At 59.9% G+C, this 41,102-nt stretch carries 29 protein-coding genes; 16 read left to right on the top strand and 13 right to left on the bottom strand.

The genetic code is table 11. The annotated features are described in order from the left end of the window. Positions 1-136 precede the first annotated feature (136 nt). Together VL547_RS15390 and VL547_RS15385 are read right to left on the bottom strand one after the other, a co-directional pair. Entirely contained in the window at positions 137-1,186 is a 1,050-nt protein-coding gene (locus VL547_RS15390) for an LIC11966 family surface protein (RefSeq protein WP_325579362.1), read from the bottom strand. Positions 1,187-1,192: 6 nt separating this feature from the next. Beyond that, complete coding sequence (locus VL547_RS15385) at positions 1,193-3,109, bottom strand: S41 family peptidase (RefSeq protein WP_325579360.1); 1,917 nt, start codon at positions 3,107-3,109, stop codon at positions 1,193-1,195. Positions 3,110-3,158: 49 nt separating this feature from the next. On the opposite strand from VL547_RS15385, the gene VL547_RS15380 reads away from it, so the two are divergent. Beyond that, positions 3,159-4,085 (top strand): hypothetical protein, encoded by a 927-nt coding sequence (locus VL547_RS15380; RefSeq protein WP_325579358.1) that lies wholly within the window; start codon positions 3,159-3,161, stop codon positions 4,083-4,085. Positions 4,086-4,109: 24 nt separating this feature from the next. Here the strand turns inward: VL547_RS15380 and VL547_RS15375 are convergent, their stop codons facing one another. Together VL547_RS15375 and VL547_RS15370 are read right to left on the bottom strand one after the other, a co-directional pair. Continuing rightward, positions 4,110-4,646, bottom strand: coding sequence for a YbhB/YbcL family Raf kinase inhibitor-like protein (locus VL547_RS15375; protein WP_325579356.1), 537 nt, complete (start codon positions 4,644-4,646; stop codon positions 4,110-4,112). Positions 4,647-4,679: 33 nt separating this feature from the next. Beyond that, on the bottom strand, positions 4,680-5,561 hold the full coding sequence (locus VL547_RS15370; protein WP_325579354.1) for a helix-turn-helix transcriptional regulator: 882 nt from the start codon (positions 5,559-5,561) through the stop codon (positions 4,680-4,682). A 25-nt stretch (positions 5,562-5,586) separates the two neighbouring features. Between VL547_RS15370 and VL547_RS15365 the strand changes: the two genes are divergently transcribed. Beyond that, a complete protein-coding gene (locus tag VL547_RS15365) occupies positions 5,587-6,423 on the top strand; it encodes a PhzF family phenazine biosynthesis protein (RefSeq protein WP_325579352.1) in 837 nt (278 codons plus the stop codon). 186 nt (positions 6,424-6,609) lie between these two features. Here VL547_RS15365 and VL547_RS15360 read toward each other — a convergent pair whose 3' ends face one another. From VL547_RS15360 to VL547_RS15335, 6 genes are all read right to left on the bottom strand, one after another. Continuing rightward, the gene (locus VL547_RS15360; RefSeq protein WP_325579350.1) at positions 6,610-8,994 is read right to left on the bottom strand and encodes a TonB-dependent receptor; all 2,385 of its coding nucleotides are present in this window, start codon (positions 8,992-8,994) and stop codon (positions 6,610-6,612) included. Between the two features lie 12 nt (positions 8,995-9,006). Next, positions 9,007-9,747 carry a hypothetical protein gene (locus VL547_RS15355; protein ID WP_325579348.1) on the bottom strand — a complete coding sequence of 247 codons (741 nt, stop codon included), beginning with the start codon at positions 9,745-9,747 and terminating at the stop codon, positions 9,007-9,009. 10 nt (positions 9,748-9,757) lie between these two features. Then, a complete protein-coding gene (locus VL547_RS15350; protein WP_325579346.1) occupies positions 9,758-10,486 on the bottom strand; it encodes a hypothetical protein in 729 nt (242 codons plus the stop codon). A gap of 66 nt (positions 10,487-10,552) precedes the next feature. Next, positions 10,553-10,873 (bottom strand): hypothetical protein, encoded by a 321-nt coding sequence (locus VL547_RS15345; RefSeq protein ID WP_325579344.1) that lies wholly within the window; start codon positions 10,871-10,873, stop codon positions 10,553-10,555. A 73-nt stretch (positions 10,874-10,946) separates the two neighbouring features. Further along, positions 10,947-13,334 carry an ABC transporter permease gene (locus VL547_RS15340; protein ID WP_325579342.1) on the bottom strand — a complete coding sequence of 796 codons (2,388 nt, stop codon included), beginning with the start codon at positions 13,332-13,334 and terminating at the stop codon, positions 10,947-10,949. Positions 13,335-13,389: 55 nt separating this feature from the next. Next, positions 13,390-14,604: an alpha-D-ribose 1-methylphosphonate 5-triphosphate diphosphatase gene (locus VL547_RS15335; protein ID WP_325579340.1), complete on the bottom strand. Its 1,215-nt coding sequence runs from the start codon at positions 14,602-14,604 to the stop codon at positions 13,390-13,392. Between the two features lie 247 nt (positions 14,605-14,851). Here VL547_RS15335 and VL547_RS15330 point away from each other — a divergent pair, with 247 nt between their 5' ends. The 5 genes from VL547_RS15330 (at position 14,852) to VL547_RS15310 (ending at position 21,729) form a co-directional block, all read left to right on the top strand. Next, positions 14,852-15,457, top strand: a complete 606-nt coding sequence (locus tag VL547_RS15330; protein WP_325579338.1) for a sigma-70 family RNA polymerase sigma factor — start codon at positions 14,852-14,854, stop codon at positions 15,455-15,457. Positions 15,458-15,550: 93 nt separating this feature from the next. Further along, a complete protein-coding gene (locus tag VL547_RS15325) occupies positions 15,551-16,771 on the top strand; it encodes a FecR domain-containing protein (protein ID WP_325579336.1) in 1,221 nt (406 codons plus the stop codon). Positions 16,772-16,804: 33 nt separating this feature from the next. After that, a complete protein-coding gene (locus VL547_RS15320) occupies positions 16,805-20,038 on the top strand; it encodes a SusC/RagA family TonB-linked outer membrane protein (RefSeq protein ID WP_325579334.1) in 3,234 nt (1,077 codons plus the stop codon). Between the two features lie 3 nt (positions 20,039-20,041). Next, positions 20,042-21,388: a RagB/SusD family nutrient uptake outer membrane protein gene (locus tag VL547_RS15315; protein WP_325579332.1), complete on the top strand. Its 1,347-nt coding sequence runs from the start codon at positions 20,042-20,044 to the stop codon at positions 21,386-21,388. Between the two features lie 11 nt (positions 21,389-21,399). Next, positions 21,400-21,729 (top strand): hypothetical protein, encoded by a 330-nt coding sequence (locus tag VL547_RS15310; RefSeq protein ID WP_325579330.1) that lies wholly within the window; start codon positions 21,400-21,402, stop codon positions 21,727-21,729. Here VL547_RS15310 and VL547_RS15305 read toward each other — a convergent pair. Beyond that, positions 21,718-22,887: a DUF3738 domain-containing protein gene (locus tag VL547_RS15305; RefSeq protein ID WP_325579327.1), complete on the bottom strand. Its 1,170-nt coding sequence runs from the start codon at positions 22,885-22,887 to the stop codon at positions 21,718-21,720. The genes VL547_RS15310 and VL547_RS15305 overlap by 12 nt on opposite strands. 113 nt (positions 22,888-23,000) lie before the next feature. Here VL547_RS15305 and VL547_RS15300 point away from each other — a divergent pair, with 113 nt between their 5' ends. Next, positions 23,001-24,512: a HAMP domain-containing sensor histidine kinase gene (locus tag VL547_RS15300; RefSeq protein WP_325579325.1), complete on the top strand. Its 1,512-nt coding sequence runs from the start codon at positions 23,001-23,003 to the stop codon at positions 24,510-24,512. Positions 24,513-24,526: 14 nt separating this feature from the next. Continuing rightward, positions 24,527-25,231 carry a response regulator transcription factor gene (locus VL547_RS15295; RefSeq protein ID WP_325579323.1) on the top strand — a complete coding sequence of 235 codons (705 nt, stop codon included), beginning with the start codon at positions 24,527-24,529 and terminating at the stop codon, positions 25,229-25,231. Positions 25,232-25,326: 95 nt separating this feature from the next. Here VL547_RS15295 and VL547_RS15290 read toward each other — a convergent pair whose 3' ends face one another. Next, entirely contained in the window at positions 25,327-25,725 is a 399-nt protein-coding gene (locus tag VL547_RS15290) for a DoxX family protein (protein ID WP_325579321.1), read from the bottom strand. Positions 25,726-25,920: 195 nt separating this feature from the next. Between VL547_RS15290 and VL547_RS15285 the strand changes: the two genes are divergently transcribed. Together VL547_RS15285 and VL547_RS15280 are read left to right on the top strand one after the other, a co-directional pair. Beyond that, positions 25,921-26,382 (top strand): hypothetical protein, encoded by a 462-nt coding sequence (locus VL547_RS15285; protein WP_325579319.1) that lies wholly within the window; start codon positions 25,921-25,923, stop codon positions 26,380-26,382. A 75-nt stretch (positions 26,383-26,457) separates the two neighbouring features. After that, complete coding sequence (locus VL547_RS15280) at positions 26,458-27,792, top strand: sigma-54 dependent transcriptional regulator (RefSeq protein ID WP_325579317.1); 1,335 nt, start codon at positions 26,458-26,460, stop codon at positions 27,790-27,792. Here the strand turns inward: VL547_RS15280 and VL547_RS15275 are convergent. After that, on the bottom strand, positions 27,789-30,287 hold the full coding sequence (locus tag VL547_RS15275) for a hybrid sensor histidine kinase/response regulator (RefSeq protein WP_325579315.1): 2,499 nt from the start codon (positions 30,285-30,287) through the stop codon (positions 27,789-27,791). The genes VL547_RS15280 and VL547_RS15275 overlap by 4 nt on opposite strands. A gap of 57 nt (positions 30,288-30,344) precedes the next feature. Between VL547_RS15275 and VL547_RS15270 the strand changes: the two genes are divergently transcribed. The 5 genes from VL547_RS15270 to VL547_RS15250 form a co-directional block, all read left to right on the top strand. Next, positions 30,345-31,949, top strand: coding sequence for a DUF6377 domain-containing protein (locus tag VL547_RS15270; RefSeq protein ID WP_325579313.1), 1,605 nt, complete (start codon positions 30,345-30,347; stop codon positions 31,947-31,949). 185 nt (positions 31,950-32,134) lie between these two features. Next, positions 32,135-35,296, top strand: coding sequence for a TonB-dependent receptor (locus tag VL547_RS15265; RefSeq protein WP_325579311.1), 3,162 nt, complete (start codon positions 32,135-32,137; stop codon positions 35,294-35,296). A 60-nt stretch (positions 35,297-35,356) separates the two neighbouring features. Further along, positions 35,357-37,153, top strand: coding sequence for a RagB/SusD family nutrient uptake outer membrane protein (locus VL547_RS15260; RefSeq protein ID WP_325579309.1), 1,797 nt, complete (start codon positions 35,357-35,359; stop codon positions 37,151-37,153). Positions 37,154-37,219: 66 nt separating this feature from the next. Continuing rightward, complete coding sequence (locus tag VL547_RS15255) at positions 37,220-38,767, top strand: endo-1,3-alpha-glucanase family glycosylhydrolase (RefSeq protein WP_325579307.1); 1,548 nt, start codon at positions 37,220-37,222, stop codon at positions 38,765-38,767. A 26-nt stretch (positions 38,768-38,793) separates the two neighbouring features. Further along, on the top strand, positions 38,794-41,102 hold a 2,309-nt coding region (locus tag VL547_RS15250; RefSeq protein WP_325579305.1), incomplete at its 3' end, for a glycoside hydrolase family 31 protein.

Here is a 41,102-nt window from a genome sequence, read left to right as displayed (position 1 = left end):
GCCCTTTTTTCCCCGTTTTTTTCAAACATTTTGAAAAAAACGGGGAAAAAAGGGCTCCCCCTCCCCAACAGCCACGCCGGTGACTATAGGCCGGGCCGGAGATAGCAAAGCTGGTGACCGGTGACCGGAAAACCGGCTAGGCTTTATAGTGTGGCATGTGCGTATCCATGAAGTGTTGCTCGGCAGAGTTCCAGTTATCGTTCATCTGCTTGCGGTCGTTGTTCATTTGCTGGCCCTGCTGGTTGTAGGCGTTTACGCTGGTATTCACGTCCCTGACGGCGTTGTTGTAGGCGTCGATGTCTTGCTGGGTGCGGCTGCTGGCGGGTTTGGCGTCCAGGGCGGCTTTGAGTTTTTCGAAGTTGTCCTGTTTGAGGTAGAAGTCTTCGACCTTGGGGAGCTCCACCTCCGCCATGTGCTTGTAGGTCTTCAGGGCGTTTTCACAGGCGACGGCCAGGCTTCCGTCTCCTTCGAACTGGCGAAGTGTGTCGAGCGCCTTGAGGCCGTCGCTGGCAAAATTGTCGAGGGCATTTCGTGACTGCTCGAGGTCCTTCAGGTCCTTTTTGTTGATGGACTTGGTGATCTCGCCGTCCTGCCAGTTACACTTGAAGAACAACAGAAAAACGGCGTTGTAATAGTGGTTGAGCTTCTCCGCCACCGACATCTTCTGCGAGAGCTCGCTCGATCCGTTGACGATGTTGACCGAATATTTTGCGGCAAAAACCTTTTCCGCCATGTCCATGCTGTCCGAGGCGGCCTTGATGCGTTCGTTGGTCTTTTCCTGGAGCAGCAGGTAGGCCTCCATCTCGTCAAACGACTGCTCGGCAATTTCTTCCATATTGACGATGTGCTCGTAGTCTTCGCTGAAAACGCTATAGCACAGCTTGACGTAGTTGATGCTGCTTTGCCGGAGTGAATTGTCCCCCTTGTAGTAGGGCATATCGTTGATCTTGTAGCGGCAGTTGGTGATGCTTTCGAGCGTCTGCTGCCGCATCTTTTCGATCTTGCGCGCCCGGTGGCTGTGCGCGGTGGCGCTCAGGTATGCCATATAGGTTTTGTTCATGTCCGTGAGCGCGGAGGCAATGACGTCCATGTACTTGCCCGGGTCGTCCTGGGCGCGGAGACCCGCCAGCGGCAAAAGAAGACAGCACAAGCCCAGCAGGAGGAAAGAGTGTAAGCGGCGCGTCATACAGTATCAGTTGGAGGTTTTATGCATTTGACAAGCGACCCTGTAGGCGACCTCCATATAAGGGTCGTCCTGGAGGATACGTTTGATCTGCTCGGTGGCGGTTTTCAGGATCGGGTCCGCGTCCAGCCATTTTTGTTCGTCGGCGGGACTGGCCATCGTAAAAGTCGCCCTGGCGCTGTCTATGCCGGCCGCCAGCGTCCGCAGGGGCGATTTGTCGATGGGCGGATAAGGCCGGTAGTATTTGTTGGGCTCCACAACGCTCGCCGGCAGGGCCTGGGGCTCGTCTATTTCCCTGCGGAAAACGGCGCCCTTCGGCACCGGCAGCAATATGTCCGGCTGTACCCCGATGGTTTGCGCGCTGGCGCCCGTCACGCGATACAGCCGGCTGATGGTCAGCTTTAAAAAGTTCGCGCCCGGTTGCAGGTTGCCGGGGTTCGCATACGCCACGTTGGTATCCAGGGGCAGGACCACCTGCGCCGTGGCTTTTCCATACGTGGGCGTACCCACGATCAGGGCCCGGTTATAGTCCTGCAGGCTCCCCGCGATCACCTCCGAGGCGGAGGCGCTATAGCCGTTGACGAGCAAAATGAGCGGGCCGTCATAGACCGTGCCCCTGTTGACGTCCCGGAGCACGTATGGCTTGCCGTCCTGGTCCCTGGCCTGGGCCAGGGGCCCCGCGTCTATAAAAAGACCTGCCAGGTCGATGGCTTCCTGGAGCGATCCCCCGCCGTTGTAGCGGAGGTCGATGATCAGCCCGCCGATGTTTTCCCGTTTGAGCTCCAGGATTTCCTTGGCTACGTCTTCGGAGCAGCCATGCTCCGCCCCCGTTTTATTGTCCCAGTCGGTATAGAACGCGGGCAGCGAAATGTACCCGATGTTTTGCGCGCCCCGGAGCACCCATCCCTTGACCTTATCCAGCTGTAACCCTTCCTCCGGCGCCTGTTCCTTGCTCAGGCTTACCTGGCGGACCGTGCCGTCCGCCTTTTTTACGGTGAACGTAGCCTCGTCGTGATTGCTGGCGTCCAGGAGAGTATTGACCTCGTCGAGGGTGGCGTCCGTCAGGTCGATGGCCTCTTTCCCGGCCCACTGAACCGTCAAGAGCTGGTCGCCCTTGCTGAAAACACCCGCGCGGAAAGCAGGGCTGCCCGCCTGTATGCGGTCTATGAATACCCCGTTGCCCTGCTCCTTCATGGCAAAGCCAAAAATAAACCGCCTGCCGCCCAGGGCTTGTTCGAACTGCTCCTTTTCGGTGGAGGAGAAAAACTCGGTATGCGGGTCGTAACACGAGGCCAGCGAGCTGCAATACTGGAGCTCCAACGCCTTGACCAGCCCGCCGGGGCTTTGGGTCATGGACCGGATGTCCCGCCGGATCATGTCGCGCACCCGCCGGCGCTCCTTGGGTTCGGTATCCCGCCAACCGCTGTCCAGGTCCCTTTCCAGCCAGGCGGCTTCCGCTTCACCCATGAGCGTCGCCAGCCTTGTCCGCATACCGGTGAGGTTCGCGGCCGCGGTCGTGTCACCCGGGACGTCGCCCTTATCCTTATACGCGGGCTTATACGGTACGGACGCGATCAGCTCCACCAGGGAGTCCGCCTCGCGGATGCGTTCCCGATAGATACCGGTTACGAGATCCAGGAAGTCGGTGCGCTCGTCTTCCACCTGACGGATGAGCGCGAACCGGAAGGGTTCCATACGGTTCAGGTCCGGTTGCAGGAACAAAAAATGATCGTTATCGAGCGCGTGGAGGAATTGCGTAAAAAAAACGGACGAAAAAGCCGCGTTCAATGGCCTCGGCTGCGCATGGAATTTTTCCGCCATCCGCGTCACCATAAACGCATCCACGGCCACTGGCCTTGGCGTCTGGGCCAGGGGTAGCAGAGGGCACAACGCAGGCAACCATGCGGGAAAGACGCGCCATTTCATCTTGGTTCAAATATAAATATAGTATCTTACCAAGCCAAATACCGCGCGCGTGCCGAAGTATGCCCCGATCGTTCCGTTGATTTGCCTCGCCTGCCTTTTCCACGCCGCGGCTTACGCACAGCAAATGCCGCCCGCGGACCCGTCCGGGCCGCCCCCTACGCTGCAGATTGGAATCCAAACCGGGTACCAGACCGAAGGACTCCGCTGGTCGATCGCCGGCAACCTCCAGGGAGAGTCGCCTAACATCTATTCGGAACTGATCTGGAAACACGTGAACGGTCTTTTGTGCGCCGCCGACGTCCGCTGGAAGGTCTGGCGTTCGCTGGAGGTCTACGCCCATTTTTCGATGGCGTCCATCAGCGGGGGAAAGGTCACCGACACCGACTACCACGGCGACAACCGCACCGGCGTAGCCTATTACGGCTATTTCGACGCGGGCCGGGGCAATGTGCTGTCGGGCGAGCTGCGGGTGGGTTACCGTCTGTCGCTGGGCGCGGGGATAACCCTTACCCCGGCCATCGGCTACGGCGCCGACCGCCAGTTGCTCTACATCCTCCCCTACGCCGGCAACGCCCCCTCCACCCTGAACAGCAGCTACGACGCCCTCTGGAAGGGCTTCACCGGTTCCCTTTCCGCCGGCTTCCCGCTCAACCGCCGCTGGGAAGTCGATCCCTCCATATCCTATCACCAGGTCGCCCTCACCGGCACCGCCGATTGGAACCTGATCGATAATTTCCAACATCCCGTCAGCTTCCGCGATCACGCCAACGGGTTTGGGGTGGTCCCGGACCTTGCCATCGTCTATCGCCTTCGCAACCACTGGAGCGTTTTCGTCCACGGTTCCTATGGCTACTGGCGCACGGGCGCCGGCGTCGACGAGCTGTACATGTCTTCCGGGACCACCTCCCTCACCCAATACAACGGTTGTCACCGCTCCGGCGGCGATGCCGGGCTGGGGTTCCGGCTTTCGCTATAACGGTCACCGCGTGCGGGCGGCATTCTATTGCTGCCCATACATCACGATCGACGCTTTGGCCAGCACGTTCATGTTCAAATTGAAACCGACAAAGGCAGGGCTGGCGCTGGCATCGAGCTGCAGCTTTGTCTTCAATGCATAGACTGTGATAAGATACTCATGCGGCGCTCCGGGAGGAGGGCAGGGTCCGCCGTAACCGGCTTTCCCGAAGTCGGTGATCGACTGGATCGCGCCCGCGGGGAGGAGATTTTTGGCGGGGTCTCCGGCGCCGGAGGGGAGGCTGGTCGTGGTGGCAGGGAGGTTGAACAGGACCCAGTGCCAGAAACCGCTGCCGGTCGGAGCGTCCTTGTCGTACATGGTGACGGCAAAGGATTGGGTGCCGGCGGGGGCGTTTTCCCAGGAAAGCTCGGGGGATACGTTGTCGCCGTGACAGCCAAAGCCGTTGAAGAACTGGCGTTGGGTGGCCTGACCGCCGAGCTCCTTGCTCTTCAGCGTAAAGTTCTGGGCATGCGCGGCGGTGGCGAGTACGAGCGTCACCGCCAGGACATAGACTTGTTTCATAATTCAATAAGATTTACGCAAAAGTAAACCGCCCTAACCATGAGCCTGTATAGCCGCCGGTTCACAAAGTGTCGCTATCCGGCCAAAATTCCCCGGGGTCACGCCGAATTCCTTTTTGAAGGCTTGTACAAAGCTGCTCAGGTTCCGGTAACCCAGCTCTTCGTATATCTCGGTGGCTTTACGGCCCTGGTGTTCGAGCAGGTGGGCGGCGCGGCGCATCCGCCGTTCATGGAACCACCGGATCGGCGGCGCGCCATAGACCAGCTCGAACTTCCGCTTGAAGGTCGATTGACTCATATGGCAAAGGAACGCCAGCTCTTCCAGCGTCAGGTTGCTGTGGATGTTGTGCTCCACTACCCTTCTGAGCAGCCCCTCCGCTCCGCCGCGGTCCAGCCCCGCGACGAAGGCGGGGAAGTCCGCCGGGTAGCGGTGCGCCAGGTAGACCATCAGTTCTTCGAACTTGAGCGGCAGCAATGCGTCGGCGATGGCAGGTTGGGTCTCGAGCTGCAACAGCGACCCGATGAGCGGCCGGATAAACGCGTCCTGTTCGAGGATAAAACCGGCCTGTATGCCCCCTGGCCGGTGCGCGAATAGTGTCGGGTGTTTCTCCCTGAGCGCGGCAACCGAGGATTCGGAAAAAAAGAAGAGCAAGCTGGCGTAGTGTCCGTTCTGCGCGGCCCTTTCGGTCATGAGACAGTGCCCGGATGAAAATATCAGCGCCCGGTCCGTGGAGCACCGGACCGTTTCTGCCTGGAAGTGTACCTGTTTTTCTCCCTCCAGCAGGAAGCTGAACAGCGGCTGGGTGATGTCGATCTGGCTTTTGAGGGTGCGTTCCGCCTGACTCCGGTAGACGTGCAGCTTCAGCGCGCGGTCGTCGCCGGGAAGCAGGCTTTGCGGGATAGAAAGGGTGCTCATTCCGTGAAGGTACTACCTTTGTACTATGCGATACTTTCATGTAGACGTCTTTACCGAAGTTCCCCTGTCCGGGAACGGGCTGACGATCTTTTTTCCCGACACCGAACTGTCGTATGACCGCATGCTCCGTCTGACACAGGAGATGAAGCAGTTTGAATCCATCTTCCTGAGACAATACGCGGATGACGCGTTCGACGCCCGCGCCTTTACCGTGGAGGAAGAGCTCGCCTTTGCCGGGCACCCTTCCCTGGGCGCGGCCGCGCAGCTCCATGCATTGTATAAGGAAGGCGCCGGCGAGGCGCGGTGGATGCTCCGTTTTTCCAGCAAAACCATACCGGTCGTCACCCACAGGACGGCCTTCGGTTTTACCGCGGAAATGAACCAGGGCGCGGCCCTCTTTGGCGAGCGGCCGGGACCCGCCGCCGTGCAGCCGATCCTGGACGCGCTGGGCATCGACGGCGTCGACGACCGGTACCCGGTGCAGGTGGTGTCCACCGGTCTGCGCTACCTGCTCGTACCGCTCAGGGAGCGGTTCGTGGAAACGCCCATCGGCGCCAGGAACCTGTCCGGGCTGTTGGAAGCGGTGGGCGCGCAGTTCATCGGTTTGGTGGACGTCGACGGCCGGTCGATCCGAACCGGGGACAACGAAGGACGGGTGGAAGACATCGCCACCGGCAGCCTGGCGGGGCCGGCAGGCGCGTATTTCGTTCGGTATGGCGCGGCCGCGGCGGGCAGCGAAATTGACATCGTCCAGGGCGTCCACCTGGGGCGCGAAAGCCACTTATACGTGACCGTTAGGGATGAGGGGGTGTTTGTCCGGGGCGGGGTCGTGCCGCTTGCCGCGGGCCGGATGCATGTGTAAGGCAATCCGTGCAAACGCCGCCCGCGATCACCTCGACCGACTCGGCGGTAAACCCGGGCGGCAGCGCGATCTCCGGCGCCGGCACGCCATCCACGGAGGCGATCTTACCGCATACGTAACAGACGAGGTGAAGACGGCATCCCGATCCGGGATGGTGCAGTCCGTGTTGCTGGAGGATGTGCTCCATTACGATTTTTTTATGTCGAAGGGAATGAGGAGGCGCAGGGCGATGTTCCGCCCCAGGTCGTCCACGTAGTACCGGAATTGGTTGAGGTAGTCCCGGTAGGCGACGTTGGTCAGGTTGGTGGCGGAAAGGCTCACGTCGATGGTCCTGGAGAAAAAGGGGATCGAGCAACCTACCCCGGCGCCCCACAGCATATAACCCGCGGGCGGCGGTGCAAAGTCGCTGTTGGGCGGGACCCTGGACTGACGGGCGACGACGAGGTTGTTGAGGCTCACATACAGGTTCTTCCAGCGGCCGGCCGCGGGCAGGTTGTAGCGCACGGAATTGTCAAACCGGTCCGCCGGTACGTCGATCAGCCAGTCATGGATGGTGAGGTTCCGCGCGCGGAGCAAGCTGGTTTTTGACAGCAACGAAAAGTTCTTCGCGAAGTCCCACGTCACATCCACATCCAACCCGATGAATAACGCGTTCACCTGGGTGTAGGTAAACTCGGGATAGCCGCCCTGGGCCGTCTGCACCACGACGGGATACACCTTACCTGAAGCGCTGTCTACGGAGAGGTCGGGTTTGGCGTAAATATAATGATGAAAATAGTTGGCGTACCCTCCCACCTCGACCCGCAGCTTCGGGCTCGAATAGACGACAGAAAAGTTGTTGTTATACGCCTGCTCGATGGTCAGCGAGGAATCGCCCTTTTGCCAGGACGCGGCGCTCTGGTGGATGCCGTCGGCGAAGAGCTCTATGACCTGGGGCGGTCTCCAGGCGGTTGCGGAATTGAGGTCGGCCGACCAGCGCCGGTTGATCGTATAGGTGGCGCCCACGTTGAACGTGGGATCGGTCCAGGTATAGGTGGGTTTATCGACGATGGTTGGATAGACGGGGTTGCGTTGGAAGGCTTCCAGCCAGCGGTAGTCGAAACGGCCGCCGGCTTCGACCAGCCATTTACCCGTGTTGTACTTCTCGATCAAAAAGGCGCCGCCGCCGTCGTCGAGGAAGTTCGGAATGAGCTCCGCGTAGCCGGTGCCTTGCTGGACGTTGCCGTGGGAAATATAGTCCACGCCCATGCTGCCGTTAAGCTTGCCCCACAAGGTGGGCAGGTCCCATACCAGGTCGAACGTATACGTGTTCAGCCGGAAGTCCAGGTCGGGGATGTTGTCGGTATTGAGCGCGGTGTCGTTGTTGTCGGAAGGGTTGGCGTCGTATTCTTTCCGGACGTCGTGCTGGTAGGCGTAGATGGCTTCCAATTTACCGGCGTTGTGGAGATCGACGAAGCCGCTGGCCTTCCAGAGCTGGTGCTCCACGGTCTGGTACGGCCGCCGCAGCGCATAAGTAAAGGACGCCGGTACCGCAGGTTCGGACCGGGCAATGGCCTGCTCGAAATCCGCGGCCGACTCCACGACCGAGGCGTCGGCGACCCCGATCTTCGTATCGAACTGACTGTAGTACAGCGACACTCCGTAGCCGGCTTTCTTATACTGGAGCGTGGCGGAATAGTCATTCTCGCGGAAGCCTGTGTTGCCGAGGTAGTAGTGCGCCGCCTGTGCGTTGCCCGCGTCCTTTAGCGTACCCTGGACGCGCCAGCTGAGACCCTCCCATTTTTTGCCCGCGGCGCCTTCAAGCATGCCGGAGCCCACGCCTACCCTGCCGTTGGTCATCCCCACCAGATTGACCTCCCCGTGTACGCCGGGTGTCGTGGGCAGGTCTTTTGGGTCGAGCAGCACCACGCCGCCGACGGCGTCCGATCCATAGCGGATGCTGGCCGCGCCCTTGATGACGGTGATCCTGGTGGCGATAAACGGATCGACTTCCGGAGCGTGGTCGTTACCCCACGTCTGCCCCTCCTGCCGAACCCCGTTGTTCATGATCAGGACGCGGTTGCTGTACACCCCGTGGATGATGGGTTTGGAGATGTTCGGGCCCGCCTGGAGGCTGTTCACCCCGGCGATGCCCTTCAGGGACTCGCCGAGCGACAATCCGCGCGTCCGCTCCAGGTCCGCGCCAGACAAGGTCGATTTGATCACGGTGGCGATTTGCGAAGGGCTGAGTCCCGGGGCCGTGATCGTGATGCTGCCCAGCTGCTCCACGTTACTGACCAACACAAAGCTCAACACCATCGGGCGCCGGATGTCAAAGACCGAATCCAGCGTCTTGTATCCTTCCATCGACACCTGGAGCCGGTAGCGGCCGGGTTGGAGGCCGGCCAGCCGGAACGCACCGGAGCTATCGGTCAGGCTTCCGACACCCAGGGTCGGGAGACGCACGGCAGCGCCGGCGGCGCCTCCCCCCGGGATGTATACATGGCCGCTCAAGGTCACCCCGCCGTTCGTTTGTGCGAAGAGCGCGTTGCACACAAGGAGCATCAAGACAGTGGCGGTCCATCGGATCATGGCATATTGGGTTTAGTGGTGTTTGAAGAGATAAGCCACTCCAAGGGAAAAATTCACCGCCGCCAGCGACTGGTCGTAGTGGTCGACCTCGCGGCCCGCGTTGTTGTTCCGCCCATCATTGGCGATGGTGAAGTCCGGTTTCGTATAGGCGTAATCGGCCCGCAGCTCCAGCGCCAGACAACGGATGACGCTATAGCGCAGCCCCACGCCCAGGTCGGCGGCAAAGGCGGTTTTGGAAGCGGAGTGCTGGATCACCGGGGGGTCGTCCACGCCGCCGTCTTCGATCCCCACGACGATCTGCGGGGTGGTCGCGTGGGAAATGCCGGCGAGCGCGTGCGCCGTAAACGCCAGTTTCTTTGTCAGCGGCAGGCTAAAGTACAACCCGGGCGTCACCGTCCACAGGGTGTAGTGGGTAGCCGTGGTGCTCGTCTGGTCCACGTCGAACGACTCCTCATAGCCTTGCGACAGGGAGTCGATCCCCTTGACGTTATAGGTGCCGTACCGGAACATCAGCCCTACGCCGAAGTGTTTGGAGAAGAACCAGGCGCCGTCGACGGAGAAGAAACCGCCCGTTTTGGCGTAGCCGCTGGGGTCGTCTACGGTCCCCTGGATGCTGGTCATCGATGTCGCGGTCGACACCTTCGACCAGTTGCCGGTGGGGAGGGATACGCCGCCGCCGACTTCGATAAAGCTCTGTGCGGATGCAGTCAGCGCGGTGAAGATCACGCCTATGGAAAGAAGGATAATTCGCATGGTGGTTGTTTTATTGAATGGATACAGCATAAGTGACATCGAGGTCCGTCGATCCGGGCGCATAGGTCCCGTTCTTGGCGTTGGGTTGGTGCCGCAGCACGAACCGCAGGATGCCATTGCTTGCGGCGCCCGTATAGACATTGTCTTGTAGCCCGATCTGCAAGGGCGGATTGTTGGTATCCAGGTCCGTACGCTCTACCCACAGGTTGAGCGCCGGCGCCGCGCTGGACGCGGTGACCTCGCTGATGGACGTCCCGAAGGCCGTGGTGTCGGACGGCGACTGCGCGGTCTGCCAGTCGGTCATCGGGATGCTGGTCGAGGTGTCGCTGACGATCACGCTGGAAGCCGCTACCGGCGACGGTTGGAAAAAGAAAAGGTGGTAGTTCTCGCGGGCCAGGATCTCGTCGCTGATGTTGGCCACGGGGTTCTGGGTCTGGTCCAGGAGGATGACCTTGCAGGCATAGGTGCTGTTGGTTTTTAGCTTCAGGAAGGCCTTGCCGCTATACGTAGAATCCACCTGGTAGGTATTGGTGTACGGGCTCATCTGCGTCCAGGTACACGTCTGGACGTCGGCGGCGTTTGCCGTGTTGGTCAATTGGAGCTCCACGGTCGTCAGGAATTCGTTGCCGGGGGGCGGCGTGGCGATGGAAGACGCGTTCTTGTTACAACCGGTGATGGTCAGGGATGCGAGTACGATGGCGCCCGCCAGCGGGGCGCGCCAGGATGATAAACGTTGCATGAAAAGGGTTTTTTGCGGGAAATAATGGGCATACGGATGCCTGTCGGGCATCGCTTCTGGGGAAGACTAGGCTTGTTGTGGAGGACCGCGAAGCGCGGGGCGTTCCCTATCCTCGTGGCGGAGGGAGGTCGTCGCGGAAGGGCGACGGTCGCGCAGGACGGCGACGGTGAGCGTCAGCGTGATGGTTTCCGCGCCGACCATGGGCATGAGGGTATCGTCCAGACAACTGCAATGGACGGACGCTACGGCGGCGCCGGTGGAGTGCACCGTGCGCTCCCGTGGGTTCTCATGGAAAAAATGATGCAACCACAGCTCCATCCCCATCTTTTGAAAGAGGGATAGCAGCAGCAATACCGCAACAATACGTGCAGATAGTTTTTGCATCATTGTTGCAAATATAGGCGAAAACCGGAAACGCCAAAAAATTGTGGACGAGCGGCAAGCGCCGTGGCCTCGCCGCCTATTCCGTGCGGAGGTTCTTCACCGGATTGCTCAACGCCGCGGCGACCGCCTTGACGCTCACCGTGGCCAGCGTCAGCGCCAGTGTGGCCAAACCCGCCGCCAGGAATACGTATACGCTCAGGGATGTCCTGTAGGCGAAATCCTGCAACCAGTGATGCATGACCCACCAGGCTATGGGCGCCGCCAGCAGGAAAGCGATCCCCGCCAGCCGTACGAAGTCCCGGGACAGCAACACGATGATCTGGGAGACGGACGCGCCCAGCACCTTGCGGATACCCACCTCCCGGACGCGTTGCTGCGCGGCATAGGAAGAAAGACCGAACAGCCCCAGACAGGCCAGGGCGATGGCGATACCCGCGAATACGTCCAGCGCCTTGCCCAGGCGGATTTCCGATTGGTACAACCTGTCGTAGTCGTCGTCCAGGAAGTGGTAGTCGAAAGGGCGGTAGGGCACCAGCTCCTTCCATTTGGCGCTTAGCGCGGCGATGACCGGTTGCGGATCGCCGGGTGCCAGCTTGATGAGCCAGCGACGCACCCGCACTTCCGGGAACAGCACGACCGGTTTTATCGGGTTGTGCAGCGACTCGAAGTGAAAATCCCTTACGACCCCTTTTACAAAACCGGGCCGCGTGGCGTCCAGGTACATCCGCTGGCCGACGGCCTTGTCCGGCGTCCAGCCCAGCTCCCGGGCGGCAGACTCGTTCAGCAGGAACTGGTAGACGCGCAGGCTGTCGGGCAGGGCGGTATTTTTTACGTCCTGTTCGGTCAGGTCCTGACCCGCCACCAGCTCCAGACCGGTGGTGCGGACGTAGCCTTCGTCGATCGGGTTGGCGTTGACGGCGATCTGCTGGTCCTCCGGCATGGTGGCGGTCCGCATATTATAGCCGCCCAGGATGTTGACGGGGCTGTTGTTGGTGGCGCTAAGACCCGACACGCCCGGCGTCTTGCCGAACTCGGTCTTGAGCAGCGACAGCTTATCGTACATCCGGGCGTCGCCGGGAAGGACCAGTACATGCTCCCGGTCATAACCCAGTTGCCGGTGCTGGATGTAATAGAGCTGTTTTTGCACCACCACGGTAGAAACGATCAGGAAGACGCTGATGACGAACTGGAAAACGATCAGCGACTGTCGCATCCACCAACCCCTGTCGGTGTTCTTGAACGCGCCCTTGAGGACCTTTACGGGCTGGAAGCGGGACAATACCAGGGCCGGGTAAATACCCGCCAGTAATCCGATAAAGACAATCGAAGCCACCAGCAGCCCGATCACGCCCGGGGCGAACACCGCCGCGGGCGGCAGCTCGGTCTCCGTGAGCTGGTTGAAGGCCGGCAACGCGAGCTCCGCGACGGCCAGGCTGATGAACACCGAAACGCCCGCCATCATCAGCGACTCGCCGATAAACTGCCAGAAGAGCTGACGCCCGCCGGCGCCCATGACCTTCCGTACCCCCACTTCCCGGGCCCGCTCCATCGACCGGGCGGTCGACAAATTGATATAGGTGAAACAGGCAATGACCAGGATCAGCAAGGCGACGGCGCCCAGGATATAGATATAAGCGATGTCATTGTTCGGCTCGAAACCGGCATACTCCGAGTGGAGGTGGATACTTTGAAAGGGCTCCAGATAAAAGTTGACCGTGGCTCCCTTGCCCTCCATTTCCTTGTGCATAAAGGCGGGCAGCTTTGATTGCAGGCTGGCAATACCGCCGGGCGTCCTTAGGAGCAGGTATGTGGTATAGTTGGCGTCCCAGTAGGTATCCTCCTGGTTCTCGCCCAGGCTGGAGAACGAAGCGAGGAAGTCGAACTTGATCTGGGAATTGGACGGACAGTCGGGCATGACGCCGGTCACCTGGAAGGGCTGGACGAAGTTGCCGACCTTTAATAATTGCCCCACCGGGCTGGCGCCGCCAAAATATTTCCGGGCCGTGGACGCGGTCAGGATCACCTTCCCCGGCCCGCTCAACGCCGTACGGGCATCGCCCTGGGCCAATCCAAAAGAGAAGAGGTCGAAAAAGGAGGAGTCGGCGAACATAAACCGGTCCTCCACGAATTGCTTGTCCTGGTAATTGACGACCATGACGTCCTGCTGCATCCGCGCGGCGGATTCCACTTCGGGGAAGACGCGTTTGAAGGTGGGGGCTACCTTGGTGCTGGTATAGTTTCCCCGCTTGCTTTCCTTGGAACCGTTGAAGGCGTATTCCATGATGACCCGGGCGATGCGGTTCCCCTTTGTCTCGAAGCGATCGTAACTGAGCTCGTGGAGGATGTATACCGCGATCAGCAGACAGCTGGACAAGCCAATGGTCAGACCGGTAAGGTTTATGATCGTCGCGAGCTTGTTCTTCCGGAAATACCGGAAGGCAATCTTGAAGTAGTTCAACAGCATAACCGGCGGGCCACCAATTACGTGCCCCCCTTGCTACGGATTGACGCCTAATGTATTAGTAGCTTGTCCAGGGATACGCGTTGTCCGGTTTCGATACAACGCTGCGGTCGGGGTGTACGCCGAGGGAAGTGACGTCTCCGGTATAGTCGGCGGTAAACTTCCTGACGCCATCCACCCATACCGAATTAACGGAGGCAAAGGCACGTTCGCTACGGAAAGCGACCAGATCTGCCTTGCACCCCACTGTGATACTGCCTATTTCATGATCGAGGCGCAACAACCTGGCCGGGTTGAGGGTAACCATGTTCACCGCTTTGTTGGGAGCCATGCCCTCATCAATCATCCGCACCACGCTACCCAATATTGTCGGAAAGTGGTAATCGCTGCACAGGATATCGACGAGGTCTTCTTCCATGGCATCTACGGCGGCCAGGCTCCCGGAATGTGACCTTCCCCTAAAATAGTTGGGCGCGTCCATAGACACCCACATCCCCGCCTCCTTTGCTTTCCGGGCAGCCGCCAGCGTGGTGGGCATTTCCGCCAGAAAGGAACGCGACGACCCCGCTTCGACGATTTGGGCGACCGTGGTGTCGTGGTGACTTCCGAAAGCGCACTTGTCCTTGAAGGCATCGTAGATGACCATGCGGTGATTGAGCTCCCGAGCTTCCTGGATCTGCGCCAGCAACCTGTCCCGGGTCTCCTCCCAGGAGGTGCCGAGCTCCCTCATTCCCATTTCGATCCTTTGGTTGAGCGAGTACTGGCGCTCCCCGGGTATATTATCATTGAAGACCACCATGCGCAGACTCTGCAGTGCCTGCAAATCCGCCAGGCGGCCGACCAGGGTGTCCGTGTGGGGACCGATCCGGGCCTGTAGGAAATGACGCAGAAGCATGCCGTGCCTTACTTCATCGATCTGCCGGGCCATGCAAATAGCCTGTTCGAAGGTCCGGCTTTCGCTTTCTTCGTCACAAAATCTGATGGTGTTGAATACAGTAGTGATTCCGCAGGTTGCAGCCCGGACGTCCAAGAAATGAAGGGCCAGGGGAAGGGGAAATGAAGCGCCGGACCGAGGCCGCAGTTCGCTTTCCAACCAGTCGGAATGGATGTCGACGCAACCCGGGATCAACCAGGCGCCCTTTAAGTCAATTCCCCTTTTGAATGTCCTGTTTTTGTGTATCGCAGCGATTACGCCGTCCGCGATCTCGATGCTTCCGGTGAAATGGCAGGCAGGCGTTACGATCTGTGCATTTGTCAGGAGGTGATTGTTCATGCCATACAATTTCTTAACCATATATGAGCGGTCTGTTAGGTAAGGGTAAAATCACCGTTAAATTTTACAAGAATAAGCGTCGGGGACTTGAACCGGCCCCGGGATGGACATGCGCGATCCGCTTGCGCAATCGATTGCTCGAGTAGCGCTTCGTCGTTCATTCCGTTCATTCCATTCATTATGCGTTTTTCCGCCTCCAGGCTATGACGGGCTTCTTCGGGACAAGATATTTGCTGTACATTAAAGTATGCACACGAGCGTGTACAGGACAGGAACCGAAGAAGACGTACTATTGAAAGACTTCAGGGACGGGGATACCCGGGCCATGCGGCACATCTTCCAGCTGCATTGGAAACCGCAGGTTTTTTTCGCCACCCGTTTTATTCCTGAGCAGGATATAGCGGAAGACATAGCATCGGAAGCCTTCCTGAAGCTTTGGGCCAGACGGGAAGGCTTCTTCTCTTTGGGGTCCGTACGATCCTTTTTGTATACGGCCACACGGAACGCCTGCGTGGACCACATCCGGAAAATAAAAGGCGTAAAGACCTTCCAAAAAGAATTCGCCCTCCTGGAGCACGACCGGCTGGAGCCCTCTGAGCTGACCGAAGTCGTCCGGGCCGAGCTGCTCGCCAAGGTCATGGCTTCCATCGACCTCCTCCCCAACCAGTACCGCAAGGTCATGCACCTGAGCACCCAGGGAATGGACACCGACGCCATCGCCCGGGAAATGAACCTCTCCCCTAAAATCGTCCGGAACTACAAAGCACGGGCAATCAACATCTTAAAAAAGGACCTACTGGACAAGCCTTCCCTGGTCGTACTCTTTTCCCTGCTGGGTTCACACTTCCTCTAAATTTTTTTTTAAAATATTTTCTCCACGATGGTGTCTTTTTGACAACCCCACGTTTTACCTGGGAAGAAAGACGCCAGCAAGCCAAACCATCTTATGGAAAATGAACAATTACAAAAAGCCTTCAGGATAGCTGAGCTTATCCAACTTTACCAGGAGGACCGCCTCCCGGAGGAAGAAGCCGCTCAGCTGGACAAATGGCTGGCGGAAGACCCCGGACACCAGCAGCTGGTGGACGAATGGGACAACGAAACGACCGTTGAACAATATATGGACACGTACCTCGGCGTTTCGGACGCAGAGGTTGCCTTTGAAACCAGGATTGCCCCGTACCTGCACCGTCAAGAACATTCGCAAAGGCAATACCAGAGCTATTGGTTGACCGGCATTGCGGCCGGTTTGCTTGCCGCAACGCTGGTCACCGCCCTCTGGTTCGCCAACCGGAAGGAAACGCCCCGGGTGGCACAGGTCAATCCGGCAAAAGCGCCGGTGGTCTATACGGACGCGGGTAGGAACCGGGCGGAGCTGGTCATGTCCGACGGCCACCGCTACGCCCTTGACGAAGTGCCCGTGGGCTGGGTAGCCATCGACGGCGGAACGCATATTGTAAAAAAAGAACAGGGCATCCTGGGGTATGATGCGGCAGGAAATTCTGCAACCGGCACCCCCAGGAGCTCCGCCCTGAATACGATAACGACGCCAAGGGGCGGTCACTACAAGGTAGTGCTGCCCGACGGGACGGTCGCCTGGCTGAACGCCGCCTCTACCCTGCGCTTCCCCGTCGCCTTCGACGGCAGCGCCCGGGAGGTGACGCTGGACGGAGAGGGCTATTTCGACGTGACGCAAAAAGCAGACGCCCCCTTCGTCGTACACCTGGATCATTCCAACACCGACATACAAGTGCTCGGCACTCGCTTCGACGTGCTGGCCTATGAAGATGAACCTATCTGCAAGACTACCGTTCTGGATGGCTCTGTAAAGGTTACCGCTGGCACTGGGGCCAGCGGTACCTTACAGAAAGGCCAGCAGGCGCAAACCACCAGGAACGGAACCATCCGGGTGGTCCGGGCGGATGCAACGGCATCCATCGCCTGGACCAACGATCGCCTATCCCTCGACCGGGACATTACCGACATCATGCGGGACATTTCGCGCTGGTATGACGTTTCCGTGGAATACCAGGGAGACGTGACCGGCCGGGCTTTTGCCGGTTCCCTTTCCAGGGACAGCAGCCTGACCTTTGTCCTTCATGCCCTGGAGGCGACCGGGAGTATTCATTTTACCGTGGAGAAGGGGAAGGTCATCGTAATGCCGTAGCGCATGGCTGCAAGACTGACTATCCTTATGCTTATGATCTGGACCTCTATCATACACGCGCAGGCCCCCCCTGTGTCCATAACCCTCCATGTCCGGGGGGCGCGGCTGGAGGAGGTGCTTGGTTCGATCGGCCGGCAGTCCGGTTGCTATTTCGTGTATGATATCGCGCGCCTGCGCGAAGCCGGCAAGATCACCCTCAACCTCGACCGCGTATCGCTAAAGGAAGCCCTCGACCGCGCGCTCGAGGGACAACCGTTCGGCTATGCGATCTTCGATAAAACCATCGTCATCAGGTCCTCTACGCCACCGCTTCCAGTCCGCCCCAGCGCCCTCGTGGTCAAGGGAAGGGTCACCAGTGAGAAAAAAGAGGCGGTACCTGGCGCGACCATCGGTCTGAAGGGTTCGGGCCGGGGTGTATTCGCCGGTGAAGACGGCGTATTCAGCCTGACGGGCGTGCACCCGGGCGACACCCTGAGGGTGAGTTGTATCGGGTACGAACCCAAAGACATCCTGGTGAAGGGGAGCGTTCCGCTGGACGTAGTCCTGCATACCTTCGCCAATACGCTGGACGAAACCGTTATCATCGCCTACGGCAGGACCACGAAACGGCTCAATACCGGTTCGGTGGCAAAGGTCACCCGGTCCGAGCTCGGGTTACAACCGGTGGCCGATCCGCTGGCCATGCTCCAGGGAAGGGTTCCGGGTCTGCTGGTTACGGCCAGCAGCGGGGTTCCGGGGTCCTACTACAAGATACAGGTGCGGGGCCAGAGCTCGATCCTCCAGGGCTCCGATCCGTTGATCGTCATCGACGGCGTGCCCTATGCGCCCAACAACACGCCCCTGAACCAACTGGCCTTTGCGGCCAACCCGGCGGGAAACGCGACGACCGGGGGGTTGAGCCCCCTGGCGCTGGTCAACCCGGCGGACATCGAAAGCATAGAAATCCTCAAGGACGCCGACGCCACCGCGATTTACGGGAGCCGGGGCGCAGCAGGAGTGATCCTGATCACGACCCGCAAAGGCACCGCCGGCAAAACGGGGTTTACGATCGACGCGTATACCGGTTTTGCCGGCGCTACCCGCACCTTGCGATTCGAAGGGACACCGGCTTATCTGGGTATGCGGCGGGCGGCTTTTGCGGGAGACGGGGTCGCGCCCACGTCCATCAACGCGCCCGATCTGCTGGTCTGGGATACGACGCGGTACACCGATTTTACAAAAATGCTCATCGGCGACTGGGGTAAGACCACCGACGTGCAGGCCGGTCTCTCCGCGGGCAGCGACGAGACACAGGTACTGCTCAGCGGCAACTATCACCGCCAGGAGAGCGTCTTTCCCGGTTCGCTGGGAGACCAGCGGGGCGGGGTTTACGCCAGCGTCAGCCATCACTCCGCGAACAAGCGGTTCGCGGCGGACTTTATGTTCAACCTGACCGCCGACCACAACGCCAGTATCGCCCAGGACCTGACGGCGGACGTCAACCTGCCGCCCGACTACCCGGCTCTCCGGGACGCCACCGGCAAGCTGAGCTGGCAGGCAGCAGGGATAACCTTCGCGATCAATCCCCTGGCCTACCTGCTGGACCGCTATGACGCGCACACCACCAACCTGCTGACGCACCTGCAGCTGACCTTCCAGGTCGCCCGGGGCCTCAGCCTGAAGGCCAGCATCGGTTATAACGCCCTGCAGGTAAACGAGACCGGTATCCAGCCTATCGCTGCGCAAAACCCGGCTACGAGCCCCACGGGTTTCGCGCAGTTCGGGGATCGTTTTATGCGGAACTGGATCGCGGAGCCGCAGGCGGAATACAGTACCCGTGTGGGTAAGGGACGCCTGCTCGTGCTGGCGGGGACCACCTGGCAAGGGTTGAACGGGACGAATGAGCTGACGTCCGCCTATGGCTACCGCGACGACGCCCTTTTGGGGTCGACCAACGGCGCCGCCGGACTCAGCACGGTCAACACGGGCTCGCTCTATCGCTATGAAGCCGTCTTCGGACGCCTGACGTATAACCTCGGGGATCAGTACCTTTTGAACCTGTCCGCCCGCAAGGACGGATCGAGCCGATTCGGCCCGGGAAAACAATTTGCCAGTTTCGGTGCAGCGGGCGCCGCGTGGATATTTTCCAAGGCGCCCGCCATCCGTACCCTTTTTCCTTTCCTGAGCTATGGTAAATTGCGGGCGAGCTACGGGATTACCGGGAACGACCAGATCGGCGACTATCAGTACCTCGACGTGTGGAGCTCCACACCCTATCCCTACCTGGGCTCTCTCAGCCTCTACCCGGTGCGGTTGTTCAACCCCTATTATAGCTGGGAGATCAACAGGAAGCTCGAGGGAGCGCTGGAGCTGGGTTTTGCGGGAGACAGGATCATCAGCACCACCGCCTGGTACATGGACAGGGGCGGGAACCAGCTGATCCGGTATGGGCTCCCGTTGCAAACCGGTTTCAGCGGCATCACCGAAAATTTCCCCGCCCTCGTGCAAAATACCGGCTGGGAAGAAGAGCTGACCACGCGTAACATCGTCACCCGGCATGTCCAGTGGACAACCACCCTGAACCTGACGCTACCATTCAATTCCCTGAAGTCTTTCCCCGGTATCGCGACCTCGTCTTATTCCAATCTCGTGGTAGGACAACCGCTATCCGTCGTCGACGGTTTCGTCAGTAAAGGCGTGGATTCCACCACGGGAGCCTATGCGTTCAAGGACGTCAACAAAGACGGCCAGATCACCTATCCCGAGGACTACGTCAAAAACATCGCCCACCTGGCGCCCACCTTTTTTGGCGGTCTTTCGACCACCCTCCGTTACCGGGCCTGGCAGCTCGACGCCCTGGCTTCGTTCCGTATACAAACGGGCGCCAACTATTACTACTACTATTACAACAACGGCTATATCCCGGGCACGATCTACAACCAGCCCGTGCAAAAGGGAACGGTCTGGACCAACCAGGAAAAACCGGCCTCGATCCAGCGCTATACGGCGGGGTATAATTCCACGGCCTACCTGGCCGGTTATGACCTCGCGAACTCCACGGCGGCGTATACCGACGCGTCCTTTATCCGCCTGACCAACCTGTCGCTGTCCTACACGCTGGACGGCGGCCTGGCCAGGAAATGCGGGATGACCCAGCTACAGGTGTTTGCCCGCGCCCAAAACCTGCTGACATACACCCGCTATAAGGGCGCCGACCCCGAAACCCAAAATGCATTTGTGCTGCCGCCGCTGAAAGTGGTGGCGGCGGGGCTGCATTGTCAATTTTGAGCTATGAGGCGTTGCATCACATACCTGATCCTGGCCGCTCTGGTTTCCTGCAAGAAATTCGTGCAGGTGGACGCGCCCGCGGGGGGCACGGCCAACGCCCAGGTCTTCTCCAGCGACGCCAGCGCCACCGCCGCCATGAATGGCGTCTATAGCCTGATGATGGGCTCCAACAACGCCTTTACCGCAGGCGCCGTTACGATCTATGGCGGTCTCAGCGCCGACGAGCTCTTCAACACGACGCCCAGCCCGCTGCTGGATCAGTTTCACCAGAATACGCTCATCTCCAGCAACAGCCTCCTGGTGACCAACTGCTGGGGGGACGCGTACAGTTATATCTACCAGGTGAACGCCATCCTCGATGGGCTGCCCAAATCCGCCGCCCTGAGCGCGGAGGTCCGGGAGCAGCTGACAGGGGAGGCGGAATGCGTGCGCGCTTTCTGTTACCTCTACCTGGCCGACCTGTTTGGGCGCGTGCCGCTGGAGACCGGGACGGACTATACGATCAACGCCACCATGCCCCAAACGCCCAGGGCGCAGGTCTATGCGCAGATCGTGACCGACCTGCTCAATGCGCAAAACCTGCTGACCCCCGCCTATCCCACGGCCGGTCCCCTGAAACCCAACCGCTGGACGGCCGCCGCCCTGCTGGCGCGCGTGTATTGTTACGAGCGCGACTGGGCGGACGCGGTAACGGAAAGCAGCAAGGTCATCGACAGCGGAGGGTATCACCTGGCGCCCAATCCGAACGACGCATTCCTGGCCTACAGCCCCGAAGCGATCTGGCAGCTGGCGCCCGTGGTCCCCGGGTTCAATACCTTCGAAGGCTACGACTTCATACCCGCCGACGCCGGGACGGCGCCCGCTTTCGCCGTCGACACCACTCTGGTGGACGCGTTCGAACCGGGCGACCTCCGGTTGGGCGCCTGGCTGGGCAAACGCACCGTCGGCGGACAGACCTACTACTACCCCTACAAATACAAAATCCAGTCTGGCAGCGCGCATACCGAAAACTATACGATGCTGCGCTTGTCGGAACAATACCTGATCCGGGCCGAAGCCCGCGCCGCGCTCGGCGACGCCATGGGCGCGGTGGCCGATCTCGACACGGTGCGCGTGCGGGCCGGACTGGGACCCGTCGCCACGGCTTCCCCTGCCGCGATCCTGCAGGAACGCCGGGTAGAGCTTTGTTTCGAATGGGGCCACCGCTGGTTCGACCTGACCCGGAACCAGGCCTTTTCCATGGGGTTCTTCCAGCTCAAGCCCGCCTTCACGCTAAACGATACCCTTTACCCGATACCCCTTTCCCAACTACAGGCCAACCCATCCCTAACGCAAAATCAAGGATACTAAACATGAGCAAGATGAAAGACAGAAGCCTACAACTTCCCGACGTAGCGGATCTGCCGGAAGAGGTACTCGTTTCCCTGGTCAAAGCGGGGGAGACAAAGGCGTACAAGTATTTCTTCTGGGAATATTGCGATTATATCAATCTCCTCACGCACTCGCTGCTGCCGAGTGAAGAAGATGCCCGGCTCGTCATGCAGCAAATCATGCAGGAGGTATGGACCAAGCGCAAGAAATCCTATCTCAGGACGCCCCTCAAGCCCTTCCTCTACCAGGAGGTATACCGCAAATGCCGGCCATACCTATCGGATAAGAAAAAACCGTTGCTCACCCGTCTATTTAAATAGTACCAATACGTCTATTTTCCGCTGTACTTTTTCCAGCCGGAACCCTAATTTCTCCACCGCTGCCGTTACATCCGCCCGGGTCCTCAGCACGTTTTCCGTGTGGATGTCCCATAGGCCCTTTAAATTTGTCTCGTCCACTACGGGAAGGTCCAGCTCGTTGGATAAATAGTCGGCAAATACCTTTATTTGGACGGCTATGCCATCAAAACCCTCACCCGAGAAAGAGACCGATCCCTTTCCCGTTTCATTCCGCCGGATGAGCGGCCCGGTTCCCATTTCGAGCGCGTATACGTCGATAGTACGCTTCTCCATCCTTCCTTTTATGGGCAGCAGGATATTCAACACGGCTTGCGCGAGTTGTCGCAGGCTGTCTTTTCGGGTGGCGGGCACGACGATGTCCACGCAATACCGGTTGGAGGTATCGTCGAAATTGCAGGCTTCTATTGACGTTATGCCTTCATAGACTACCTGTTTATCCGAGTGGATATCAAAAGCGTCCTTGTACAGGATCGACGGGCAAACATTGATCCAGCTCAACCGCCTGTCCTTGAACGGCCCGGTCGGGTAGGTCTTACCCATGGGTGTAGTGTTTGGCCGGTAGCCTTCGACGGTGATCCGGCTGACCGTTGTGCTATCGAGCGTAAAGGGGTCGCCCTCCGCGTTTTGGCTACCGGTTTCCCCGTTCGAACGGATCTTTTCCCCCTTGAGCGCGCCATCGATCATGCGCTGATCGATCGAATCCGTCCGCACGATCGCCAGGACGCGGCCATGGGCGTTGACCAGCGCCGCCTGCCCCACGTAGTCGAGGGCAAACTGGCGGTACCAGTAACCTGAGGTATCGGAGGCCAGCCAGAGATGGGAGGGCTTTCTTTTCAGGTAGGCTTCCAGGCGGTTTTTCGGCTCGTTGGATATCCCGATGACGCGTAGCTTGCCGGCGTTTCTTTGTTGGAGTTTCGCCAGGCTGTCCATCTCAGGGATACAGGGGCTACACCAGGTGCCCCAGAAGTTGAGTATGGTGAGCGGGGCGCCGCTTTTTGCGGGGTCGACCGTCGTATGGGGCGCGCCCAGGGCGGGTAGCGGGTGGGTGGGGAGGCGGTCGCCGGGGCGCAGGGCGCCCGGTTGCGGGAGCGCCATCATCAGCAGCAGGAGGTAGGTCATTTTTTTTCAAATATCCGGCGCGCGCCGCTCCGGGTGCGTTATGACCGCGTTACCGTACGTTAATGTATGTTATCGACCGGTGCGTTTGTACCGCGTGGGACTTATTTTAGCGGATGGCCGTCAAAACCCGTTTGCTCCTGTGGGGCTGTGTCCTGACCGTGGCCGGCGTGATCGCGCTCCAGTTCGCCTGGCTGGCGGACTATTATGCGGCCGCCGGGCGGCAGTTCCGGCAGGAAATCAACCTCGCCTTTGAAGACGCGGTAAAAAAGGAATTCATGTTGCGGTGCGATACTATCGAAGAGACCGTCTTCAACCGCGTCATGGACACGTCGTTTTTTCGCATCACCGCCAGATGGTCGGCGCACTTTGGACGTTATATCTATCGGGTGAGCAACAGCCGCGACCCGCACGACCTGGCGGAGTTCAGCCACGACCAGCTGGATTTTCCGATCGCCGGGCCGGACGATGCCCGCCGTGCCCTCGTCGCCCGGCGTTTTGCCCGCACGCTCAGGGAGGAGGACCTCGAGCGGCACATCGTTTTTTTCAGAACCCAGTCGTTGGGCAACTATGTCGAGGCCAGAACGCGCTCGCTGCCGTTCGATACCGCCAGGCTCCGTCCGCTCTACGCCGCATACCTGGCCGAAAGGGGGATACGCGAGCCCTTCCGGCTGCAATATTCGGACCTGGACAGCACCTTTAACCAGGTCCGTACGGGCGACCGCCGTTATCCATACATCAGCAAGGCTTATCCCACCTATATTTATGACCAGTCGCCGGGGCAATACGTACGGGCGCTTTTCGGGCCGCCGCGCGCGTACCTGTTCGGCAAGATGATCGGGCTCCTGGCGGGATCGCTCCTGCTGAGCGTCCTAACCGCCCTTTCGCTGGCTTATCTGCTCCGCACCCTTTCGCGCGAAAAAAAGCTATCGGCCGTCAAGAACGACTTCATCAACCACCTGGGCCATGAATTCAAAACACCGCTCAGCACCATCTCGGGCGCCCTCGAAGCCCTCGAGGAATTCGACGCGCTCGGCGACCCCGCCCGCTCGCTGCGGTACATACGGATGGCCCGCGCGGAGACGGAAAGGCTGTCCGGTATGGTATCGACCGTCCTCGACCTGGCGCTCTACGAGCGAAGCGATTTTGCTCTGACGCCGGCGGCCGTGGATGTAAGCGCGTTGCTGCGGTCCTTTGCGGAGCGGTACGGCGTGCACGCCGAGCTCCCCGTGGACGCGACATCGCCCGCGGGCGCACCGCAACCACCCGCGGGCGCACCGTTGTTCCTCCGGGCGGATGAATGGCACCTCACCCGCGCCCTCGACAACCTGCTCGACAACGCCGTCAAGTATTCTCCGGCGGCGCCGGACATCACCATCCATTGTAGTGCGAACGGCGGGTTCCTCGTCATTGCCGTCACCGACAACGGTTACGGTATCCCCGCGTCGGAGCAGCCCCTGATCTGGGATAAATTCTACCGCGCGCCCGCCACCCGCGCGACCGTGAAGGGACAAGGCCTCGGGCTGAGCTATGTCCGCACCGTCGTCGAGAAGCACGGCGGATGGGTTGCCGTCGCCAGTGATGGTGAGGGGAAAGGGAGTACATTTACGGTTGCGTTTCCGCTATGACTGCCGCGCCACATATGACCGCCGCCCCTCGCACAGCTCCGCGCATATTGCTCGTCGAAGACGAACCGTCGCTGGCTGGGATCATCAAGGAAAGCCTCGAGGCCCGCGGTTTTGCCGTCGCGCATACGCCGACCGCCGGGGACGCGTGGGCGCAATACCGCGCTGACCGGCCCGACGCGGTGGTGCTCGACGTCATGCTGCCTGATGGCACCGGGTTCGACCTCAGCCGGCGGATACGCACCGCCGACATCGAAACACCCATTCTTTTCCTGACCGCGCGATCGCTGCCGCAGGATGTGGTCGAGGGTTTCGAGGCCGGTGGCAGCGATTACCTGAAAAAGCCCTTTAGCCTGTCCGAGCTGGTCATACGGCTAAAGGTGCTGCTCAGCAAACACCGTGTGCTCGTGGAAACCGGGACCACCCTGCCCGAAGCCGGCATTGGCGGCTATCGTTTTGACGCGGCCTCGTGCCTGCTGACCTTCCAGGGGCACGAGCGCCGCCTCACCGCGCGGGAGTCGGATATCCTGCGGCTGCTGTATCTCCACCGCAACCGGGTCCTCGACCGGAAGTCCCTCCTTCTCAGCGTCTGGGGCAATGACGATTTTTTCTCCGGGCGCAGCCTGGATGTTTTTATCACCAAGCTCAGGAAATATCTATCGGGCGATCCATCGGTGAGGATCGTCAATGTCCGGGGCGTGGGGTACAGGCTCGTGGCCTGAGGCGCGCCGCGGGGCCTCCGGGGCGGCGCAGGCCTCCAGGCGTTGCTGGGCCTCGGATCGCTCCGGGTCCCCGGGACGTCCCTCCGGGTTGTCGCCTAGCGGCCCCTACGGCCGTCCAGGGAGATCGTATTGTAATCTATAAAGAGGAGCAACGCCGCAAAGTTCAGCGCGTAAAAAATCTGGCTGAAGACGTTCTGCCATCCCTCCACGAGCGTCGAGCCGAAAATCAGGATCAACATCAGCAACCAACCCAGGTTGAGCGCAAACCGCGTGAACAACCCCACAATCAGCAATACGCCGGCCAGCAGCTCCAGGAACGGTAACGTATAACCGAAGGGGAGAACCAACCACTCCGGCAGGAAGGTCTTATCGAACTCCGTGGCCATTCCCTGGGCGAATTTATCCAGCTTGGGCAGCCTTTCCAGGCCATGTCCGAACATGCTCAGCGCAATGGGTAACCGGGCCATGAGGTAGACCCGGGGGTAATTTTTCATACAGGTTGTATTAAGACCGTAAAAGTAGGCCTTCCACACGGAATTCCGCCCCAACCTGTGGCGCCATTCCACAGGTCGCGTCTGTTAAGGGTTTTAGAAAGCCACTGATTGCGAGCGAGTTTTTTACGTTTGGCACACTGGCACCATTCTTCGACTGGTATATACGAATTACAAAACACGCAAAAAATCATTGTTATGAAAAAAACCTTATTATCCGCCACTGCCCTTCTCCTCTGCGGAGGACTGGTCACCGCCCGAGCCGCGTCCGCAGACACCTCGGCCATCGCCCGCCCCGACACCGCAGCGCGTTTCGACACCGCGGCGCGCTTTGACACCGCTGCACGGTTCGATACTGCCGCCCGTTTTGACACGGCCGCTTTCGATACCGCTGCGCGATTTGACACGGCCGCGTTTGACACGGCCGCAAGGTTCGACACCGCCGCACGCGCTGCCTTTGACACCTCCGCTTCTATACGCGACACTGCCGCATTCCGGGATACCGCTGCGCACCACGCCGTAACGGATACCGCCGTTGCAACCAAGAAAGACACTTCGGCCAGGATCGGCAATGCGCCTTTCGTGGGCGCAGCTGTAGCCGACACGTCGAAACCCGCAAAAGATACAACCAAGAAAAAAGGTGGGGGGAAGATCGAATAAATCGGGCATTTTTTATCATCCCCCCCACAGTTCGAAAGCCGGATTCGCTCCGGCTTTCGTATTTTTGTGTCACCTATGTCAAAGATCCTGCTGGTAGAAGACGACCTGACGTTCGCCCGTTTGCTACGGGATTTTCTGCATAAATATGGGTATGAAATAGATACGGTCAGGGACGTAAAGGGAGGCCTCCGCCAACTGGAGTCCGAGTCCTATGCCCTGCTCCTGTTGGATTACCGGCTGCCGGACGGCAACGGTCTCGAGGTCCTCACCCACGCCAGGACCAAGGGCCTCGCGACCCCCGCGATCGTGATGACCAGCTTCGACGACATCCGCACGGCCGTCAAGGCGATCCGTTCGGGCGCCTTTGACTACATTACCAAGCCGGTCAACCCGGAAGAACTGCTGATGGTGATGACCTCCGCCATCGCGCCCGTCGAACAGCCCGTTGCCGCCAACCCGCAACCGGACTACATCAGGGGGGAAAGCCCGTCCGCCGCCAAGTTGTACGAATACATCGACCTGGTGGCGCCCACGGATATGACCGTGATCATCCAGGGAGAAAGCGGCACCGGAAAGGAGTACGCCGCCCGCTGCATCCACCTCCAAAGCAAGCGCGACAGCGGCCCCTTCGTGGCCATCGACTGCGGGGTACTTTCCCCGGAACTGGCTTCCAGCGAGCTTTTTGGCCACGTCAAGGGTGCCTTTACCGGCGCCGCCGCGGACAAGAAGGGATTGTTTGAGACGGCCAAGGGCGGCACGCTCTTCCTGGACGAGATCGGCAACCTGGGTTATGATACCCAGGTGAAGCTGCTCCGCGCCCTCCAGGAAAAGACCATTCAGCCCATTGGCGGTACGCGTACCATCCCGGTGGACGTCCGGCTGATCGTCGCCACCAACGAAGACCTGCTGGCTTCGGTCCAAAAAGGCGACTTCCGCCAGGACTTATACCACCGCCTGAACGAATTCAAGATACAGGTGCCCCCGCTGCGGGAACGCGGAGCCGACCTGGACCTCTTTATCGCGCACTTTGTCCGCTTGTCCAACGAACAGCTGGACCGTCGCGTCCACGGCCTTTCCCAGGAAGCCACCAACGTCCTGCACCGCTATGACTGGCCGGGCAACCTCCGGGAACTGCGGAACGTCGTCAAGCGTATGGTACTGCTGGCAAAAACGGACATCGCCGGCGTCGAATGCCTCCCCGACGATATGGAGCTGTCGGTTTCGCTCGACAACCAGCCCGCCGCTGCCGATCCGGGCACCGACCTCAAGGCCATCCAGGAAGCCAACGAGCGCTCGCTGATCGAAAAGACCCTTCGCGAGGTCCGTTATAACAAGTCCAAAGCCGCGCGCCTGCTCAACATCGATCGCAAGACGCTTTATTCCAAGATAGAGCGGTATGGCCTGGATTAAGCCCCGATAGGCGTCTTCGGCGTACCCAGCCCGGCCGCCCTTTCCTCCGCCAACCGGATCAATTCGTCGAGTTGTCCGCCCATGTCCTGCAGACGCGCTATAGTCGCGGCGTCCAGTGCCCGCGAGCGCGTCAGCATTTTTTCCATGCGCCTGAAATCCGCCGCCAGCCTTCGTCCGCCGACCTGTCCCGTCCTTCCCGCAATACGGTGTACGAGTAACAGGACGCCATCGATATCGAGATTGCCCAGGTGCCCTTCCAACAACGCCTTGTCCTCGCGCTGATCCCGGGCGAATTGCCGCAGCATGCGGGTAAGTTGCGCCGCGTCGCCAAAGGTCATGCGCTCCATTGCCGAAAGGTCTAGCTCCGGGAGCGTTCCCGCGGCGGCAGGCGCGGGCACGGCAGGCGGTTGCGCAGGCGCGCCCGCGGCCGACGCGTAGAGCCCGAGGAGCGACTCCTCGGTAAACGGCTTTAGCAGCAACCCATCGAAACCCCCGGCCAGCACCTGCGCCTGCTCGTCCGGCAGTACCTGCGCGGTGAGCGCGAAGATGCGGACGTCGGATGGGATGCGCGGTCTCAGCGCCGCGCAGAGCTCCAGGCCATTCATACCCGGCATGCGTATATCGAGGAGGAGGTACCCGACGGCCGGGTCCCAGGGTTCGTTCAGCAGCGACGCGGGCGTCGGGAAACAGCGGTGCGGCACGTTATGGCGACTGAGCATCCAGGAGCACACGTCCAGGATGAAGGGATCGTCGTCGAGTATCCATGTCACTCTCTGCGAGAGGTCCGCCAGCGGGAACGTGGACTCCAGGGCGGGGGCCGCGGAAGCCGCGCGGGCGCAAGGCAGGCTGACGGTAAAGACGCTACCGGAACCGATGACGCTGGAGACATTGAGGATGCCCCCCTGGTTTTCGATAAGGGCCTTGCTGATCGGCAGTCCCAACCCGGTTCCCCCGACGCTGTGCCGGTCTTCGGCCTGCTCGAATTCCTGGAAGATGCGCTCGAGGTCTTCCGGCGCGATGCCGGGCCCGGTATCCGTGACGGTGCACACGAGGACGCCGGGCGCATCGTACCCGACGGCAATATCCACCCACCCCGCAGCCGTGAACTTTATCGCGTTCCCAAGCAAATTATACAACACTTGTTTGAGCCGGAACGGATCCCCCTCGAGGCCCAGGCCCTCCGGAAACGAAAAGTGCGTTGTCAGCGCCAGCCCGCGCGCGTCTGCCTGGAGGCGCATCACGGATACGACTTCATCGAGTAGAACGGGGAGGGAAAACACCTGGTGGGTGAAGGTGAACTTTCCGGAAACGATGCGGTTGTAGTCGAGGACTTCGTTGACGATCTGCATCAGGTGCTCGGCGGAGTGGTGCAATGCGTCTATGTCGCGCTTCCCCGCATAGCCCTGGGCGCGGATGCGCTCGGAATAACCGACGATGGATTGGAGCGGGGTCCGGATCTCATGGCTCATGTTGGACAGGAAGCGCTGTTTGGCCTTACCGTGGTATTCGGCCAGATCGCGGGCGTTTTCGATTTCCTGGCGGTAGGTATTGCCGCGGGCGATGTCGGACAGGATAAAATATAACAGCACGGCTGTGATCAGGAAAAACGAAAACATAATGGCGTTGATACGGGTGATGCCCGTGTGCACGACCTGTTCGGCCCGCGCGTTGCTGGCTTCCATTTTCTCCACGGCGTCCTGTTCGACCTGCCTCAGGACGAGCACGATCTGGCTGTTGAGCCGGTCGCTGGCGGCTGCCAGCCCGGCTTCGCGGTCCAGGAACATCGCGGAGCGGAGGCGGCGGTTGCGCTCCAGGTTTTCCATGGCGGCGTCGATATGCCGGACGGTGGTATCGGTGGGCGCGGTGGCGATGGTGTCGACGTGGGTGTGCATTTCTTCGTGGACGACCTGGTAGGGGGATGCGCCCGGTTCCGCCGCCGTTTTCTTTTTACTACCGAAAAGTTTGCGCAAAAAACCGCGCGGCGCCTTTTCATGCGGCTGCTCCGCCCCGGGGTATACCGTGGTGGTATAGGATTTTCTTTCGGTGGTGACGACGGTCGAATCCTTTTGCGCGGCCTCGGGGCGCTCGCGGAGAGTGCGTACCTGCTGGCTGAGCGAGCTGTCCCCGAGCATATCGGCCCTGACCTTCAGGTAGTCGGATACGAGCTTGTCGCGCTGGGCAAGCAGCCGCCCGAGCGTGTTGACCTGGGCGAGCCGCAGCGAATCGCCCGCGTAGAATTCGCGGAGCGTATCGATCAGCAAATGGATCGGCCGCAGGTCCTGCCGTTCGAGGCCCTCCAGGCGGGCGACGCCAGCGGATAATTCCCCGGCCACCCGCCAGGGCGTGGAGGGCGCGGCGTTGTGCTGCACGGCCCCGAGCATCTGGCGGAAGGCGATCTTGCTCACGCTCCACGCCAGAACGAGGGCGCAACATGCCAGGACCACCGCCGTGATGACCTTGCCCCTGACCGATCGGGTTAATCCGCTCCTCGCCATAGTACCTTTTATACAAAATTAGTACCATTACATTAAATCCTTAATTTAGACCCCGCTATGAGGTCCCTCCACGTCTGCTTGCTCTCCCTCCTGGTCATAGGCTCCGGAACCGTCCTGGGCGCCCCCGGGCGGGACAGCCTCCTGGCGGCCCTGAACAAAGCCATCGCCGAATCGCCGAAATACGATGAGCAGAAGCTGCAAAGGATCGCCGACCAGGAGCATAGCCTGCTGGAAACGACCGGCGAAAGCGAGACCTATGACCGTTGTCTCCAGCTCTTCAATGAATACAAGTCGTTCAAATACGATTCCGCCTATGCCTATGCGCGCAGCCTGGATAAAGTAGCCCGGGCCATGAACGACCCGGTCCGGATCATGTACGCGCGGATCCAGCTGGGCTTTACGCTGGTGTCCGCCGGGATGTTCAAGGAGACCTTCGACGTCCTGAGCACGCTGGACGCGCGGAACGCGCCCGACAGCATACGGGCGGAGTTCTATTCGCTCATGGGCCGGTATTACTATGACCTGGGGGATTTCGACAACGACCGCTTTTACACCGGAACCTACAACAAAAAGGGGAGCGCCTACATCGACTCCGCGCTGATGCTTTACCCGCCCAGCTCCTTTCCATATTCTTACTACCAGGGGCTTCAGGCCCTCAAGGCGGGAAAGGTGGAGGAGGCGTCGCTGAATTTCCGCAGGATCATCCGCTGGCCGGACCTTACGCACCACCAGGTGGCGCTGGTCGCCTCGACGCTCAGCGACATCTATATCCGGAAAGGAGAAAGAGATTCCGCCATCGACCTGCTGATCCAGGCAGCCGTCGCGGACATCGAGTCTTCCACCAAGGAAACCTCGGCCATGCTCAACCTGGCCGAGCAGCTTTTCCAGCAGGGAGACGTGAGGAATGCCTCCATTTATATCGAACGGGCGATGAAGGAAGCGGTGTTTTATGGCGCACGCCAGCGGAAAATACAGGCGGGCGCCATCCTGCCTATCATCGAGGATGAAAAGATCGCGGCCGTGGAAGGACAGCGCCGGGTATTGTTCGAGTACGCCTCGATCGTCACCTTGCTACTGCTGGTGGTTGTCGCCCTGGCTATCGTCATTTTCCTCCAGGTCCGGAAGCTTCGGATGGCGCAACGCGCCTTGTCCAAGGCCCACGAGCACACCCAGGAGATCAACCACCAGCTGGAAGAGGCCAATAAGATAAAGGAGGAATATATTGGATATTTTTTCAATGTCAACTCCGACTACTTTACCAAGGTGGAAAAATTCAAAAAAGCCATCGAACAAAAGCTGATCGACCGGAAATTCGAAGACATCCGGTACCTGACCGGCAATATCAACCTCAAAAAGGAGAAAGAAGAGCTGTTGCAACATTTCGATAAGGTGTTTTTGAAGTTGTTCCCGCACTTCGTACAGGACTTCAACGCCCTTTTCAAACCGGAGGACCAGGTGCACCTCAAGGAAGGCGAGCTGCTCAATACCGACCTCCGGATATTTGCCCTCATCCGGATGGGCATCGGCGACAACGAGAAAATCGCCAAGATCCTCGAGTATTCGGTCAACACCATATATACCTACAAGACCCGCATACGGAACCGCTCCCTGGTCCCCAACGAAACGTTCGAAGAACGGGTGATGCAGATAAAGGCGCTTTAAACCCTCGGACACCATCTATATATAAATAATCCTAATATCATAAATACACATTGTAAATCAATCGCATAGGGAAAGCAGATACCCCCAATGGGGGAATATTTCCTTGATCGCCCTTAGATAACTTGTCATGCCCTGGTAAGGTTTCTTTCTTTACCCCCGAACGATTCCAAATCAAAACCACTGTTATGACAAAAACGCGATTGCTTAGGAAAGGACTCCTGCTGCCTTTTCTTCTCGCCCTGGCTTTCCTGGTCCACGCCCAAACCAAGCCCTTTACCGGGTCGGTGCACGATGACAAAGGGAACCCGGTAGCCGGCGCCTCCGTCCTGGTAAAGGGCAAAAAGACCGGGACCACTACCGACGCCCAAGGCAATTTCTCCCTCACCCTACCCGCTGCCACCCGTTCCATCCAGGTCTCTTATGTGGGATACGAATCCCAGGAAATCGCGGTCACCGGCCGTGTCAGTGTGGAGGTCAGCCTCGTACCCACCCAAGGCAACCTGAATGAGGTGGTCGTCGTGGGTTACGGGACCCAAAAACGAAAGGACGTGACGGGTTCGGTCTCCTCCGTGCGGGGCAACTCCTTTAAGGACCAGCCGGTGACCAATGTCACCGCGGCCCTCCAGGGACGGGCCGCGGGGGTCGAGGTCGTGAGCGGCTCGGGCGCACCTGACGCCACCCCGACCATCATCATCCGGGGCGTGTCCTCCCTCCACCAACCCGCTCCTTTGTATATCGTCGACGGGGTCCGGGTACCCGGGGACAACATCAACATACAGGACATCGCTTCGGTCGACGTCCTCAAGGACGCCAGCGCCACCGCCATCTACGGCTCGGCCGCTGCCGGCGGGGTCATCGTGATCACCACCAAAAAGGGGTTGGGCGGCAAACCCGCCATCACGTTCAGCGCACGGTACGGGGTCGTCAAACCCAAGCTGGTGCACCTGCTGGATAAAAACGGCTTTATCAAGCTCGAGGACATCGTCGCGCCGAAGTATTTCACCGGGGCCACACAGCTGGATACGCTGCCCAATACGGACTGGGTCAAGGCCCTGTACTCCGACGGGCGGGAGCAGAACTACAACCTGTCCGTTTCGGGCTCCACCCCCGTGGTCAACTACCTTTTCAGCGGCTTCTACAACGACGCCAAAGGGGTCTACCTCGACAACGCCTCCTCCATCGGCGGGGCCAGGGTCAATACCGACTTCAAGCTGGCCAACTGGTTCAAGATCGGGGAACAACTGTCGGTGTCGCAGCGCAAGACGTCACCCCCCGTTCCCGGGCGGAACGACCTGGGCTACCACAACGCGCCCTTCAGATCGCTGCCGATCATCCCCGTCTATAACAAGGACGGCTCCTGGGGAACCGCGCCGCCCAACTACAACGGCTTTACCTTTAGCGGTCCGAACCCCGTCGGGGCCATCGAGAACGCTACCACCCAGAACGTAAAGAACAACTTCAACAGCAACGTCTATGCCGAGGTCAAACTGCCCCTGTACCTTACCTTCAGGGCCAACCTGGGCTACGACTACTACCTGGAAACCCAGGACTATTTCCAGAACGCCTTCAACTACGGCCCCGGCTCGGTACAAACCTTCAACAGCCTGAACAAATACTATATCGAAAGCACCCAATTGCTGCAGAACTATGTGCTGACCTTCGACCATACATTCGGTAAACACTCGATCAACGCCGTGGCGGGGTACGAGCAGATCACCAACGACTACAATACGGAGAACGCGACGATGACCTCGACCGGTCTGCCGGGTTTTTCGTTCATACAAACCTCCGCGTCCAACATATCGCTGTCGGGCTACCGTGACCCCCAGGGGCTGATTCAGTCCCAGTTCGGTCGGCTCAACTACAACTATGACGGTCGCTATTACATCTCCGGCTCCATTCGCCAGGACGCCAACTACACGGTCTTCGGACCCAATAAACAAAAGGGCGTTTTCTCCGCCGCTTCGGTCGGCTGGAATATCAGCGACGAAAACTTCTTCAAGGCGCTCACGCCGGTGGTCAACAACCTGAAGCTGCGTGGCAGCTATGGCACCATGGGGAACAGCGCCATCCCGCCCTATACCTATACGGCAACGTATTCGCAGTTCACCGACGCGGGCGGTCTGGCCTCCGGTGGCCAGAACTTCGCCCCGGGCGCGCCCCTCGTGATCGCCAACACCTTCAATGCCATCCCCAACCCCAACCTGCACTGGGAAACCGTTACCGAAACCAACGTGGGTCTGGACGGAGAAGCCTTCAAGGGCAAGCTCTACTTCAGCGTGGAATGGTACAACAAGAAAACGTCGAACATGCTGTACGCCCTGACGCTGCCCTTGAGCTCCGGTTTTACGGCGCCCTACTTCGTCAACATCGGGAGCGTGAACAGCAAGGGTATCGACCTCCTGGTGGGATATAAGGACAACGTGGGCGGTCTGGGTTACGACGTGACCTTTACCGCGGGATTCAACAAGAACAAGGTCACCACCCTCGACGGTATCACCAATGACGCCCTGTACGACGGCTACAACTACCTCAACTACGGGGACCAGACCTTTAATATCATGCCCAACCTGCCCGTTACGATCACCAAGGCCGGGTTGCCCTTTGGCTCCTTCTACGGCTACAAGGTCACCGGGATGTTCAAGACCGACGCACAAGCCTCGGCCGACGCCGCCCAGCCCAACGCCCATGCGGGAGACCTGATCTTCGCCCACGACGGCAAGACCGGCACGACGATCAACCCGAACGACCGCCAGGTGATCGGGAACCCGAACCCGAAGATGGTCTATGGCGTCAATATCCGCCTTAATTATAAAAACTTCGACCTGGCCGCCCTCTTTAACGGCGTGGCCGGCGTACAGCTGTTCAACGGCGTAAAGGCGTACGAGCAATTCCCCTACGCCGACGGCAACACCACCGGCAAGGTCTTTGGCGATTCCTTCCTCGGATCGAACGGACTGACGTCGCAACCCCGCCTGGGCGTGGCCAATACGTCGAACAATACTTTCGCGCTGGACCCGAACGGGAACTATACCACCGTCAACAGCTACTTCGTCGAAAACGGCGGCTATCTGAAGCTCAAAAACCTCCAGATCGGCTACACCTTCTCCAATCCCCTGTTCAGCAAGGCCGGGATAAAGGGTGCGCGTGTTTTCGTCATGGCCAACAACCTCTTTACCATCACCAAATACACCGGTCTCGATCCCGAAGTCGGCAGCGGGTATTCCGCCGCCGCCCAGTCGGGTTTTGTGGGCAACACGGTAGGGGTCACTACCCGGGGCATAGACGCCGTACCCCAGTATCCCCAGACCCGGATCTATTCCGCAGGCCTGGACGTGAATTTCTAGAGCGCCCCGGCGCCCCGAAGGCGCCGCCCGCGAACCAAAAAACATTAAATGCAACGAATCATGACAAAACGATTATATACCGCCCTGGCCATCCTGATCCTGGGCGCCGGCTGTGCCAAGGACCCTTCCCTGGTCGGTCCTCCCAACGCCTATTCCACGACCAACTATCCCTCCACCATCGACGGGTTGAACAGCGTGCTCGCGCCCTGCTACTCCAACCTCCGGGACCCGGGTTTGTTTGGATTCCACTTCCTCCCCAAGGCCATCTCGAATTCAGAGCACGCGGTCAATTCGATCTACGCCGGCGACGCGGCCTGGAACGACATGGCGGCCGTGAACGTGCAGTCCACCAATGAATACGTCAACGAAGCCTGGCAGGTGCTCTTTACCGGGGTCAAGAACTGCAACGTCCTGCTGGCCGGCGCGGACCTCTTTACGCAGCACTACGCCAAGACAACCGACCTACCGGAGGTGGCCCTCATCAGGGGACAGGCTTATTTCCTGAGGGCGTATTATTATTTCGAGCTCGAGTGTCTGTATGGCGAAGACAACGTGCCAAACCCCACGCCATCGGACACGCTGGGCGTGCCCATCTTTAACGGCGTCCCCGCCACCCTCTCCGAGAGCCAGCAGCCGCGGAGCTCGATCAAAAGCGTCTGGGCGCTGATCGAAAGCGACCTCCAGCAAGCCGCCACCCTGCTAAAAGGCCAGGTCTGGACGGGTAACGACGTTGGCCGCGTCACCGACCTGGCCGCCAAGGCTCTCCTGGGTAAGGCGTACGTTTTCACCAAGGATTACGCTGATGCCAAGACGATACTGGCCCAGGTTATCGGCAGCGACAAGGGTCTCGTCAGCTACGACACCCTGCGGGGGGAATTTATCGGCGTCACCGGATACAAGTTCAACCGCGAATCTCTTTTTGAGCTCAACATCGACCAGAACTCCTACGGCGGATACGGCGTGTATTCCGGCGCGGCCAACTCCACCACCATCATGGGGCTGATCTGGCCGCCCTGGGCTGTCGGCTCGGACGGTACCGAAACCAACTGTACGCCCCTGGGGTATGGGAACGAGATCGCCCACTGGAAGAACGTGCTGCGGTATGGGTACAAATTGGGCACGTACAACCTGGTGGCCAACCCGAACTATAACGCCGGCAAAGGCCCCGCTTATAACAACCCGCAACAGGTCATGGACCCCGTCTACAAGGCAGCCGCGCTGGCTGCCCGGACCAACGGAACGGTGGACCCCCGCCTGTACATCAGCATGCTGCAACCCTGGGTGGATTCGGTTTCCCCCGACGGACAACACTGGTACCCCGTATCCAGGCCCAACTTTGAACAAGGACCCGGTACCTACGGCTGGAGCATCCGCAAATACACCCCGGTATTCAACAACATCAACAACGTCGGGCCGGCCGACAACGTAAACCTCCACCTCCTGCGGATGGCGGACGTATACCTGTTGTACGCCGAAGCCTGCGCCAATTCGAGCGATGCCGGGGACGCCCTGGAGTACATCAACAAGGTCAAACGCCGCGCCTACGGCTACCCGGTCAACGGGTCGTCGCCGGTGGACTATCCCAGTCTCACCGCCGCGACGATGGCGTCCGATCCCGCGCTGGCCAACAACCCGCTCTACTACGAACGGTGGGCGGAGTTCTTTAACGAGGGCCAATGGTGGCTGGACGTCTGTCGCTGGCACCTGGGCCCCAACGAGGCCGCGTTCTATGGATCGGCTTATAATGCCACCGGCGGGACCCTGAGCTGGAACGACAAGGGATATGCATGGCCCATCCCCTTGAATGAAACCAACTCGAACCCGCTCGTAGCCACTCAACAAAACCCCGGTTATTAAGCCCACGCGTTGCTACCGTGGCCCGGTATCGAACCGGGCCGCGGTAGCAACGTCTTCAAACACGCTATGTTTAGAATACTCTTTTGCTGCGCAGCCGCCCTGGCGGCGGCCTGCGGAGCCTTTGCCCAGGACAGTCTGAAGAACAGACCGGAGCTGAGCCTCCCGATGACCAACCGAAAGATCGTCGTGGCGCACTGTATGACCAACATCATCCGGTTCAAGGGCCACCCGTTCGAAGACAGCTGTAACCCCGATTACTATTCCCTGACGGGTAACCCCACCGCGCCCATTGGCGGCCTCACCCAGGTCCTCCCCATGGAAGATACCCTGCTGAACGGTGCGCCGCTCGACAGCGCCGTAGCCTTCGACCTGCGTGCGGCCCGGGCCAGCGGCATCGACGCCTTCCAGTTTTATTATCCGCTGCATACGGAGTCGTGGGACGAGATCATCGAGGCGTATTTCCGCGTATCGGCGACGCTGCACATCCCCTTCTCCTTTACCTTTTGTATCTCCCATCCATCGGGAGGCACGCAGGCGGAGCGGGTTGACGGTTTTGCGAAGCGTATCAACGGGATCATGGACAAGGTGGGGCGTAACAACCCGCGCTGGCTGCGGACACCGGATGGGCGGTTGGTGGTGTATCTCTGGCAGGGCCAGGGACTGAGCGATGAACCGACGTCCGCGCGGGCCGTCGCGGGGGCGTTCCAGGCGCTCGCCGGCGCGGTGCACGAGCGTTTTGCCTGCGTATACGACATCAACGAGCAGATCACGCCGGCAAAGCTCAACGACTTCCTCGACTACTTCCCCGCGTGTTGGATCTGGACGCTCCCTTACCATGACGGCTATATCGGGAACCTCGTGGCCGCCACCTGCGCGACCCGGCGCCGGACCTTCGAGGGTTCCGCCTTTTGCGACTTCTATACGTCCAAGCTCCTGCTGCGGGGCACCTGGAACATCCAGTCCGCGCAGGAAGCCGTCGCCGCCGGTATCGGCCGCACGGACCGGAGATACATCGCGACCGGTCTTTCCTATAATTTCCGGAAACTGCTCGAATTCGGCATCGGTCACGACGTTCCCGTCATCAATATCATCACCTGGAACGACTATCCGGAGGGCCATCACCTGGCACCGGAGATCAACCACAACGAAGGCTTTTCCGTGTTGTTGAACTACTATAAGAGCGTTTGGAAAAAAGAGCCCTCTCCATATGCGGGCAGGGATGTGGCGGTGGCGTTCTACAAACGCTATGCGCACACGACGGCGCCATCTCCGTATAACTTTTTGGTAACGCCCGTCGAGACGGGTATCGATCCCGCGTCGGAGGACTCGGTAGAAGTCGTGACCCTGCTCGACAAACCGGCCACGCTGACCGTCGGCGACGCCTCCGTGGTGGTGCCGTCGGGTTGTCACGCAACGCGCTTTTTCCAGGCATCGGGGACCGTGTCCGTCGCCATCAGCCGCGGGGGACAAACGGCGCTCCGTTTTACCACCCCTGTGGCGATCACGCTGAAGCCGTTGCGCACCAACCGCCTGACGTACTCCTATAGTAGCGAGCACCAGGCTTTCTTTACCCCCCTGGTGGGGGATCGTTCTCTTTGGCCCCTTCCACAATAAACCGGCTTCTCCAAAAATCGACCGTTATGAAGTTGTACAGCTGTATCCTGTTTTGTTCGATCCTCGCCCGCGCCTCGGCGCAAAGCCCGGTAGTAAGCGTCGGTTCCGTCATCTCCGCCTCGGTCGACAACCAGACCGTCCATGTGAAAACCGCGGCCACGCTCATCGACGTCACCGTGTACGCGCCCGGCGTGGTGCGCGTGCGCGAAGGCGGCGGGCCGGACTTCTCGTATGCGGTCGTGGGCACGGTACAACCGACGCACGTGCGCGTGGTGCCATCGGCCGAGGCCATAACGATTGTCACCGACTCGCTCACCGCGGTCATTGGTAAGCATCCGTTCCGGATGACCTTCCTGACGCCGGCCGGCGATACGATCAATACGGATGAACCCGGTCTCACCACCTCCCGTATCGGAACAGAGGTCACCACGTATAAGCACCTCCAGGAGGGCGAGCGTTTTATCGGCCTGGGGGAGAAAACGGGGGACCTCGACCGCCGCGGGAATGGCTATGTCAACTGGAACAGCGACTTCTACGGCTACTCCGTCACGCAAGACCCCCTTTATTCCTCGATCCCGTTCTATATCGGCATCCACCACGCGCTGAACTACGGCCTCTTTCTCGATAACACCTCTGAAACCACGTTCAACTTTGGCGCCAGCAACAACCGGTTTTCGTCGTTCGCCGCGCGGGAAGGCGGGATGAACTACTATTTCATCTACCATACCCGCGTGGCGGACATCCTCCGGGACTACACCTACCTCACGGGGCGTATGCCCCTGCCCCCGCTCTGGAGCCTCGGATACCAGCAGAACCGCTATAGCTACTTCCCCGATGTCCAGGCGCTCAACATCGCGCAGACGCTCCGGGCAAACCGTATTCCCTCGGACGGTATCACGCTGGACATCCTGTACATGGATGCCTATAAGCTGTTTACCTGGAACCCAACGCGGTTCCCCGACCCCGCCGGATTCATCCGGCGCCTGCATGACCTGCACTTCCACCTCACCACCATCGTCGACCCGGGGATCAAGGTGGAGAAAGGGTATCCGGCCTATGAAAGCGGGATCGCCGCTGGCGTCTTCCTGAAATATCCCGATGGAACGGACTATACCGCCAAAGTCTGGCCGGGCTGGTGCCATTTCCCCGACTTTACGTCCGCAAAAGGACGCGACTGGTGGAGCGACCAGGTAAAGGCGCTGTCGGCCCAGGGCGTATCCGGTATCTGGAACGACATGAACGAGATATCGACGTGGGGGCAGCAGGTGCCGGCCAACGTGCTCTTCGACTACGACGGGCGGGGCGCTACCATGCAAGAAGCGCACAACGCGTACGCGCTCGAGATGGTGCGCTCCAGCTATGCCGGCGCCAGCGCCTCGGGGCTGCGCCCCTTTGTGCTCACGCGGTCGGGTTTTGCCGGCCTCCAGCGTTACAGCGCGATCTGGACGGGCGACAACCGCGCGGAAGAGAACCACTACTTCACCGGCGTCCGGATGCTCCAAAGCCTGGGGCTGAGCGGGGTCGCGTTTACCGGGATGGACGTCGGCGGTTTTACCGGTAACCCCAGCGCCAGTCTCTATACCCGCTGGATGGAGGTCGGCGCCTTTATCCCCTACTACCGCAACCATACGGCGCTCAACACAAAATCCTCCGAGCCCTGGACCTTTGGGGAGGACGTCCTGGACATATCGCGCAACTACATCGGGCTCCGGTATACATTGTTGCCGTACATCTATTCGACGTTCTACGAGGCTACGCAAAACGGGATGCCCGTATTACGCTCGCTGGCCATCGACTACACCCACGACCCGCGCATCTACGACCCCGCCTATCAGAATGAATATCTTTTTGGCCCGTCCCTGCTGGTCGCGCCGGTAGGCGGGGACGCGACCTACGCACCGGTATACCTGCCCGGCGGTCCCTGGTATAACCTGTACAATGATTCCGCCGTCTCGGGTAGTTTTGTCACCCCGCTAACCATCGACCGGCTACCCGTCTATGTGCGCGGCGGCGCGATCATACCCGTACAGTCGCTCATCCAGTCCACGGAGGAGCAACCGTCGGATACGCTTTGGATACACGTGTACAACGGCGCTTCCGGCCGCTTTACTTACTACGAGGACGACGGCTCGACGTTTAAATACCGCGACGGCCAATACTATCGCAGGGACCTGACCTTCGATCCCGCGGCGCGGACGTTTACGCTGGGCGCCGTTACCGGCTCACTCCCCAGCAAGTTCGGACACATCCGGCTGGTGCTGCACGGCTTTGGCGGTGACGCGCGCTACGCCTTCCTCCCACCCACTGCACGCGTGAATGCCCAGGCCGACGACGC

Source organism: Dinghuibacter sp. (assembly GCF_035492835.1).
Classification (GTDB): Bacteria; Bacteroidota; Bacteroidia; order Chitinophagales; family Chitinophagaceae; genus Dinghuibacter.
This window is presented reverse-complemented; position numbering and strand designations above follow the sequence as displayed.

Bases quoted from the DNA above. Each gene is read 5' to 3' on its own strand.
- VL547_RS15270 (WP_325579313.1), top strand. From the start codon at position 30,345: ATGAGGTCCCTCCACGTCTGCTTGCTCTCCCTCCTGGTCATAGGCTCC.
- VL547_RS15295 (WP_325579323.1), top strand. From the start codon at position 24,527: ATGACCGCCGCCCCTCGCACAGCTCCGCGCATATTGCTCGTCGAAGAC.
- VL547_RS15375 (WP_325579356.1), bottom strand. From the start codon at position 4,646: ATGAAACAAGTCTATGTCCTGGCGGTGACGCTCGTACTCGCCACCGCC.
- VL547_RS15330 (WP_325579338.1), top strand. From the start codon at position 14,852: ATGCACACGAGCGTGTACAGGACAGGAACCGAAGAAGACGTACTATTG.
- VL547_RS15340 (WP_325579342.1), bottom strand. From the start codon at position 13,334: ATGCTGTTGAACTACTTCAAGATTGCCTTCCGGTATTTCCGGAAGAAC.
- VL547_RS15300 (WP_325579325.1), top strand. From the start codon at position 23,001: ATGGCCGTCAAAACCCGTTTGCTCCTGTGGGGCTGTGTCCTGACCGTG.
- VL547_RS15290 (WP_325579321.1), bottom strand. From the start codon at position 25,725: ATGAAAAATTACCCCCGGGTCTACCTCATGGCCCGGTTACCCATTGCG.
- VL547_RS15350 (WP_325579346.1), bottom strand. From the start codon at position 10,486: ATGCAACGTTTATCATCCTGGCGCGCCCCGCTGGCGGGCGCCATCGTA.
- VL547_RS15360 (WP_325579350.1), bottom strand. From the start codon at position 8,994: ATGATCCGATGGACCGCCACTGTCTTGATGCTCCTTGTGTGCAACGCG.
- VL547_RS15285 (WP_325579319.1), top strand. From the start codon at position 25,921: ATGAAAAAAACCTTATTATCCGCCACTGCCCTTCTCCTCTGCGGAGGA.
- VL547_RS15260 (WP_325579309.1), top strand. From the start codon at position 35,357: ATGACAAAACGATTATATACCGCCCTGGCCATCCTGATCCTGGGCGCC.
- VL547_RS15305 (WP_325579327.1), bottom strand. From the start codon at position 22,887: ATGACCTACCTCCTGCTGCTGATGATGGCGCTCCCGCAACCGGGCGCC.
- VL547_RS15280 (WP_325579317.1), top strand. From the start codon at position 26,458: ATGTCAAAGATCCTGCTGGTAGAAGACGACCTGACGTTCGCCCGTTTG.
- VL547_RS15390 (WP_325579362.1), bottom strand. From the start codon at position 1,186: ATGACGCGCCGCTTACACTCTTTCCTCCTGCTGGGCTTGTGCTGTCTT.
- VL547_RS15325 (WP_325579336.1), top strand. From the start codon at position 15,551: ATGGAAAATGAACAATTACAAAAAGCCTTCAGGATAGCTGAGCTTATC.
- VL547_RS15265 (WP_325579311.1), top strand. From the start codon at position 32,135: ATGACAAAAACGCGATTGCTTAGGAAAGGACTCCTGCTGCCTTTTCTT.
- VL547_RS15255 (WP_325579307.1), top strand. From the start codon at position 37,220: ATGTTTAGAATACTCTTTTGCTGCGCAGCCGCCCTGGCGGCGGCCTGC.
- VL547_RS15315 (WP_325579332.1), top strand. From the start codon at position 20,042: ATGAGGCGTTGCATCACATACCTGATCCTGGCCGCTCTGGTTTCCTGC.
- VL547_RS15365 (WP_325579352.1), top strand. From the start codon at position 5,587: ATGCGATACTTTCATGTAGACGTCTTTACCGAAGTTCCCCTGTCCGGG.
- VL547_RS15335 (WP_325579340.1), bottom strand. From the start codon at position 14,604: ATGAACAATCACCTCCTGACAAATGCACAGATCGTAACGCCTGCCTGC.
- VL547_RS15355 (WP_325579348.1), bottom strand. From the start codon at position 9,747: ATGCGAATTATCCTTCTTTCCATAGGCGTGATCTTCACCGCGCTGACT.
- VL547_RS15320 (WP_325579334.1), top strand. From the start codon at position 16,805: ATGATCTGGACCTCTATCATACACGCGCAGGCCCCCCCTGTGTCCATA.
- VL547_RS15310 (WP_325579330.1), top strand. From the start codon at position 21,400: ATGAAAGACAGAAGCCTACAACTTCCCGACGTAGCGGATCTGCCGGAA.
- VL547_RS15370 (WP_325579354.1), bottom strand. From the start codon at position 5,561: ATGAGCACCCTTTCTATCCCGCAAAGCCTGCTTCCCGGCGACGACCGC.
- VL547_RS15345 (WP_325579344.1), bottom strand. From the start codon at position 10,873: ATGATGCAAAAACTATCTGCACGTATTGTTGCGGTATTGCTGCTGCTA.
- VL547_RS15385 (WP_325579360.1), bottom strand. From the start codon at position 3,109: ATGAAATGGCGCGTCTTTCCCGCATGGTTGCCTGCGTTGTGCCCTCTG.
- VL547_RS15275 (WP_325579315.1), bottom strand. From the start codon at position 30,287: ATGGCGAGGAGCGGATTAACCCGATCGGTCAGGGGCAAGGTCATCACG.